At 70.4% G+C, this 56242-nt stretch carries 49 protein-coding genes; 23 read left to right on the top strand and 26 right to left on the bottom strand.

What is annotated here, in order from left to right; all coding sequences use genetic code 11:
* Positions 1–15: 15 nt before the first annotated feature.
* On the top strand, positions 16–234 hold the full coding sequence (locus tag ACQKQD_RS16670; protein ID WP_020095876.1) for a hypothetical protein: 219 nt from the start codon (positions 16–18) through the stop codon (positions 232–234).
* 816 nt (positions 235–1050) lie between these two features.
* Here ACQKQD_RS16670 and ACQKQD_RS16665 read toward each other — a convergent pair.
* On the bottom strand, positions 1051–3873 hold the full coding sequence (locus ACQKQD_RS16665; protein WP_427508918.1) for a hypothetical protein: 2823 nt from the start codon (positions 3871–3873) through the stop codon (positions 1051–1053).
* A 432-nt stretch (positions 3874–4305) separates the two neighbouring features.
* Between ACQKQD_RS16665 and ACQKQD_RS16660 the strand changes: the two genes are divergently transcribed.
* From ACQKQD_RS16660 to ACQKQD_RS16645, 4 genes are all read left to right on the top strand, one after another.
* Entirely contained in the window at positions 4306–6186 is a 1881-nt protein-coding gene (locus ACQKQD_RS16660; RefSeq protein WP_427508917.1) for a di-heme-cytochrome C peroxidase, read from the top strand.
* A gap of 154 nt (positions 6187–6340) precedes the next feature.
* Entirely contained in the window at positions 6341–7480 is a 1140-nt protein-coding gene (locus tag ACQKQD_RS16655) for a helix-turn-helix transcriptional regulator (protein WP_020095872.1), read from the top strand.
* Between the two features lie 59 nt (positions 7481–7539).
* Positions 7540–8844, top strand: a complete 1305-nt coding sequence (locus ACQKQD_RS16650; protein ID WP_427508916.1) for a cytochrome P450 — start codon at positions 7540–7542, stop codon at positions 8842–8844.
* A gap of 184 nt (positions 8845–9028) precedes the next feature.
* Complete coding sequence (locus tag ACQKQD_RS16645; RefSeq protein WP_427508915.1) at positions 9029–10399, top strand: peptidoglycan-binding protein; 1371 nt, start codon at positions 9029–9031, stop codon at positions 10397–10399.
* Positions 10400–10449: 50 nt separating this feature from the next.
* On the opposite strand, the gene ACQKQD_RS16640 is transcribed toward ACQKQD_RS16645, so the two are convergent.
* The 7 genes from ACQKQD_RS16640 to ACQKQD_RS16610 form a co-directional block, all read right to left on the bottom strand.
* The gene (locus tag ACQKQD_RS16640) at positions 10450–10632 is read right to left on the bottom strand and encodes a hypothetical protein (RefSeq protein ID WP_020095869.1); all 183 of its coding nucleotides are present in this window, start codon (positions 10630–10632) and stop codon (positions 10450–10452) included.
* A 26-nt stretch (positions 10633–10658) separates the two neighbouring features.
* Positions 10659–11360 (bottom strand): GntR family transcriptional regulator, encoded by a 702-nt coding sequence (locus tag ACQKQD_RS16635; protein WP_020095868.1) that lies wholly within the window; start codon positions 11358–11360, stop codon positions 10659–10661.
* A gap of 279 nt (positions 11361–11639) precedes the next feature.
* Positions 11640–12860: an oxalate/formate MFS antiporter gene (oxlT, locus tag ACQKQD_RS16630; RefSeq protein WP_244527017.1), complete on the bottom strand. Its 1221-nt coding sequence runs from the start codon at positions 12858–12860 to the stop codon at positions 11640–11642.
* A 510-nt stretch (positions 12861–13370) separates the two neighbouring features.
* On the bottom strand, positions 13371–14789 hold the full coding sequence (locus ACQKQD_RS16625; RefSeq protein WP_427508914.1) for an FAD-binding oxidoreductase: 1419 nt from the start codon (positions 14787–14789) through the stop codon (positions 13371–13373).
* Between the two features lie 234 nt (positions 14790–15023).
* Positions 15024–16325 (bottom strand): MFS transporter, encoded by a 1302-nt coding sequence (locus ACQKQD_RS16620; RefSeq protein WP_427508913.1) that lies wholly within the window; start codon positions 16323–16325, stop codon positions 15024–15026.
* Between the two features lie 129 nt (positions 16326–16454).
* Positions 16455–17627 (bottom strand): alpha/beta fold hydrolase, encoded by a 1173-nt coding sequence (locus ACQKQD_RS16615; protein ID WP_427508912.1) that lies wholly within the window; start codon positions 17625–17627, stop codon positions 16455–16457.
* Between the two features lie 131 nt (positions 17628–17758).
* Positions 17759–17968 (bottom strand): hypothetical protein, encoded by a 210-nt coding sequence (locus tag ACQKQD_RS16610; protein WP_020095863.1) that lies wholly within the window; start codon positions 17966–17968, stop codon positions 17759–17761.
* A gap of 223 nt (positions 17969–18191) precedes the next feature.
* On the opposite strand from ACQKQD_RS16610, the gene ACQKQD_RS16605 reads away from it, so the two are divergent.
* Positions 18192–19106, top strand: coding sequence for a manganese catalase family protein (locus ACQKQD_RS16605; protein WP_100253125.1), 915 nt, complete (start codon positions 18192–18194; stop codon positions 19104–19106).
* 61 nt (positions 19107–19167) lie between these two features.
* On the opposite strand, the gene ACQKQD_RS16600 is transcribed toward ACQKQD_RS16605, so the two are convergent.
* Together ACQKQD_RS16600 and ACQKQD_RS16595 are read right to left on the bottom strand one after the other, a co-directional pair.
* Positions 19168–19665 (bottom strand): hypothetical protein, encoded by a 498-nt coding sequence (locus ACQKQD_RS16600; protein ID WP_427508911.1) that lies wholly within the window; start codon positions 19663–19665, stop codon positions 19168–19170.
* Positions 19666–19739: 74 nt separating this feature from the next.
* The gene (locus ACQKQD_RS16595) at positions 19740–19958 is read right to left on the bottom strand and encodes a hypothetical protein (protein WP_020095860.1); all 219 of its coding nucleotides are present in this window, start codon (positions 19956–19958) and stop codon (positions 19740–19742) included.
* A 412-nt stretch (positions 19959–20370) separates the two neighbouring features.
* Here ACQKQD_RS16595 and ACQKQD_RS16590 point away from each other — a divergent pair, with 412 nt between their 5' ends.
* From ACQKQD_RS16590 to ACQKQD_RS16575, 4 genes are all read left to right on the top strand, one after another.
* Entirely contained in the window at positions 20371–20538 is a 168-nt protein-coding gene (locus ACQKQD_RS16590) for a hypothetical protein (RefSeq protein WP_175556342.1), read from the top strand.
* Positions 20531–20878 carry a hypothetical protein gene (locus ACQKQD_RS16585; RefSeq protein WP_020095858.1) on the top strand — a complete coding sequence of 116 codons (348 nt, stop codon included), beginning with the start codon at positions 20531–20533 and terminating at the stop codon, positions 20876–20878. Before ACQKQD_RS16590 ends, ACQKQD_RS16585 begins: the two co-directional genes overlap by 8 nt.
* A 91-nt stretch (positions 20879–20969) precedes the next feature.
* Entirely contained in the window at positions 20970–21164 is a 195-nt protein-coding gene (locus ACQKQD_RS16580; protein ID WP_139237890.1) for a hypothetical protein, read from the top strand.
* 19 nt (positions 21165–21183) lie between these two features.
* The gene (locus ACQKQD_RS16575) at positions 21184–21417 is read left to right on the top strand and encodes a hypothetical protein (protein ID WP_020095857.1); all 234 of its coding nucleotides are present in this window, start codon (positions 21184–21186) and stop codon (positions 21415–21417) included.
* A gap of 719 nt (positions 21418–22136) precedes the next feature.
* Here ACQKQD_RS16575 and ACQKQD_RS16570 read toward each other — a convergent pair.
* Positions 22137–24227 carry a prolyl oligopeptidase family serine peptidase gene (locus ACQKQD_RS16570; protein WP_427508910.1) on the bottom strand — a complete coding sequence of 697 codons (2091 nt, stop codon included), beginning with the start codon at positions 24225–24227 and terminating at the stop codon, positions 22137–22139.
* Positions 24228–24637: 410 nt separating this feature from the next.
* Between ACQKQD_RS16570 and ACQKQD_RS16565 the strand changes: the two genes are divergently transcribed.
* Positions 24638–25189 carry a lipocalin-like domain-containing protein gene (locus ACQKQD_RS16565; RefSeq protein ID WP_427508909.1) on the top strand — a complete coding sequence of 184 codons (552 nt, stop codon included), beginning with the start codon at positions 24638–24640 and terminating at the stop codon, positions 25187–25189.
* Positions 25190–25255: 66 nt separating this feature from the next.
* Positions 25256–25690 (top strand): YybH family protein, encoded by a 435-nt coding sequence (locus tag ACQKQD_RS16560; protein ID WP_056524205.1) that lies wholly within the window; start codon positions 25256–25258, stop codon positions 25688–25690.
* Positions 25691–25736: 46 nt separating this feature from the next.
* Here ACQKQD_RS16560 and ACQKQD_RS16555 read toward each other — a convergent pair whose 3' ends face one another.
* The 3 genes from ACQKQD_RS16555 to ACQKQD_RS16545 form a co-directional block, all read right to left on the bottom strand.
* Positions 25737–27143, bottom strand: a complete 1407-nt coding sequence (locus ACQKQD_RS16555; protein ID WP_020096171.1) for an MFS transporter — start codon at positions 27141–27143, stop codon at positions 25737–25739.
* A gap of 83 nt (positions 27144–27226) precedes the next feature.
* Positions 27227–28750 carry an aldehyde dehydrogenase gene (locus ACQKQD_RS16550; protein ID WP_427508908.1) on the bottom strand — a complete coding sequence of 508 codons (1524 nt, stop codon included), beginning with the start codon at positions 28748–28750 and terminating at the stop codon, positions 27227–27229.
* Between the two features lie 95 nt (positions 28751–28845).
* Positions 28846–29478, bottom strand: a complete 633-nt coding sequence (locus ACQKQD_RS16545) for a GntR family transcriptional regulator (RefSeq protein WP_020096173.1) — start codon at positions 29476–29478, stop codon at positions 28846–28848.
* Between the two features lie 126 nt (positions 29479–29604).
* Between ACQKQD_RS16545 and ACQKQD_RS16540 the strand changes: the two genes are divergently transcribed.
* On the top strand, positions 29605–30390 hold the full coding sequence (locus ACQKQD_RS16540; RefSeq protein WP_427508907.1) for an alpha/beta fold hydrolase: 786 nt from the start codon (positions 29605–29607) through the stop codon (positions 30388–30390).
* 96 nt (positions 30391–30486) lie between these two features.
* Positions 30487–30726: an Lrp/AsnC ligand binding domain-containing protein gene (locus ACQKQD_RS16535; RefSeq protein ID WP_012329666.1), complete on the top strand. Its 240-nt coding sequence runs from the start codon at positions 30487–30489 to the stop codon at positions 30724–30726.
* 53 nt (positions 30727–30779) lie between these two features.
* Here the strand turns inward: ACQKQD_RS16535 and ACQKQD_RS16530 are convergent, their stop codons facing one another.
* Complete coding sequence (locus tag ACQKQD_RS16530; protein WP_427508906.1) at positions 30780–31388, bottom strand: helix-turn-helix domain-containing protein; 609 nt, start codon at positions 31386–31388, stop codon at positions 30780–30782.
* 203 nt (positions 31389–31591) lie between these two features.
* Between ACQKQD_RS16530 and ACQKQD_RS16525 the strand changes: the two genes are divergently transcribed.
* From ACQKQD_RS16525 to ACQKQD_RS16505, 5 genes are all read left to right on the top strand, one after another.
* Complete coding sequence (locus ACQKQD_RS16525) at positions 31592–32920, top strand: MFS transporter (protein ID WP_091682098.1); 1329 nt, start codon at positions 31592–31594, stop codon at positions 32918–32920.
* A gap of 93 nt (positions 32921–33013) precedes the next feature.
* Positions 33014–33403 carry a Rid family detoxifying hydrolase gene (locus tag ACQKQD_RS16520; protein WP_427508905.1) on the top strand — a complete coding sequence of 130 codons (390 nt, stop codon included), beginning with the start codon at positions 33014–33016 and terminating at the stop codon, positions 33401–33403.
* A 20-nt stretch (positions 33404–33423) separates the two neighbouring features.
* Entirely contained in the window at positions 33424–33993 is a 570-nt protein-coding gene (locus tag ACQKQD_RS16515) for an MOSC domain-containing protein (RefSeq protein WP_026605417.1), read from the top strand.
* A 14-nt stretch (positions 33994–34007) separates the two neighbouring features.
* Positions 34008–34955, top strand: a complete 948-nt coding sequence (locus tag ACQKQD_RS16510) for a PDR/VanB family oxidoreductase (protein ID WP_427508904.1) — start codon at positions 34008–34010, stop codon at positions 34953–34955.
* Between the two features lie 229 nt (positions 34956–35184).
* Positions 35185–35793, top strand: a complete 609-nt coding sequence (locus ACQKQD_RS16505) for a helix-hairpin-helix domain-containing protein (protein ID WP_427508903.1) — start codon at positions 35185–35187, stop codon at positions 35791–35793.
* A 73-nt stretch (positions 35794–35866) separates the two neighbouring features.
* Here ACQKQD_RS16505 and ACQKQD_RS16500 read toward each other — a convergent pair whose 3' ends face one another.
* Positions 35867–36280 carry a thioesterase family protein gene (locus tag ACQKQD_RS16500; protein WP_091927586.1) on the bottom strand — a complete coding sequence of 138 codons (414 nt, stop codon included), beginning with the start codon at positions 36278–36280 and terminating at the stop codon, positions 35867–35869.
* Between the two features lie 200 nt (positions 36281–36480).
* A complete protein-coding gene (locus ACQKQD_RS16495; protein WP_427508902.1) occupies positions 36481–37260 on the bottom strand; it encodes an alpha/beta fold hydrolase in 780 nt (259 codons plus the stop codon).
* Positions 37261–37529: 269 nt separating this feature from the next.
* On the opposite strand from ACQKQD_RS16495, the gene ACQKQD_RS16490 reads away from it, so the two are divergent.
* The 3 genes from ACQKQD_RS16490 (at position 37530) to ACQKQD_RS16480 (ending at position 40480) form a co-directional block, all read left to right on the top strand.
* Positions 37530–38678, top strand: coding sequence for a hypothetical protein (locus ACQKQD_RS16490; RefSeq protein ID WP_427508901.1), 1149 nt, complete (start codon positions 37530–37532; stop codon positions 38676–38678).
* Between the two features lie 149 nt (positions 38679–38827).
* A complete protein-coding gene (locus ACQKQD_RS16485) occupies positions 38828–39856 on the top strand; it encodes an amidohydrolase family protein (protein ID WP_056524304.1) in 1029 nt (342 codons plus the stop codon).
* Positions 39857–40024: 168 nt separating this feature from the next.
* Entirely contained in the window at positions 40025–40480 is a 456-nt protein-coding gene (locus ACQKQD_RS16480) for a hypothetical protein (protein ID WP_427508900.1), read from the top strand.
* A 126-nt stretch (positions 40481–40606) separates the two neighbouring features.
* On the opposite strand, the gene repB is transcribed toward ACQKQD_RS16480, so the two are convergent.
* The 5 genes from repB to ACQKQD_RS16455 form a co-directional block, all read right to left on the bottom strand.
* A complete protein-coding gene (gene repB / locus ACQKQD_RS16475; protein ID WP_427508899.1) occupies positions 40607–41683 on the bottom strand; it encodes a plasmid partitioning protein RepB in 1077 nt (358 codons plus the stop codon).
* Positions 41684–41687: 4 nt separating this feature from the next.
* Positions 41688–42863: a plasmid partitioning protein RepA gene (repA, locus tag ACQKQD_RS16470; RefSeq protein ID WP_020096188.1), complete on the bottom strand. Its 1176-nt coding sequence runs from the start codon at positions 42861–42863 to the stop codon at positions 41688–41690.
* A 121-nt stretch (positions 42864–42984) separates the two neighbouring features.
* Positions 42985–44298: a plasmid replication protein RepC gene (gene repC / locus ACQKQD_RS16465; protein ID WP_427508898.1), complete on the bottom strand. Its 1314-nt coding sequence runs from the start codon at positions 44296–44298 to the stop codon at positions 42985–42987.
* Between the two features lie 191 nt (positions 44299–44489).
* The gene (locus ACQKQD_RS16460) at positions 44490–45578 is read right to left on the bottom strand and encodes a replication protein RepA (protein ID WP_427508897.1); all 1089 of its coding nucleotides are present in this window, start codon (positions 45576–45578) and stop codon (positions 44490–44492) included.
* Between the two features lie 1423 nt (positions 45579–47001).
* Positions 47002–47400 (bottom strand): RidA family protein, encoded by a 399-nt coding sequence (locus ACQKQD_RS16455; protein ID WP_427508896.1) that lies wholly within the window; start codon positions 47398–47400, stop codon positions 47002–47004.
* A gap of 168 nt (positions 47401–47568) precedes the next feature.
* On the opposite strand from ACQKQD_RS16455, the gene ACQKQD_RS16450 reads away from it, so the two are divergent.
* On the top strand, positions 47569–48129 hold the full coding sequence (locus tag ACQKQD_RS16450) for a TetR/AcrR family transcriptional regulator (RefSeq protein ID WP_210186895.1): 561 nt from the start codon (positions 47569–47571) through the stop codon (positions 48127–48129).
* A gap of 263 nt (positions 48130–48392) precedes the next feature.
* On the opposite strand, the gene ACQKQD_RS16445 is transcribed toward ACQKQD_RS16450, so the two are convergent.
* The 4 genes from ACQKQD_RS16445 to ACQKQD_RS16430 all read right to left on the bottom strand — a co-directional run bounded on the left by ACQKQD_RS16445 (position 48393) and on the right by ACQKQD_RS16430 (position 55496).
* The gene (locus ACQKQD_RS16445) at positions 48393–50303 is read right to left on the bottom strand and encodes a potassium transporter Kup (RefSeq protein WP_427508895.1); all 1911 of its coding nucleotides are present in this window, start codon (positions 50301–50303) and stop codon (positions 48393–48395) included.
* A 482-nt stretch (positions 50304–50785) separates the two neighbouring features.
* Positions 50786–51445 (bottom strand): DUF1345 domain-containing protein, encoded by a 660-nt coding sequence (locus ACQKQD_RS16440; RefSeq protein WP_427508894.1) that lies wholly within the window; start codon positions 51443–51445, stop codon positions 50786–50788.
* A gap of 139 nt (positions 51446–51584) precedes the next feature.
* A complete protein-coding gene (locus ACQKQD_RS16435) occupies positions 51585–52571 on the bottom strand; it encodes a hypothetical protein (RefSeq protein WP_427508893.1) in 987 nt (328 codons plus the stop codon).
* A 558-nt stretch (positions 52572–53129) separates the two neighbouring features.
* Positions 53130–55496, bottom strand: a complete 2367-nt coding sequence (locus tag ACQKQD_RS16430) for an FdhF/YdeP family oxidoreductase (RefSeq protein ID WP_427508892.1) — start codon at positions 55494–55496, stop codon at positions 53130–53132.
* Positions 55497–56242: the final 746 nt, after the last annotated feature.

Below are 56242 nucleotides of genomic sequence, written 5' to 3'. Positions count from 1 at the left end.
ACAGTCAGGGCGACGATGTCCACTGATCTCCCCCAGGGTAGAGTCACGTTCCGCGGCCGCGGTCTGGCCTTCGCGCACGGCGCCAAGCTGGTGCTGAAGGTCTGCCCGCTGTGCTCGCAGTGGAACGCGCCCCGGGCTGCCGACCTCGGGCAGTGCGGCTGGTGCGCCTACACCCCGTCCTGTCGCGACGTCGAACCCGCGCCGAGCCGCCACGACACCGACGTCACCTCGTGAGACCGCGGAGGCTCGGACCGGCGCGCGACGCCGCGCATCGCGACGGTGCGGGCGCGGCGTTCCGCACCGATGCCGGCATGCCCCGCGCCGTTCAGCTGTACTGAAGCTCGGCCCGCGCGCGGGAGAGCTTGCGCAGGATACGGCGGATGTGCTCGCGGAGCATGAGGGTCTCGTCCGTCGGGTTCTCTTCCGAAGCCATCGCCGACACATCCAAGACACTTACGGCCCGGTAGCGCATCCGCTCCTCCGCACGACATCACGACGTGTCCTAGCAGCTACTTTCAATTAACGCATCCATCATTTGATCGATTCCGCGCCTCTGCAGCGCGCAAGTTTACGTAGATTTCTCAATCGATGCCCTGATCGGGCCGCGCAATAGAGTTTCCACGTCCCTCGCTTCACCGATCTGGCTTGCGCACGAAATAATCCCGGCCCCGATCAGCTTCGGCCGCTCGGTCTCGTGGCAGACGGTGGCCGGCTCGACACAGACCGCGCGCGGGTTCGAAGGACTTCCCGGCCCCGCCGGCCGGGCGGCGCTCGGGATGCCGCGGACAGGGGGCGCTCTGGTCGAGCCGCGATGCCTTAAACGACGTGCCGAGATCCTGAGCGCGGCCGGACCGGCATCGGTTTTCCTGCGCTTTGACCGCCCCGGAAGGAACTGATCTTCCGCTCTGCTACGGCGCGGCGCCGGGGCGCGGCCGGCGCGACGGACACCCCACCCCGGCGCCGGTCGTCCCGGACCTGCGCGTCCGCGCGGCCGCAGCGTTCGGCCGAGCGACCGTGATCGGGAGGTGCGCGCGTCCGGCGTCGCCCGCGCTAGGAATCCGCGGTCCGGCGCCCGATCTCGCTGTCGAGATACACGGACCAGTCCGACAAGGTCGTGAGCTGCGAGCCGAACATCTTGCTGACCTGGTAGTAGCCCAGGGCGCGATAGCTCTCGAACTGGCTCTCCGAGAACCACTGGTTGGCCGTGCTCTCGTGCGGGAAGGCCGGGCTGGTGGCGCCGTAGGCGCGGACTTCGGCGGGGATGTCGTCGAGGAAGCTCGGCTTGATGTAGATCAGCGAGGCCGCGTCGCGGGCCCCCGGATACGCGATCGTACCCCGCGCGTAGCCCAGCGCACCGGCACGCTTGCCCTCGCGCTCGATCGTCGCGCGGGGGAGAATGCGCATCTCGCCCATCTGGACCTTCGCCAGCCCGTCCACCTCGGCCTTCCGGATCACGTTGCCGAGGTCGAAGAACGTGCAGCGTTCGTCCTGGCCCGCGTCGATCACCACGATCCGCGCGCAGCGCCGCCGCAGCATCTCGTAGACGCCGAGATTGTCGAAATGGCCGCCATCCGAGAGGTAGATCGCCTGCCGGACATCGGTGCTGCGGCCGCCGAGCTCGCTCAGGAGCGCGAGCACGGAGTTCCTCGGCTTGGCGAGCTTGAGGTCGTCCCGGCGCGCCACCGCGGGGTTGGGCAGCCAGGCGCCGAGCCGGACGTTGAACAGGGTCATCAGGAACGCGATCAGGCGCGACGAGTGATAGCCCCAGTTCGGGCTGACCGCCGCCCCGGAGATCGTCAGCAGACCGCCCAGCAGCGGCCCTCGGCCCGCGCTGACACGGTCGCCCGGGGTCTCCATCCCGGCGTATTGCGACGTGCGGATGTAGGCCCCGCGCGGGCCGACGGTGCCTGGCCGGTCGCGCGCCCTGTCGGCGCGGTCGAGGATCGCCGAGCCGCAGGCGAAGGGTGTCGCGGTGAACGAGGCGGCCTTCCGCTCCGCCCACTCGGTGTGGAGGAGATCCGTCAGGTTGAGCGTCATGTTGACGACGGGCAGGAGCCGCTTCTCGGTCCCGAGATCGGCGATGCGCGGGCTGTCCTCCTCGTCGAAGTCCGTGAACGGATCGGCGTCGCGCCGCGTCCGCGCCGAGCCGAGGAAGCCCCGGGTCAGGCGGTTGCGGTAGACGCCGTGCATGGAGAAGCGGTTGACGTTGACGCGGCCGAACAGCCAGACGGCCCCGGCCAGGATTGCCGCCACCGCGACGTCCAGGATCACGATCATGCCGTAGGGGTTGATGCCGCAGACGGAGCCGGCATCCGCGCCGGTGTCCGCGCCGCCGAGCGCCCGGCGCGGCAGCAGGCAGTCGCCCCACCAATCGTGCGCCTGGCCGAGGAAGCGGCCGAGGCACCAGCCCATCAGGGCGAACAGGCTGATCCCGAAGACCGCCGCCATCGCGCTGAGGCCGATCATCACGAGGTCGTCCATGCGTCCCTTGGCGGCCAGGGACTGCGCGCGGACGAAGACCTGCTTGCCCAGGAAGGCGGCGGCCGGGCCGGTGGCGAGGGCGCCGAGCGCACCGAACAGGGCGGGGATCTGCGCGTCCTGGCGGCCGAGGGCGTCGGCGGACAGGACGAGGCAGCACAGGCACAGGCCTGTCCAGCCCATCGCGGCCAGCAGGAGCTGGCCGTCGACCCGCGCGACCCACTCGCGGTCGAGGTCGGCGCACTCGGCGCTCTTCCGGAACCCGATGAAGATGACGCTCTGGAGAAGGTGGATGACGATCAGCGCCGGCGGGGCCGCGACCGTCAGGATCTGAGAGACCTCGGCCTTCGCGGCGTCGAAGCCGGCAGCGGAGCCACCGACCAGCCAGCCGATGGACGCGTCGGCGCAGACGCAGATCAGCCCGGCCGAGACGAGGCTGCTGGCGAGCCAGGGACCGAGATTCCGCTCGTACAGCCAGAGGCCCGGATGGCCCTTCGAGGTCTGCCAGATCAGGCCGCTGAGATAAGCCGCGACCTGCACGGCGAAGTAGGCGAGGCCCAGGCGGCACAGGGAGAGGCCCGAGACCGGCAGCGGCTGCTCGAACAGCGCGCGGAGCGTGAACGGCAGCGCGAGGGCCCAGACGCAGGTCGGCGCGATGATGCAGGCCGCGATCCGCGCCGGGGACGCGTACGCCGTGACGCCGCCCGTCCGCGGCCGATGGCTCGGCAGGAGGGTGCAGGCGCTGAACGTCGCGACGAACAGCGCCGCGCTGCCGAGCACCAGGGGCAGCCACAGCGTGCTGCCGCTCGCAGCCTCGAGCGCCGTCCGGTAGGCGAGCAGCGCGAGGGGGACGAACAGCAGCAGCGGGAAGATGATCAACCAGTTGAGGATCGTGTTCCGGATGTAGAGAACGATGCCGGCCCAGGTGTCGCGCGACAGGATCCCGACCTCCGGGGTCAGGTAGTTCGTGTAGCGCCGCAGCTTGGCGAAGATCTCGTTGCCCGAGCCGCCGAGCTGGCGCTCGGCCTCGGCGATGCTGCCGCACTGACGGATGAACGTCTGCAGCCAGCCGCCGGCGAAACCGCCCCCCGATACCGTCGACAGGTAGTGGAACTCGCCGAGCATCCGCCGGCTGGCCAGGGCCTGCAGGGCGCCGAGGCAGAAGGTGGCGCTGCGGATCCCGCCGCCGGACAGGCACAGGGCGGCGAGCCGGGCCTGGTCGGCCCGCGCCTGCCAGGGCGCGCGATCGCCGGGCTCCGGCGGCCCGCAGAAATGATCCATCTCCTCCGCGAGCGCCTGCTCGGTGTCGAGGAACCACGCGTCCCGGCCCGTTGTCAGGGCGGGCAGATGGTGGGGAGAGGCATCCGCCTGGATGTCCGCGACACTGGCGCTCATCGCTCCTCCTATCGCCCGCTATCGCCCGCTATCGCCCGCTATCGCCCGCGCTGTGCCGGACCGTGCCGGACTGTGCGGTTCAGCCGCCGGGGCACGACAGCGACCGTGCCCCGGCCGTCCTGATCGGTGACCTCTCGAACATCTCCCCGCCCGATGTCGAAACAAGTGACAATAAAATTTTACGGGATCAATAACCGCTATATAAACGATATCGACAACAACGGTCGGGAGAACAGGTTACCCGAATCAGCATTGCGGCCGAGCAGGGGCGCTGCACCACCGAAGCCCGAAACTACCGGCGCGCCGACCCTCACAGAAAAACTGTATTCGAACATCATCCATTCGAATGACGCGCGCACGGGGATCGGCGTTTATTGAAATCGGTGAGACGCTTCGCGAAGGCAGGGTTCCCGCCATGTCCCAGGTGCGATCGTGACCCGCTCCCAGGCCGCCCGCCAGACTGCCCGCCACGCCGCCCGCCACGCCGCCCGCGTCGTCGCGCTCACCGCGGCGATCCTGCTCCCGGCGCAGGCCGGATCGCGCGCCGCCGACCGAGGACCGACAGACGGGCCGGGTGACGGGCCGGCAGACGGGCCGAGCGACAGGCCGGACGGCACCCCGCACTTTCTCGAACAATCCTGGACGCCGCAGGAGCGCGCGTGGTTCTACCGGGCGAGCCAGGGCTCGCAGATCATGCCGTATGCCTGGTTCATGTCCCTGGAGCGCCCGGACGACGACACGCTCTTCGTCGCGGACGGGCTCGCGCGCTTCGGCTACCTGCCGAACCCGTACGACGGGACGCGCGGATCGGACCGCAGCGGGCTCCCCATCGGGTTCGTGAAGGACGTCGACGATCGCGGCGAGTGGATCGGCATGACCTGCGCCGCCTGCCACGTGAACCGGGTCGACCTGCGCGGTCGGTCGATCCTGATCGACGGCGGTCCGGCCGATGCCGACATGTTCGCCTTCATCGAGGAACTCGGCCGCGCCCTCGCGCGGACGCGCGACGACCCGGCGCGCTTCGAGCGCTTCGCCCGCCGCGTCATCCCGGCGGAACTGTCGGCGCCGGGGACGGGCCCGTCCGAGCCCGACCGCCGCCGCCTGCGGGCCAGCCTGACGCGGCTGGCCGAGGACTTCTCCCGTTACGTCGCGTCGAGCCGGACCGCGGTGCCCTGGGGGCCGGCACGCCTGGACGCGTTCGGCATGATCTTCAACCGTGCAACGGGCATCGATCTGCGCGACCCGCACAACATCGCCCCGCCCGACGCGCCCGTCAGCTACCCGTTCCTGTGGGATACGTCGTGGCACGACCGGGTGCAGTGGAACGGCTCCGCCGCGAACGGGCTCGCCGTCGAGCGCCTGGGCCGGAACGTCGGCGAGGTGCTGGGGGTCTTCGCCCGCACCGACATCCGGGAGCCGACCCTGCCGCCGCTCTGGTTCGAGACCTCGGCGGACCGGGTCAACCTCCTGCGGATCGAGAACCAGCTGGGCGCCCTCACGGCGCCGGCCTGGCCCGACCGGATCGCGCCGCGCACCGAGGCGCAGGCCCGGGACGCCGCGGCCGGCAAGGTCCACTACGACCGGTACTGCCTGTCCTGCCACGCGATCGCCCCGACCGGCGCGAACCGCACGCTGACGGTGACCCTGACGCCGCTGGCGGAGATCGGGACCGACCCGAAGATGGCGACGAACGCCGTGTCCCGGCGCGCGCGGACCGGGATCCTCGAAGGGGTCCGGATGCCGTTCCTGGCGACGACCCCGCCGCTGGCCGCCGAGACGAGCAGCCTCGAACTCGTGGCCACGCTCGTCGCCGGCGCGATCCTGGCGCCCCTCGACCGCGCACCGGACCCGGCGGGCGTCGGGGCGGACCAGGCCGTCATCCTCGACCGGCTGCTCAAGCGCGGCACCGCCGCCCTCGAGGCCCGCAACGCGATGCTCGACGATGTCTCGACCGCCGGCGGCAAGGGCCTCGTCGCCGCGTTCGTCGGTGCGCGGAGAGACCGCGACCTCATGGTCTACAAGGCACGGCCGCTCAACGGCATCTGGGCGACGGGCCCGTACCTGCACAACGGCTCGGTGCCGAACCTGTACGAACTCCTGCTGCCGTCCAGCCGGCGATCCAGGACGTTCCGGGTCGGCAGCCGTGAGCTGGACGAGGACCGGATCGGGTTCCGGTCCGATGTCGGGCCGTTCCTGTTCGACACCGCGCTGCCGGGCAATGCCAATACCGGCCACGAGGGGCCGGCCTACGGGACCGAGCAGCTCGACGACGCGCAGCGCCGGCAGCTCCTGGAGTATCTGCGAACCCTGTAGGCGCGCTCCGCGGTTTCGATTTCTATCTTATCAGTATTGATTTGTCGTTCGATTGCATCCGTAATGGAACAACCGATTTCGGCACCTGCCGGTCCGACCGGATGGCTGGAGATCTGACAGCACTCAAGACTCGCACTCAGCGCGGAGCGTGGCCATGCAGGATCTCGAGGCGTATTCGGTTCTGGTGGGGTCGATCTACGACCGCGTCGGCCAGCCGGAGGAGTGGTCGGCGCTCCTGGAGGATCTGACCGATTTCGTCGGCGGCCGGGTCGGCCAGCTCGCCGTGTTCAGCCTCGACGGGAACCGCAAGCCGCTCTGGGCGGTGTCCGGCTTCGAGCGGTCGCGGTACCGCGAGTTCCTCTACCGGCACGCCACCGAGGATCCGCGTCTCCCCTACATCCTGTCGAACCAGGGCAAGGTCATCCGCGCCGAGGAGGGGGTCGACGCGGTGCAGTTCCGCGAGTCCGCCCTGTTCAAGGAGGTCGTGCAGCCCTTCGAGATCGAGCACAGCCTCGTCACCTACTTCGCCAAGGAAGCCGACGTCATGGCGACGCTCGCGGCGATGCGGGGCGAGGAGGGCGGCCCCTTCCGGTCCGACGAGGTCCGGCGCCTGGCGATGCTCGTCCCGCACCTGCGCCGGGCCTTCGAGCTGTACGCATTGATGCGGCAGGCCTCCGAGCGCACGTCCGATCTCGCCTCCGCCCTGGACCTGCTCGACGCCGCCGTGATCCTCACGGATTCCGACCTGCGCGTCGCGCACGCCAACCGCGCCGCCGAGGCGCTGGCGCGGTCCCGGACCGGCCTGTCCTTCGTGAAGGGCAGCCTCGTCCTCAAGGACAGCCAGACCGGGCGGCGGATCGCCCGCGCGGCCGGCGAGGCGCTCGCGGCCGCGAGCGGCGACGTCGCGATCACGCAGGCCGACCACATCACCGTGACCTGCGGCGAGAGCGGCATGCCCTACCGGGTGTCGCTGCACCCGCTGTCGAAGCGGCCGGCGGGCACCGGGTCGAAGGTGCGGGCCGAGCTGGCGATCGTGATCCGGACCGGGACCCCGAAGGTCCAGGGGAGCAACGCCGCGCGGCTGCAGAAGCTGTTCGGGCTGACCGTCGCCGAGTCGATCCTCGCCAACGCGGTCGCTTCGGGACGGTCCCTCGACGACCACGCCCAGGACCGCGGCATCGCGATCTCGACCGCCCGCACCCAGCTGCGCGCCCTGTTCGCCAAGACCGAGACGCACCGGCAGGGCGAGCTCGTGGCGCGCCTGCGCGAGGGGCTGGACGTCTCGCTCAACTGACCACCGGGCGTCGGGCCGGACGGCCCGCGCCGCTCCGCGAACGCCACAGGAGGTCGTGCATGCGCGCCGCCGCTCCCGAGACGCCCTGCCTCGCCTTCCTGGAGGCCCTGCCGGTGGCGGAGCGCTGGCAGCGCGCCCGGGACTGGATCGCCCGCGCGCCCCGGCCCTTCTTCGCGCAGCTGCGCGCGCGGCGGACCGCCCTGGATTGCGGCGCGGCCATCCTCGTCGCCGGCCGCGCCGAGGTCGAGGAGATCCTGTCCCTGCCGCAGGTCTTCTCCGTCGCGCTCTACAAGCCCAAGATGGGCGAGTTCATGCTGGCGCTCGACGGCACGGAGGTGAATTACCGCGACAAGGCGGTCATGCGCGCCGTGCTGTCCTGGCGCGACCTCCCGGCGATCCGCGATCTGGCGGGCGCCGAGACCGACGCGGCCCTCGACGCGGGCCTAGACCAGAGGCTCGGCCAGGGCGGCGGATCCATCGACGTCGTGGCGTCGGTCTCGCGCCGCGTCCCGCTGCGGATCGTGCAGCGCTTCTTCGGGTTCGCGGCGCCCGACGCCGACCTGCTGCGCTGGTCGTACGCGAACCAGTTCGACCAGTTCAACAACCTCCCCTTCGACGAGCGCCCGGACGCCGACGCGATCCACGCGGCGGCGGATCTGGCGCGCCAGGAGATGCGGGCGGCCTTCGCCAGGATCATCCCGGCGCGCGTCGCGGCGATCGAGGCCGGCGCCGACCTGCCCGACGACGTCCTCACCCGGCTGCTCCGGCTGCACCTGCCGGCGGCGACCGGCTTCGGCATGGACCGCGTCGTCATCAACGTCGGCGGCCTGCTGATCGGGGCCATCGAGACCACGTCGGAGGCCGTGGTGCACGCCCTCGCGGAGCTCCTCGGCCGGCCGCAGATCCTCGCGGCGGCCCGCGCGGCCGCCCGGACCGGACCCGCCGCCTTCGACGGCTACGTGTGGGAGGCGCTGCGCTTCGCGCCGATCGTCGCCTTCATGTTCCGCCAGGCGGAGACCGACCACGTGCTCGGCCGGGGCAGCCCGGCCGAGAGCCGGATCGCCAAGGGCCGGGTCGTCCTGCCCCTCAGCCTGTCGGCAATGTTCGACGCGACCGGCGTGCCCGACCCGGACCGCTTCGACCCGGCCCGCCCGGAGCAGACCTATCTCCATTTCGGCCGGGGCCATCACGAGTGCCTCGGCCGCTACGTGGCGGGCGCGATGGTCCCGGAGATCGTTCGCCGCATCCTCCTGCGCGATGCCGTGCGGGCCGAGGGCGCGGTCGAGGACGGGGGCACGCCGTTCCCGACCGCGTTCCGGATCTCCTGCGCCGGCCGGCCGGCGGGGGACGCCGGGCCCGGTTAGCCCGGCGCGCGCGGGACGTCGCCGACACCGCGCCCGGTCCCTCCGTCGCGAGCCCGGGCGGCGCGCGACCGCGCGCGCCCGGATCCGGGGCGTCGCCCGGAGCCCCGCCCGATCGGCGCCCGGCCGCGCGCGGGTGCCGCCGGTCCCATCAAGGCTTCGTCACCGCAGAGCCCGGAGCATCGACATGGCATCCTTCCAGGATTTTCAGGACGGCTACGAGCGGACCTGGGCGTCGCTCCAGATCCGGCCGGAGAAGCTCGCGACCGTGCGCAAGCTCGCGCAGCAGCTCGCCGCCGGCAAGCCGCGCTACCAGGAGATCGAGGCGCGCACCGGCGTGCCCTGGTGGTTCATCGGGCTCTGCCACTACCGGGAATCGACCTTCGATTTCGACACGTATCTCGGCAACGGACAGAGACTCGGACGGCGCACCACGATCGTCCCGAAGGGGCGCGGGCCGTTCACGGGGCCGCAGGCCTTCGTCGAAGGGGCAGTCGACGCGCTGCGCCTCCAGGGCCTGGTCGGGCTCGGCGACTGGAGCGTCGCGCGGGCCCTCTACCGGCTCGAGGGCTTCAACGGGTACGGCTACCACGGCCGGGGCGTGAACTCGCCGTATCTCTGGGGCGGATCGACGGCCTACGGGCCGCCGGGCGCGCGCGGCGGCAAGTTCGTGCGCGACCACGTGTTCGACCCGAACGTGGTCGACACGCAGATCGGCACCGCGGTGATCCTGCGGAGCCTCATCGACCTCGACGCGACGGTCGCGCTCGCGGCGCCGCGCGCCGTCGAGGCGGCCGTGTCCCGCGAGCCCGACGACGAACTCGCCGACAGCACGCTCTGGGTCCAGCAATCGCTCAATCGCCTCGGCGCGACGCCGCCCCTCGTCGAGGACGGCCGGAACGGGCCGCGGACCATGACGGCCGTCGCGACGTTCCAGGCGCGGTGCGGTCTGGACGATACCGGCCTCGCGGACGCGCGCACGATCGCCGCCATCCAGGAGGCGCTGCGGCCGGCGGCGCCGGACCACGCGGTGCTGACGCGGATCCAGGACCTGGAGCGACAGCTCGCCGCGAGGGCGGTCACCCCGATGCAGCCCGCCCCGATGCAACCTGCCTCGGTGCAACCTGCCTCGATGCCCCCGGTGGTGATCGCGCCAGCCGCGCCGCCCGCCGACGTCGCGGCGCGGCTCGACGAGTTCCTCCAGGCCCTGCGCCGACAGATCGACGGTGCGCGCCTCCCGACCGCCCCGATCTTGCCCGGCCCGCCCGCGGCGCGTCCCGACGGCGCGGTCCTCGGGCCGGTCAACGGCGCGCTCGGGCAGACGATCGGGCAGCTGCTCTCCGGCAAGAAGTCGGCGATCGGCATCATCGGCGCCGTCGCCACGCAGATCCTGTCCCAGGTGCCGCTCAACACCGGTCTCGGGCAGGTGCTCGCACAGCTCACGCCCGCCTTCGGGCTGAGCCCCTACACGATGCCGATCTTCATCGGGCTGACGGCGTGGGGCGCGCTCGGGAAGTTCGAGAAGTGGAACGCACGCGCGGTGCAGGCGACCCCGTAGCGCGCGGCGGGCTTCCGGGAAGTCCGGCGCTCACGACGCGCCGCGCCCGCTCACTCGGCGAGCACGAAGGCGAGGCCGAGGATCGCCACCAGCAGAGCCCCGCCCGCGAGCTCCTCGCGCGGCTCCTCTGCGAAACGCGCGGACCGGCTCGCGCTGGCGATCCCAGCTGCGGCGAGCCCGATGATCAGGAAGCCGAGGCCGAGCAGATCGGTCGTCTGAACGGACGGTAGCATCGGTGGTCCTCCGTCAGAGGTGCCTCTCACCCCTCTGGCCAAACCCAGTGCGCCTCGACATGCGCGATCAGCCCGAGCGCGTGATCGCGGACGAGGATCGCGGCCCGATCCGCGTCGCGTGCCTGCAAGGCGGCGATGATGGCGGCATGCTCGCGCATCGAGTCCTCGAGCCTCCCGGCCCGATGGAGGAAGGCCGACCGGATCGCCCGCATGTGAATGAACAGGTTGGTCGTCATCTCGACCATCAACCCGCAGCCGCCGAGACGGATGATCGTCCGATGGAAGTCGAGGTTGGCCTCGTCGTAGGCCTTCAGATGGTCGGGCAGAGTCGCGATATCGAACGCCTCGAAGGCCCTGCCGAGCGCGCGGAGATCGGCATCCTCGGCGTTCCGTGCGGCGGCATGGGCCGCCATGCCTTCGAGCGCGGCCCAGACGGTGATCATCTCGACGATCTCGCGCTTGTTCTTGCGCGTCACGAAGAGGCCGCGGCGCGGCACCGTGGACACGAAGCCCTCCCGCTCCAGGAGCGTCAGGGCTTCGCGGACCGGCGTGCGGCTGATGCCGAGATCCTGCGCGATCTGGTGTTCGTGCAGCCGGATCTGCGCCGATCCGGCGTAGAGATCCATCGCCAGGATCGATTGCTTGATGCTGTCGTAGGCCTGTTCACGCAGACTCAGGGTCTGTCCGATCGAGGCTAGACCCAGAGAGGTCTCGGAAGGCTGCAGCACAGTCGAACTCCGGGAACGCGAGAATGGATTCTGGCCTCAGGTCCTGGAATGGCGCCGAGCGCGGCCGGGCTATCGCGTGAGAGCGAGGCGCCAGGACAGCCGCCCCTCGCCCGATCGTCGATGCGCGCCCGAACATGCGCGATCGTCCGCGGCGCCCTGCGTCTCGACGAGACGGTCTCCGTGCGGGCCAGCTGCCCGGTGCTGGCCGACCCGGCTCCGGAATTCCGGAGCCGGGTCGGGGAGGCTTCGCCCCGGCCGCGGAGCGGCCGGGGCGGCCGCTCAGGCGTGGGCCAGCTTCATCGCCGGAGCCGCCGCGTCGTTGTTCGCCGCGTGGTGCTGCTTGAGCATCGGCCGCAGGACCGCGATCGCCAGGACGGCGGCGATCAGGTCCATGGTCGCCACCGTGTAGAGGACGGTCGCCCAGGTGCCGGTCGCCTGCATGATCAGGTTGCCCACCGGCACGAACAGCGCGGCGAAGCCCTTGGCGCAGTAGAGCACGCCGTAGATCTTGCCGATGTGCTTCGAGCCGAAGGTGTCGGCGGCGGTGGCGCTGAACAGCGAGTAGACCTCGCCCCAGGCCAGGAACACCACACCGGACAGGATCACGAAGGCCCACGGGTTGGAGCCGAAGTAGCCCAGCGCCACGATGCCGATACCCTCCATCGCGAACGCGATGAACATCGTCTTCTCACGGCCGATCCGGTCCGAGACGAACCCGAAGAGGGGGCGCGAGATGCCGTTCATGATCCGGTCGAGCATCAGCGCGAAGGGCAGCGCGGCCATGGCGAAGAAGTACAGGTTGACCTGGAAGTTCTTCACCCCGAGATCCTGCGCGATCACGCCGAGCTGGGCCACGGCCATCAGGCCGCCCGTCACCGTGCAGGTGAACATCAGCAGCATCACGTAGAACACGGGGGTGCGCAGCGCCTCGCCCAGGGTGTAGTCGCGCCGCGACTGCAGGACCTTGGTGGAGAACGGCACCTGATCCTTGCGCGGGGCGCGCATGGCGATGGCGGCGGCGATGATGATGGCACCCTGGATCAGGCCGAAGACGAAGAAGGCCTGGGCGTAGTTGCCGCCGTCGATCATCTTGGCGATCGGCAGGATGGTGAGCGCCGAGCCGGCGCCGTAGCCGCCCGCCGTGAGGCCGACCGCGAGGCCGCGCTTGTCCGGGAACCACTTGAGCGCGTTGTTGACGCAGGTGGCGTAGACGCAGCCGACGCCGATACCGCCGGCCACCGAGCCGAGGTAGAAGCCGCTCAGGCTGGTGGCGTAGGAGTTGATGACCCAGGCCAGGCCCGTCATCAGACCGCCGAACATGACGACGCGGCTCGGGCCGTACTTATCGATGAAGTAACCCTCGATCGGAGTCAGCCAGGTCTGGACGACGACGAAGATCGTGAAGGCGACCTGGATCGCGGCGCGGTCCCAGCCGAAGGTCTTCTGAATCTCGGGGACGAACAGCGTCCAGGCATACTGGATGTTCGCCGCTGCAACCATGCAGATCACGCCGAGCACGATCTGCAGCCATCGATTTGTACTGGGTACTGCCGTAGCCGGCGTGGCATTTGGCATGGCCATGAGCTTCCTCCCTCATTCCTGCGCTGACATTCAGCGGCGTGCTATAGGATTGGCGTGCACGCCGACGAATTCCTTGCCCGCGCCGGAACCTTATGTCGGGTTCCGAAATTGGCACGGCGGCATGCATTATTCTGTGTGCCAGGAACGTATGGCAAGCAGAATAATTCATCCGTTTCGGCCGAGAATTCGGGATTAGAGGGCGATCTCGCGCGTGCTACCGGATCGCGCGGCCGGCCGCCGCTCTCGCGGACGCCCGTCCTCGGTGTGCCGGCGCCATCTGAGACCCGCCCCGCGGCGTCGGCGCGATCCCCAGGTTTGAGGATCGGACGACGTGATCGCTCGGCCCTGAACGGCACCGATGCAGACGATCGGCCCGGATCGGAGGGATCGACGGGCGACGCGGACGGCGGCGCCGGGTCGCGGGGCGCGTCAGGGAATCAGCTTGCCGGGATTCATGAGGTTCCGGGGGTCGATCGCGCGCTTCAGGGTCCGCATGAGGCCGAGCGCCTCCGGCCCGTGCTCGCTTTCCATGAAGCGCATCTTCTTCTGGCCGATCCCGTGCTCGCCCGTGCAGGTGCCGCCCAGGTCCAGCGCGCGGGCGACGAGCCGGTCGAGGAAGCCGGCCACCGCGGACATCTCCTCGGGGCTGTCGGCATCGACGAGCGGCAGGGTGTGGAAGTTGCCATCGCCGACATGGCCGGCGATCGGCGCCGTGAGCCCGGTCGCGGCGATGTCGCGCTTCGTCGCCTCCACGCATTCCGCGAGCCGCGAGATCGGCACGCAGACGTCGGTCGACATGTTCTTGATCGTGGGACCCGGCCGCAGCGCGACCGAGGCCCAGTACACGTCGTGGCGCGCCTGCCAGAGGCGCGCGCGCTCGTCGGCTGCGGTCGCCCAGTCGAACGGGCCGCCGCCGAGATCGGCGGCGATCTCGCCGAACCGCTCGGCCTGCTCGCGCACGCCCGCGTCCGTGCCGTGGAACTCCACGAGGAGCAGCGGGGTCTCCGGCAGGGCGAGCTTCGAGTAGCGGTTGCAGGCCGCCACCTGCACCTCGTCGAGCAGCTCGATGCGCGCGACCGGGATGCCGGACTGGATCGTCAGGATCGTGGCGTCGCAGGCCGCCTTGATCGAGGGGAACGGGCAGATGCCCGCCGAGATCGCCTCGGGGATGCCGTGCAGGCGCAGCGTGACCTCGGTGATGATCCCGAGGGTGCCCTCCGAGCCGACGAGGAGCCGGGTGAGATCGTAGCCGGCCGACGACTTGCGCGCCCGCCGGGCGGTCGTGACGATGTCGCCGTTCGGCATCACCGCGGTGAGCGCGAGCACCGCGTCCTTCATCGTCCCGTAGCGCACGGCGTTGGTGCCCGACGCCCGCGTCGCCGCCATCCCGCCGATCGTGGCGTCCGCCCCGGGATCGATGGGGAAGAACAGGCCGGTGTCGCGCAGGTACGCGTTCAGCGCCCTGCGGGTGACGCCGGCCTCGACCGTGCAGTCGAGGTCGTCGGCATGGACCGCGCGGACGCGGTTCATCGCCCCCGTGTCGATCGAGACGCCGCCGAACGGCGCGTTGACGTGGCCCTCGAGGGAGGTGCCGACGCCGTAGGGCACGATCGGCACGTCGCGCTCGGCACAGGCGCGCACGACGGCCTGCACCTCCGCGGTGGAGTGCGGGAAGACCACGAGGTCCGGCGGCTCGCACGGCGCCCAGGTGAGCTGGTTGGCGTGCTGCTCGCGCACCGCCGGGCTCGCCGTCACCCGGTCCCCGAGCACGGCCCGCAGGGCCTCGGCGAGACCCGCGATCGTCGCCGCGTCCGGGCGGGTCCGCGGGGCGGGAACGGGGGCGTTCATGGGCTGCTCCGATGGGCTCGAACTGGGGCGTCGCCGGGGACGGCGCCGGGGACGGCGTGTCCCGGGGGCCGCGCGGCCCCGCGACACGGCCTCCGCTGGGACGACATGGCGACGCGACCGTAGGTCGATCGGCGGCCGCCCGCCACCCGGGCGCGGCGGGGCGGCGGCGCTGCCCCCTCCCCCCGGGTCGCGTTCACCCACCGCGTCTGCCCCGCCGCGTCTGCCCCGCCGCGCCTACTCCGCCGCCCGCGCGCCGCGCGCCGCGGCCTGCTCCAGGTGCCGGTCGTGGGTGAGGCAGAGGACCGTCACCGTGGCGGCGAGGCCGGCCGCCGCGATGAGGAGGAGGCCGCCCGTGAAGGTGCCGGTGGCGTCCTTGATCGCGCCGACCGCGTAGGGCGCGGCGAAGCCGGAGAGGTTGCCGAGGGCGTTGATGATGGCGATGCCGCCGGCCGCCGCGGCGCCGGACAGGTAGGCGGTGGGCAGCGTCCAGATCACCGGGAGGCCGCCGAAGATGCCGAAGGCCGAGACGCTGAACAGGGCCATCTTGGCGTAGGGATCGGAGACCAGCGCCGCCGCGGCCGTGCCGCCGGCCGCGAGCAGCAGCGCGAAGGCCGCGTGCCCCTTGCGCTCGCCCCTGCGGTCCGAGGAGCGCCCGAGGGCGAGCATGCCGACGATCCCGATCGCGAAGGGGATGAGGCTGACGAAACCCGTCTGGACGTTCGTGAGGTCGAAGCCCTTGACGATCTGCGGCAGGAAGAAGCTGAGCCCGTAGAGCAGCGCCACGTTGCCGAAATACACGAAGGCGACGGCGAGCACGCGCCGGTCGAGGAGCGCCTCTGCGACGCTGTAGCGGCGGGCGGATTCGCGCGCCCGCCGCTCCTGCGCGAGGCGCTCGGTGAGCCACGCGCGCTCGTCCTCGGGCAGCCAGGCCGCCTGCGCCGGCCGGTCCGTCAGGAAGGCCAGGACGATCCCCGCGAGGATGACGGCGGGCAGCGCCTCGAGGACGTAGAGCCACTGCCAGCCCTTGAAGCCCCAGACCCCGTCGAGGCCCAGCAGCGCCCCCGAGACCGGCGAGCCGATGACGCTCGAGAGCGGGACCGCGGCCATGAAGGCGCCGATGATCCGCGCGCGGTAGCGCGCGGGGAACCACAGCGTGAGGTAGAAGATGATGCCGGGGAAGAATCCGGCCTCCGCGGCGCCCAGCAGCAGGCGCACGGCGTAGAAGCTCTTCTCGCCGACGATGAAGGCCATCGCGCCCGACAGGAGCCCCCAGGTGAGCATGATGCGGGCGATCCACACCCGCGCCCCGACCCGCTCCAGGATCAGGTTCGACGGCACCTCGAAGACGAAGTAGCTCAGGAAGAAGATGCCGGCCCCGAGCCCGTAGGCCGTGGCGGAGATGCCGAGGTCCCCGTTCATGGTCAGCGCGGCGAAGCCGACATTGACCCGGTCGAGGTAGGAGATGAAGTAGCAGGTGATCAGGAGGGGCAGGAGCCGCCTGCTGACCCGCCGGATGGCGCGCGCTTCCACATCCATCGTCGCCCCCTCGAGGATCCGGAACGGACGCCGGGCGCCCGATCCGACCGGGCCTCCGGTCGGTTGGCGGGAGACATAGCCGGGCCGTCGGCGGCCCGATAGAAGCGAACGCGGTGCGGCGGCGGGCGCCTACGCGCCGGGGCGGGATCCGGCCCCGCCGCGACCGAGCGCGTCGAGCAGGAGGTCCGCGACGGCCCGGGGCTGCTCCTGCTGAACCCAGTGCCCCGCCCCCGCCACGAAGTGGCAGCCGACCAGGCCCGCGCCGGCGGCCTCCGTCATGCGCTCCAGCGCGCCCGGCGCCTGGAACGGGCCCCAGTCGCGCGCCCCGGACACGAACAGGAGGGGGACCTCGATCCGCCGGCCGGCGAACCGCGCGAGGTCGCGGTCGATGCTGCCATCCATGCGGCACCGGTAGCCCTGGAGCGCGCCCTGGAAGCCGGAGCGCGCGTACTCGGCCGCGTAGACGGCGAGTTCCGCTTCCGTCAGCCAGGCGCAGTCCGCGCCGCCCCGCTCCGGCATCTCCGGCGCCACGGTCGCGGGCATCGTCCGGCCTTCATCCATCACGTAGTAGGTCGGCATCTCGGCGAGGGCCTCGGCCGTCCAGCCGGCGAGCGCGCGGGGTTGATTGTCCGGCCAGTCCGCGCTCTTGTGGTGGAAATAGGCGCGCAGGAACGCGGCGAGGCCCTGGGGACTGCGCTCCATGTCGGCGGCGGCGCGGCGCGTCGCGTAGTAGCGGTGGTAGTGCGTGCGCGGGCGCGGCAGGGCGGCCAGCGCCGCGTGGATCGGGTCGTCGGCCGGCGTCCGGAGGCCGCGGGCCAGGGCGTCGAGCCCCGGCGCCCCCGCGAAGGGCGCGCTCATGAGCGCGACCATGCCGAAGAGATCGGGCCGCGCCAGGGCGCAGTAGCCGCAGACCCAGGACCCGTAATCGTGTCCGACGAGCGCCGCGACCCTGTCGCGCTTCAGGGCGCTCAACAGGCACAGCAGGTCGAGGAGAAGGTTGTGCAGCCGGTAGGGCGCGAGGTCGTCCGCGAAGGCGACCGGCGCGTCCGCGGTGCGGCCGTAGCCCCGGAGGTCGGGGGCGACGACGTGGTAGCCCGCCGCGGCCAGCGCCGGCATGACCTTCCGCCAGGAATAGGCGATCTCGGGGAAGCCGTGCACCAGGAGGATGAGCGGGCGGTCGGGACCGCCGTCGCCCGCCTCCAGCACGTGCATGCGCAGGCCGTTGACGCCCTCGATGAAGCGGGCGCGGATTCCGGCCGGGAGGGCGGCCGGATCGAGCGGGGGCAGGACGTTCGTCACCATGGCCGCGCGCTCCCGTGCCGATTGTTCGACGGCCGCCGAGCGTACACGCTCCGCGATCCGACCGCGAAATCCGACCCGCGCGCATCCGGCCCTGCCCCACCTCCGCACCCGGTCGGCGCGCCGCCGAACCGTCAGGCGGTCAGGGCGGCGCGGGCCTGCCGGTGCCCGGCCTCGGCCCGCCACGCGTCGCGCTCGGCCTCCAGGCCCTGGATCCGGGCATGGAGCTGCCCGGCATCGATGGCCGTCTCCATCAGCATGTCCTGCGCGCTGGCGAGCTGCTCGCGCAGCTCGGAATTCTCGGTCACGAGGGTCAACAGGATCGCCGCCACGTCGTCGCCCATTCGTCCACCTGCCTCACCGTCCGGGGTCGCGGCTGGTAGGACCGGCATGGTTACCGCTCCGGAAAGGATGGCGGCCGGGCGCCCGCGCCGAGGCCACTGTCCACAGCCGGATGGCGCTGGCCGCCGGGAGGCCGCCCGCGGGCCGCGCCGTCTCAGCCGCAGGAACAATCGTCCGTGCGGGAAGATGCCGTCATGCGCACCCCGCGCGAACGGAGCTGCTCGCATGTTCATGAAGCTCGACCGCCTTCAGGCCGAACTGCCACAGCCGAAGAAGCCCGATCCCAACGCGGCGGCCGCGCTGCAGGAGCTGCTCGGCGGCAAGTACGGGGAGATGTCGACCCTCGGGAACTACATGTTCCAGAGCTTCAACTTCCGCAACAAGTCGAAGCTGCGCCCCTTCTACAGCCTCGTGTCGAGCATCTTCGCCGAGGAGCTCGGGCACGTGGAGCTGGTCTCGACCGGCATCGCGATGCTCAACAACGGCCCCGGCGATGACACCGAGGAGGTCGACGTCTCGAAGGCCCCGTTCCACGACATGCAGGACATCCGGCTCGCCGGCAGCTTCCTGAGCAACGGCGGCGGCGCGACACCGGTCAATTCCAACGCGCAGTCCTGGAACGTCGACATGGTGACGACGACGGGCAACATCATCATCGACCTGCTGCACAACTTCCACTTGGAATGCGGCGCGCGCCTGCACAAGCTGCGCGTCTACGAGACCCTGAAGGACCCGACCGGCCGCGAGGTCTGCGGCTACCTGCTCGTGCGCGGCTCGGTGCACGCGCACGCCTACGCGCTGGCGCTCAAGAAGCTGACCGGCGTCGAGATCGAGAAGATGCTGCCGACCCCGAACATCGTTCTCGACAAGATTCCGGAGTGCCAGAAATATCTGCAGGAGGGCTCGCACCGGCGCCTCTACCGCTTCAGCCCGGACGACTACAAGGAAGCGGCCGGCGTCTGGTCGAACGACGAGGTCGCGCTGCCGGGGGATCCGCCCGGCAGCCTGGAGGTCGTCGACGGCCTGCCGGAGGGCGGCAAGATCCCGGAACTCGACGGCAATTACGGGGCCTTCGCGCCCAACTACGCCCCCGAGGAGATCTTCGAGATCGCCAGCAAGCTCTACAAGAAGGGGCGCTGAGGCGCGCTGAGAACCGGGCAGGGCCCCGCGGTCTCAGAACCGCGGGCCGCGCCGTCCCCGGTCAGTACCAGTCGTCGTCGTCGGCGGGCGATCCCGGCGGGAGGGGGCCGTCACCCATCACGCCGGGATCCCCGTAGTTGAACGGAGGTCCGTCGAAGCCGACGACACCGTCCGGATTGTCCGGCGTCACGTTCGGATCGACCTTCAACTCGGTATCCTCGCGCCCGAGCCGTTGATCGAGGCGATCCATGCGCTTGAGATCCTGCTGGATCGGGATGTCCTGCTGGGCCTGCGCGACGATCGCGGGACTTGCGAGGGCGAACACCAGCGCGGCGACGGTCAAGCGTGTCATAGCAATCGGCCCTTCGCGTCCCGGCGCGCTCCTGAAGTCGATGCATACCGTGGACGGACCACCGAGCATAGCATTGACGGCCGTCAACACTAATCGCGCGTACATGTCGACCGGGCGCGCGCTCGGCGAATGCGCGTCGCCGCCCGGACCGACCGGATCGAGATCTGCCTTCGCGCCGTGAGACGTGCCCTCCCCGCCGGGCATCATGCGGGCACCGTGCAGGCCTCGTGCAGGTCAGATCGCGGAAGGCCGGCAATCCTGCGGGCGCCGGGCCTGACCGGTCAGCGCGGCTGGCGGCCGGCCGGGCCGGCGACGTGCGGGCCGGCGGAGCGGTCGGCCGGCACGGGCCGGTGGTAGGTGACGGAGATCTCGGGCAGCATCACCGCGGTGACGTCGGACAGGCCGTGGCGTGCGGCGGATCCCTGCGCGGAGGCGGGCGTCGCGAGGGCGGCGGCGAGGGTCGCGGCGAGCGCGGCGGCAGCGAACAGGCGGACGGTCATGGCAAACCTCTTCTGACTTCGGCACGAAGTCATCCGGTCAACTGTCGCGAGTGAGGAAGATCGTCGTTCCGGCGGTCTTGATCGCCTCGGCTCTGTCGGGCCGAATGTCATCCTTCAACATGGATGTTAGGCCGGCGGTTGCCGCGAATGCGTGCGACGCCGCACAATCGTCAGTATCGGATCGAGCGCGAGGTCTCTTCATCGCGCCGGACCGGCCCCTTTTGGGCGCGCCCGGCACCGCGGCTCGATCCGGCGCGGCGATGGCCGGCATCCGCGACTCGCGGGCGCGCCGGGGCGCTCCCGCCGGGATTTCGTGGACGGACGTTCGCTTTCCGTACTCATGTGGCATCGGAGTGGCAGCCGGCGCGCGACGGCTCCGCTACGGTGCGGACGTCTCCCTGAGGCGCCCTCGATGCCCATCCCCGCCCCGACCATCCGCCGTCTCCTCATGCTGGGGCTCGTGCTCGTCGCCCTCGTCGCGCTCGCGGACGGCGTGGCCCGCCACGAGTTGCGCACGGCCGCGCGCGCGATGACCCTCGCCGACGCGGCCCCGCAGACGGAGCGCGCGTCGGATGAGTAGGCGCTCGCCCCTCGCGGCCGGCCTGACGCTCCTCGCGGCCCTGGCGGGGGCCGAGCCCGCTGCGGCGCTGGCAGCGGAGCCGGCCGACCTGCCGGGCCTGGAGCGGGCGTGGCACGGCTGCGTCCGCGAGGCCTTCGACCGGCAGCCGGCGCACCGGAGCAGGCCCGGCCGGGAGCGGGGCGCCCTGGACGCGTGCAAGCCCCAGGAGGACGCCTACGTGGCGGCCCTGATGGCCGCCCGGCCGATCGACGCGAACCGCCCTGCCCTGGCCTGGGCGCGGACCTGGATGGCCTACGTGGTGGATCCGCTGAGGGACTGGATCGCCGCGCTGCATCGCTGAGCCGTCCCAGCCGCGGCCGGGCGGAGGTCGGGCGCGAACGGCCATCCGCGCGGGGCGGGACGCCTGCAGATCTCACGCAGCTCTACCGAAGGTGCGCTCCGAGCATTCGCGCCAGTATTGTGCATCCCTTTCCGATGTTCGCGCGTTCCAATCTCGAACCGGCCGATATTTCGGTGCGATTGTCGACATAGAGGAGGCGCGAATGCTGCGCGGTGGATTGCTGTGGCTGCTGGGAATCCCGCTGCCGATCATCCTGTTGCTGTATTTCCTCGGCGTGTTCCACTAGGTCGCGGCGGACGGTCGTCGTGCCCTACACGGTCGAGATCACCACGCCGCCGGTGCGGATCGACGGCGCCGAGCAGGCCTCGCGGATGTATCAGCTGCCGGACCCGTTCAGCACGCTGGCCGAGGCCAAGGAAGCGGCGATCGCGCATATCGGCGGCCTCGGCCTCGATCCGGCCGGCATCCTCTACACCGTCTTCGATCGCGAGGGTTTCACGGTCGCCTCCAACGCGGATCAGGGCGCGGGGGCTGGATAGAGCGGGCCGGCGGATCAGGGTCCCGTCCCGCTCTGCGGGGCCCTCCGAGCCCGGAGGCGGCCTCCCTGCCCGCCTCCGGCCGGTGCGCGGCCCGGGATCCGTGCGCGAGCGGCGGCCCTGCAGGTGTTCCGGGACACGCCGGACCTGAAAGCTTGGGCGTACATCGGGATCACACTGCGAACACAGTCGCGAACCCGATGGAGACGACGATGACCTGGACCAACCGCATCGCCTTGGTGGCGACCCTGATTGCCGGCGCGGTCGCCCTCGTGACCTACGCGCAGACCCTCAGCCTGCCGGCCCATTTCGCGTGAGCGAGACGGGCCCGGCGGCCGTCTCGCCCACCGTCGCCGCCTGAACGCGCGCCGAACGGTTCCGCGGCGCAGCGTGACTCTTCGCACCGCACGCAGCCGGCCGATCCGGCATCATCATTGCAGTTGGTGATCCCGGGTCTCGCCCGAGACCCGCTGCTCGATGAGAGGCGTGCACGACATGGTCCTGAAGGGCTTCTCCTACGCGATGATCGGCGCCTTCCTGGGCGGCCTCGCGATGACGGTGACCGGCTCGGCCGGGGTGCTGATGGGCTTCTGAGCCGCGGCGGTCCTCGGGGCCGCCCGGGCGACGGACTGCTCGAACGGACGGCGGGAACGGCGGGGCAAGAGCCCCGCCGTTCCCGTATGCGGACCCGGACGATGCCGCGGTTCGGGTCGAGGCCGCGCTCACGCGACCGGGTCATCCCATCCGATGGCGCGGCGCAGGAAGGTGAGCCCCAGCGCCCGGAACGCCGCCGTCTGCTCGCTGTCCTTGCCGGCGCCGTGCCCGCCGGTCGCGGGCTCGTAGAAGGCGACGTCGCAGCCGAGGACGCGGAGTTTCTGCGCCATCTTCCGCGCGTGGCCGGGATGGACCCGGTCGTCGCCGCGGCTCGTGGCCATCAGGATCGGCGGGTAGGCCCGCCCGGCCTCGGCGGCGTGGTAGGCGGAGATGCCGGACAGGAACGCCCAGTCCTGCGGGTCGTCCGGATCGCCGTACTCCCCGATCCAGCTCGCGCCGGCCAGGAGCTTCGTGTAGCGGCGCATGTCGATCAGCGGGATCGTGCAGGCCAGCGCCCCGAACCGCTCCGGGTAGCGGGTGAGCATGTTGGCGATCAGCAGGCCTCCGTTCGAGCCGCCCTCGGCCGCGATCCGCCCCGGCCGCGTCACGCCGCAGGCGACGAGATCGGCGGCCACCGCGGCGAAGTCGTCGTGCGCCCGGGCCTTGCCCTCGCGCCGGCCCGCGTGGTGCCAGCGGGTGCCGAACTCGCCGCCGCCGCGGATGTTGGCGGTCACGCAGGTGCCGCCGCGCTCCAGCCAGAGCTTGCCCAGCACGGGCTGGTAATCCGGCAGGCGCGAGAGCCCGAACCCGCCATAGGCCGTCAGGTAGACGGGGGCCGCACCGGTCTCGGCCTCCGGTCCGACCTGGACGTAGGGCACGCGCGTCCCGTCCGCCGACACGGCCTCGTGGCGCGTCACCCGGATGCCGCGCGCGTCGAAGGCCGGGGGCGCCCGACGCAGGACGGCCGGGGCATCGAGCGCGGGCGGGAAGGCGAGCAGCGCCGGCGGCGTCACCGGGTCGTGGGCCAGCGCCAGCAGGGCTCCGTCCGCCCGCTCCGGATCGCCGTCGAGGGGCCAGAGATGGACGGAGCCGAGGGCGGGCAGGCCGGCGAGGGGCCGCTCGGTCCAGCCGCCCGGCCCCGGCTCGAAGACCCGGTAGGTGGGACGCAGGTCCTCGAGCACGTCCACGATCAGCCGCCCGGCCGACCAGAACACCCTCTGCAGGGCGAGCCGCGCGTCCGGCTGCCAGAGGACCGTGAAGGCGCGGCCTCCCGCCAGCAGGTCGGGGAGCGCGATCGCCAGCACCGTGTCGGTGTCGTGCGCGACGCCGTCCACCGTCCAGGGCCGCCGCAGCCGCACGGACAGGTGGTCGCGGTGCAGCTGGACCCCGGCATGCGTGGGCAGGTCGAGGCGCGCGCGCAGGCCGCCGCGATCGCCGATATGGACAGCCGCGTCGAAGAAGCCGAGCTGCTCGACGACCGTGATCCGCTCGGTCCCGGTCTGCCGGTCGGACGCGCCCCAGACCGCCATGCTGGTCTCGGCGGTCTCGAACAGGACGGACGCGTCGCGCGGGTCCGTGCCGCGCGGCCAGAGCCGGACGGTGCGCGCGTAACCGGACCGCGTGGCCATGCCCGGGCCGAGGGCGCTCGACAGGAGCACCGTCTCGCGATCGAGCCACGTCGCGCCGCCCTTGCCCTCGGGCAGGACGAAGCCGTCAGCCACGAAGGCGCGGGTGTCCAGATCGAACTCGCGGATCACAGCCGCGTCCTTGCCGCCGCGGCTGAGGCGGACGAGGGCGCGATCGAGCGCGTCCCTGAGGATCGTCGCCCCGGCCCAGACCCAGTCCTCGCCCTCCGTCGCCGCGAGATGGTCGAGATCGAGCAGGATCTCCCAGTCCGGGACCGCGGCGCGGTAGCCGGCCGCGTCGACGCGCCGCCACAGGCCGCGCGGATGCGCGCCGTCCGTCCAGAAATTGTAGAGCCAGGTGCCGAAGCGCTGGACGAACGGGATGCGGTCCGGCCGGTCGAGAAGCGCGCGGGCGATGTCGCGGTCGCGGAGGAAGCCGGCATCGCCGTAGCGGGCGAGCGTCTCCGCGTTGCGTGCCTCGACCCAGGCGAGCGCGTCGGGCCCGTCGACCTCCTCCAGCCAGAGGTACGGATCGTCGTCGGGCCGCGCGAGGGTCGGCCTGGGGTCGGGGTGGGGGTCGGTTGCCGCGGACATCAGTGGGAGCGTAGCCCCTGCGCGCCACCCTCGATAGGCGCGCGGCATTCTCCCGATGAGCGGTCAATCGTCTCGGACGCGCAGATGTTCGCACGCCTCGCGCAGGTGGAAAGGACGATCCGGACACGCGGATCAGGACGTTTCCGCATGCGGGCGGCCGATCTCCCTCCCGAACGTCGCCTCCGCGCGCGCCGTCGACTCGGCCGGCAGGCCGCGCAGGTCTCTCGGGCGCATCTATACTTATCTTTCCAGCACCATTCGGGCCATATCAGATCTTTGACTGTTTTCGTTTTTATCAAATCAGCACATATGCCTTGCATTCGCACCGATCATGGTATTCAATGATGGTTCTGTCGCGTACGGTCTGGTTCGTGCTCTGAGTCCCCATGGCCTTACCGGGGGTCGCTGCGATGCGCGTCGTCGAACAGGGGTTGCGCAGGTCTCGGCTCGCCGAGGCGGCGATGGTCGGCGTCGCGGGCGCCGCCATCCTGGTCTCGGGTTGTCTCGGCATCTCGCCCGGATGGGCGGTGGACGCGGACGCGGTCGTCGGGACCTGGCGCCTCGCCGCGGCCACGCGCCGGATCGTGGACACGGGCGAGACCATCGACGCCTATGGCGGCCCGAAGCCGACCGGCTGGATCCATTACGGCCGCGACGGGCGCATGATGGTGGTCTGCGCCCACGAAGGCCGGGAGCGGCCGATCGCCAACGACAAGATGTCCGACGCGGACCGGATCAAGCTCCACAAGACCTTCTTCGCCTATGCCGGGACCTACCGGCTCGAGGGCGACCGGATCGTCCACGACATCGACACGTCCTGGAACGAGGCCTGGACCGGGACCTCCCAGGTCCGGCACGTCGCGCAGGAGAACGGGCGGCTCGTCCTCACGACGGTGCCGTTCAAGTTCAACGTCGACGGCAGGATGAGCGTCATCACGCTCACCTGGGAGAAGTACCCTTAGTCAAGATCCGGAGCTCCCGCGCCTTCGCACCGTGATCGACCAGAACACTTCACGATGGAGGAAGACATGCTGCGCCCCCACGTCCTGCACGCGACCGTATTCGCTGTCGCCCTGATGACGCCGAGCCTGTGCCGGGCGGACACCGTCCAGGCCGACGCGCAGAGCGCCGCGAGCCAGTGGGACGCGGCGTATAACGGCGGCGACATGGACGCGCTGGCCAAGCTCTACACGCCCGACGCGATCGTCGTCACGAAGGGCGCGCCGCAGACCAGCGACGGCATCCAGAAGTTCTTCGCCGGGCTGAAGGCGAAGGGATGGGACGAGCACAAGACGACGGTCAAATCCGCGCTGCCGAAGGACAACCTGCTCATCGTGTCCGGCCGCTGGGAGATGACCGGCCCCGGGGACGGGGGCGCGAAGAAGAAGTTCGAGGGCAACTGGGTGAACGTGCTGGAGAAGCGCGACGGCGCCTGGCGCACGGTCCTGCACACCTGGAACTGATCGCTCCGCCCAGCCGGGGGACGGCCGGGCGGAGCGCCTCCCGGTCTCAGTGGATCGGGCGCGGAACCGTGCCCCGCGCCCGGGCGGCCGGGCCGCCCTCGGCCGGCGCCACGCCGGCCTCCAGGCTCTCCAGGCTCTGGCTGCGCGGCTCGACGCCGAACGCCGCGACCGCCACGATCTGCAGGGCGAGCAGCCCGATCATCAGGCCGGTCACGCCCGCGATGCCGTAGGTCTCGAACAGGGTAACGACCAGGAAGGGCGTCACGATGGTCGCCCCGCGCCCGACCGTGTTGCACAGGCCCGACGCCCGCAGGCGCACCTCGGTCGGGAACAGCTCGGGGATGTAGATCCCGAACAGCAGGGCCACCAGCACGTAGATCGGCACCGTCAGCCCGAACCCGACCAGCGGCAGCAGGACCGGGTCCAGGGTCATCGGGTAGAGGATCCCGAACAGGATGGCCGTCGCCGAGGCGCCGATGATCGTCGGCTTGCGGCCCCAGCGGTCGGCGGTCAGGGCGCCGATGGCGCTGCCCACCGGCGCGCCGAGCCCCATCAGCAGCGCGTAGCCGAAGGAGGTCGCCACCGAGAGGCCCTGCCGGATGAAGAAGGTCGGCAGCCAGGTCACGAAGCCGTACAGCAGAGTGTTGATCACCACGAGGCACAGGCAGCCCAGCAGCAGCCGCGACAGCAGCGGCGGCCGGAACAGGGCGGCGAGCCCGAGCTGCGTGACGGGCGCGGCCGCGGCGGCGGGCGGCAGGGGCGCGCCGCGGGCCGCCTCGGCCTCGATCGCGCGCATCAGCGCCTCGGCCTCGGCGTGGCGCCCCACGGCCTCGAGCCAGCGCGGCGATTCCGGCAGGCTCTTGCGGGCGTACCAGACGGCGAGCGCCCCGAGGCCGCCCAGCGCGAACATCGCCCGCCAGCCGAAGGTCGGGATGATCAGGTAGCCGATCAGGGAGGCGGCCGGCAGGCCCGTGACGACGAACACCGCCATGAGGCCGAGGAAGCGCCCGCGCGAGCGCGCCGGCACGAACTCGGTCATGGTCGAGTAGCCCACGACGTTCTCGGCCCCGAGCCCCACGCCCATGATGAAGCGGAGCACGATCAGCACCGTCATGTTGGGCGCGAAGGCCGCCCCGATGGCGGCCAGCCCGAAGACCAGGAGGTTCGCCTGATAGGTGAAGCGCCGCCCGTAGCGGTCGCCGAAGAAGCCCGTCAGGAACGAGCCCGCCATCATCCCCACGAAGGTGGCCGAGACGAACCACGCGTTCTGCGGCAGGGTCGAGAAGCCGCTCTTCAGGGTCGCGCCGAGCACGGTGGCGGCGATGTAGATGTCGAACCCGTCGAAGAACATGCCGATCCCGATCAGCCACATGATGCGGCGGTGGAACGGGCCGATCGGCAGGCGGTCGAGGCGGCCTCCGGCGTTGACCGCCGGGCTCACGGCTTCGGACATGGGGCGTTTCCTTCCTCGGGTTCGGGGCCGGCGCGGAAGGGGTCCGTCTGGCGCGGACCTCGCATCCCCCGCGCCGCCGGACGTCAGTTCAGGCGGCGCTGGCCGGCCGTGTCGCGGTACCAGTCGAAGGGCCCGTCGCCGGTGGCGACCATCACGCTCTTCACGTCGAAATGGTCGTTGAAGCTCTCGATCCCGCACTCGCGGCCGAGCCCGCTGTCGCCGACCCCGCCCCAGGGCGAGGCCGGGTCGAGGCGGTGGTGGTCGTTGATCCAGACGATGCCGGCCTTGACTCCGTGCGCCACCCGGTGGGCCCGGGCGACGTCGCGGGTGCGCACGGCCGCGGCGAGGCCGAAGGGCGAGTCGTTGGCCAGCCGGAGCGCGTCGGCCTCGTCCTCGAAGCGGGTGACGCTGGTGAATGGCCCGAACACCTCCTCCTGGAAGATGCGCATGTCGGCGGTGACGTCCGCGAACACGGTGGGCTCCACGAAGTAGCCGCCCTCGAAGCCCGGCACCCGGGCCGCCCGCCCGCCCGCCACCGCGCGGGCGCCCTGGTCGCGGCCGTAGCCGGCATAGGCCAGCACCCGCTCGCGCTGGCGCTCGGAGATGACCGGCCCGAGCTGGGTCGCCGGGTCGAAGGGGTCGCCGAGGCGGATCGCGGCGGTCTTGGCGGCGAGCCGCTCCACGAACTCGTCGTAGATCGAGGCCTGGACGAGGTGGCGGCTGCCGCACACGCAGGTCTGGCCGGCGCCGATGAAGGCGCCGAAGGCCGCGTAGTTCACCGCCCGCTCGACGTCGAAGTCGTCGAACACCATCACGGGGGTCTTGCCGCCGAGCTCCATGGTCTGGTGGGCGAAGACCTTCGCGGCGGCCGAGCCGGCGATCCGGCCGGCCTCGGTGCCGCCGGTGAGCACGAGCTTGTTGATGTCGCCGTGCTCGGCCAGCGCCTTGCCGGTCGAGGCGCCGAGCCCCAGCGCGATGTTGAACACGCCCGGCGGCAGGCCGGCCTCGGTGAAGATCTGCGCGAGCTTCAGGGTCGTGAGCGGCGTGTACTCGGAGGGCTTGACCACCGTGGTGCAGCCGGTGGCGAGCACCACCGCCAGCGACTTGCACAGGATCATCAGCGGGTGGTTGAACGGCGTGCAGTTCGCCACCACGCCGATCGGGGTGCGGCGGGTGTAGTTGAGGTAGTTGCCCTCGACCGGGATGACGTCGTCGCGCCGCGCCAGCGCCACGCCCGCGAAGTAGCGGAAGAAGTCCGGCAGCCGCGAGAGCTGCGCCCGGGTCTCGTTGACCGGCCGGCCGTTGTTGGTGGTCTCCAGCCGGTAGAGCGTGTCGAGGTTGGCCTCGAACGCGTCGGCGAGCCGGTTCACCAGCCGGGCGCGCGCCCGGATGTCCATCCCGCCCCATTCCCGGCCCTCGAAGGCCGCCCGGGCCGCGCGCATCGCCCGGTCGACGTCGGCCGGCCCCGAATTGGGGATCCGGGCGATCACCGCGCCGGTGGCGGGATTGCGCACGTCGATCAGCGTCCCGTCGCCGGCCTCGACCTCGCGCCCGTCGATGAAGTTGCCCCGTGTCTCGACGGTCGGTTCCGGCGCGTGCAGGGTCATGGCGTCTCTCCCGTGTCGGGTCCGTAGTCGGGCCGGGTCGGGCCCGGTGTCGTGTTCGACCGCGTCCCTCGGCTCCGCGCCGGGCGCGGGCTCGTTCAGAGGACGATCGCGCTGCGTTCCAGGGCGGTCAGGATGCGGCGCTCGGCCTGGGCGACGTGCGCGCGCACGAGGCGGCGCGCCCCGCGCCCGTCGCGCCGCTGCACGGCGTCGATGATGGCGGCGTGCTCGTCCACCAGCTGCGCCGGGTCGCGCCCGCGGATACCGTCGAGGCTGACCCGGACCAGCCGGTCCGCCTGCTCGACGAGGTCGCGCACGGTCGCGGCCATGCGGCGGTTCCCCGACGCCTCGGCGAGGGCGATGTGGAAGGCGCGGTTCTCCGCGATGAAGTCGGCGCCGTCCGCGACGGCGCGGAACGCGTCGAGGGACGCCAGGACGGAAGCGGGCGCGCCGGCCGCGGCCTCGGCCGCGCAGGCCGGCTCCAGGGCGAGGCGCATGCGCAGCAGATCGCGCGCGTCCGCCACCGAAATCGCGTTGATCTGATATCCCTGACGCGCGTGAACCGTGACGAGCCGCTCGCGCTCCAGGCGCAGCAGCGCCTCCCGGACCGGCTGCCGGCTCACGGCGTAGCGCTGGGCCAGTTCCTGCTCGCGCACCTCCGCGCCGGGGCGCAGGACGCAGGCCAGGATGTCGGCGCGGATCGCCGCGTAGATGTTGTCTCGGAGCAGCACGCACGGCCTCGTTCGATCGACACATGCTGCCATTCGTGAAATATCACGTCAACCGGATTGCGAGCGAACGCGTCGGATGCGACAGCGTCGTGGAGCCGCCGGCAGAGGCGGCGGGGGAGGTCTCGGATGCAGGCGATGTTCGCGGATGGCCAGGTCGCGGTGACCGCTTTCGGCGAGGGCCCGCCCCTCGTCCTGCTGCACTCGCTGCTCGCCGACCGGACGAGCTTCGACCGGGTCACCCCGGCGCTCGGCCGCGACTTCCGGCTCCTTCTCCCCGACCTGCCCGGGTTCGGCGCCTCCGCGCCCGCGCCGGGCGGCCTCGAGGCCGTCGCCGATCGGGTCGGCGCGGCATTGCGCGCGGCGACCGGGGGCCGGCCGGCGGCCGGGCTGGGCAACGGCTACGGCGGCTTCGTGCTGCTGCTCTGCGCCCTGCGCCACCCCGACCTCTTCGACCGGCTCGTCTTCGCCGATTGCGGCGCCTGCTTCCCGGAGCCCGGCCGGGCCGCGTTCCGCGGCATGGCCGGCGCGGCGGCCGAGAAGGGGCTCGCGGCGCTCGCCGACACGGCCATGCGCCGGCTGTTCGCGCCCGCGTTCCAGGCCGCGCACCCGGACCTGATGGCCGAGCGCCGGGCCGCCTTCCTGCGCACGGACGTCGACGTGTTCCGGGCGGCCTGCGCGGCCCTGGCCGGCCTCGACCTGCGCGCGCGCCTCTCAGAGATCCGCGCGCCGGCGCTGGTGCTCGTCGGGGAGGAGGACGAGGCGACCCCGCCGGCCATGGCGCGCGAGCTCGCGGCCGGGCTGCCGGACGCGCGGTTCGTGACGCTGCCGGACTGCGCCCACGTCCCGCAGCTCCAGGCCCCCGAGCTGTTCGCTCGCGAGGTCCTGGCGTTTCTCCGGCCGGGTGCCGCCTGAGCGGACGCGCGGAACGGTGCTAGGTTCGGCCGCTCCGGCGGGGTCGGCGGCCCCGATCCGCGCGGCCGCGGCGGCGCGCCATCCAGCGAGACGGACATGAAGACATTTTTCGTGCAGATCAAATGCGAGATCGGCAAGACTTACGCCGTGTCCGACGCGCTCGTCGCGATGGAGATCGCGTCCGAGATCTACTCCACGGCCGGACGGTTCGACATCATGGCCAAGTTCCACGTGGACAACGGCGTCGATATCGGGCTGTTCGTGAACGACTTCCTCCTGCGCCTCGACGGCGTGAAGGATTCCGAGACGATCATCGCCTTCAAGGCCTTCCACTGACGCGCCCGACCGGGACCGGCGGCCGGCCCCGCGGACGTCCGGGGCGGACCGGCTCAGCGGACGCGCGACGGGTCGATCACCAGGAAGTACTCGCACGCCTCCGTGCCGACGTTGGTGAAGGCGTGCCCGGCATCGGCCTCGAAATACAGGCTGTCGCCGGTCTCCATGATGACCGCGCGCTCGCCGATCACCGCCCGCAGGCGGCCGCGCAGGACGTAGATGTACTCGGACACGCCGCGGCGATGGGCGGTGAACTCGCCGGTGCTGGCGCCCGGCGGCAGCGTGTTGAGCACCCAGTCGATGCCGCGCCCGGGCAGGACCGGCGAGATGCAGCGCCGCAGGTAGCCGGACGCCTCGTCGCGCAGGATCGGCTGGCGGCTCGCCGGGATCACCAGGATCTCGCGCTCCGTCGCGGGCGCCATCAGCCGCGAGAAGGTGACGCCGAGCGCCTCCGCGAGGCGGGACAGCACCACCGTCGACGGCACGGCCTCGGAGCGCTCGATCTTGGAGATCATCGAGCGGCTGACGCCCGAGCGCGCCGCCAGCGTCTCCAGCGACAGGCCCTGCTCCCTGCGGCGCCGCCGGATCTCCTCGGCGATGTGGATCTGCGAGGACGTCTCCGTCGCTGCCGGGTCCGCCCCGATGATCGTCCTCGCCGTCATGCCCCGTCTTCCGCGCCCGCGTCCGGGCCGCGCGACCGGGGCGCGGCACCGAGAGAGTCGCCCCCGCCTAGCGCAGGGGCTGCCGAAATGCACCTTGCGCCGCACCTTGCGCCGAAGCGCACTCCGGAACGCGCGTCGCCCGGCTGGCACGCCGCTTGCCTCCACAAGAATGGATTTTTATCCATCACAGTGGAGGATGTGCCGTGGCCGATACCGCGTTGCCCCTTGAGGCGTCCCCCGTTCTCGATGCCGGCCCGGTGCCGGTCGCCGACCGGCGCCAGATCGTCTGGTCGAGCGTCATCGGCACGACGGTCGAGTGGTACGACTTCCTGATCTACGGGACGGCCACGGCGCTCGTGTTCAACAAGCTGTTCTTCCCGAGCTTCGACCCGCTGGTCGGCACCATCGCGGCGTTCGGCTCCTACGCGGTGGGCTTCCTGGCGCGCCCCCTCGGCGGCGTCATCTTCGGGCATTTCGGCGACAAGATCGGCCGCAAGGCGATGCTGTCCCTGACCATCATCATCATGGGCCTCGGCACGTTCCTGATCGGGTGCCTGCCGACCTACGCGCAGATCGGCATCTGGGCCCCGATCCTGCTCGTGGCGCTGCGCCTGGTCCAGGGCATCGGGATCGGCGGCGAGTGGGGCGGCGCGGTCCTGATGGTGGTGGAGAGCGTCCCGGCGGAGCGGCGCGGCTTCTTCGGCAGCATCGTCCAGCTCGGCTACCCCCTCGGCGTCATCGCGTCGATCGGGGCCTTCGCGCTGTGCGGCTTCCTGCCGGAGGCGGACTTCCTCGCCTGGGGCTGGCGGATCCCGTTCCTGGCCAGCGCGCTGCTGGTCGGCCTCGGGCTGTTCATCCGCCTGCGCCTGCACGAGACGCCCGCGTTCCAGCGGGTGAAGCGGCGGTCCGCGGTGGCGCGCCTGCCGGTCATGGAGATCCTCACCGAGCACCCGCGCACCTTCCTGAAGGCCGTGGGCCTCAAGGTCTCCGAGATCGCCTACGTCAGCGTCGTGACCGTGTTCTCGATCTCCTACGTGACCGGCCAGCTCGGGCTGTCGCGCAGCATCATCCTGAACGGCATCCTGGTGGCGGCGGTGATCGAGCTGTTCACCCTGCCGGCCTTCGGCTGGCTGTCGGACCGCTACGGCCGCCGGACCCTGTTCGTCGCCGCCTGCCTGTTCTCGATCGCCTTCGCGTTCCCGCTGTTCACCCTGCTCGACACGCGCGACCCGACGATCATCACCCTGACCGTCGCGGTGGCCCTGAGCTTCGGCCAGGGGATCATGTTCGGCACCGGCGCCGCCTGGATGTCCGAGCTCTTCGACGCGCGCCTGCGCTACAGCGGCGCCTCGCTGGGCTTCCAGGTGGGCGCGGCCCTCAGCGGCGGCTTCACCCCGCTGATCGCCGCGGCCCTGCTGGGCTGGAGTTCCGGCGCGACCTGGCCGATCTCCGTCTACCTGATCGCCCTCGCCTGCATCACCCTGACGGCGACGCTCCTCGCCCCGGAGACGGCGCGCAAGCCGATCGACTGACCGGATGAGCCGCCGCCCCGGACGCGCGCGGCGGCTTCCCATACAGTGGATTATCGTCCACTATCTGAAACAGACCGACGCGAGATCCACTGCATGACGAAGCACACCATCCGCACCGAGAAGGCCGCCCCGGCGGTCGGGCCCTACGCACAGGGGATCCGGGCCGGCGGCCTGGTCTTCGCCTCCGGACAGCTGCCGATCGATCCCGCCACCGGCGCGTTCCCCGAGGGGGTCGAGGCGCAGACCCGGCGCTCCCTCGCCAACCTCGCCGCCGTGCTCGAGGCGGGCGGCGCCAGCCTCGCGAGCGTCGTGAAGACGACCGTGTTCCTCAAGGACATGGCGGAGTTCGCCGCGATGAACGCGGTCTACGCCGAGCACTTCCCGGGCGAGGCCCCGGCCCGCTCCACGGTCGAGATCGCGCGCCTGCCGCGCGACGCCCGGGTCGAGATCGAGGCGATCGCGCTCGCCACGGAGGCCGCATGACAACCGAGGCGACCAGCACGATGACCGGCGAGACCGCACCCCGCATGGTCGAGGCCTTCGCACACGCGGCCGGATCGGCCGCCGTCCGGGTTCCGGGCGGCGCCGCCGGCTGGGTCGGCAGCCTGACCCACATCCACATCGCCCCCGCGGCGAGCTACGAGATGGAGGAGGTGTCGGAGGCCGTGTGCGTGGCCGGCCGCGGGATCGAGGGCGACCGCTACTTCCTCGGCACCGGCACCTACTCGCCCAAGCCCGACGTGCGCGAGGTCACGCTGATCGAGCAGGAGGCCCTCGACGCCCTCAACCGCAACGACCCGCCGCTGCAGGAGGGGCCGCTGCGCCTCCTGCCGGGGGACCATCGGCGCAACCTCACGGTGCGCGGCGTGCCGCTCAACCACTTGGTCGGCCGGCGCTTCCGGGTCGGCGCGGTGATCCTGCGGGGCGGGCGCCTCAACTTCCCCTGCCGCTATCTCGAGGAGCTGCTCGGAATGCCGGTCTACCTGCCGCTCTACAACCGCTCGGGCCTGAACTGCGGGATCGAGAGCGGCGGCGTGATCCGGCCCGGCGACGCGATCGCGCTGCTGGACTGACGGAGCTGCGCGCGATGACGGCCCGCCTGATCATGAAGCTGCGCGTCGCCGACGCGGTCGCGACGACGCCGGAGGTGCTGCACCTCGGTCTGGTCCATCCCGCGCGCCCGGAACTCCCCGCCTGGACGGCCGGCGCCCACGTCGACCTGCGCCTGCCGGACGGGCGGGTGCGGCAGTACTCGCTGTGCGGCGACCCGGCCGACCGGAGCCGCTATGAGATCGCGATCAAGCGGGAGGCGGCAGGCCGGGGCGGCTCGGCCTGGGCGCACGAGACGCTCGCGCCCGGGGCGTTCGCCCACGTCTCGGCGCCCCGCAACAACTTCCCCCTCGACCCCGGCGCGCGCCGCCACCTGCTCGTGGCCGGCGGGATCGGGGTGACGCCCCTGCTCGCCATGGCGCGCGCGCTCGCCGCGTCGGGAGCGGAGTTCGCGTTCCACCTCTGCGCCCCCTCCCCCGAGGCGGCGCCGCTGCTGGCAGCGGTGCGGACGGTCTGCGGGCCGCGACTCCGGTGCTGGTTCGGGTCCGAGGGGCGGCGCTTCGACCCCGACGCCCTCGGCCCGGCCGAGACCGGGACCCACGCCTACGCCTGCGGGCCGCGGCGCCTCATGGACGCGGTCCAGGAGGGCCTGGTCGCGCGGGGCTGGCCCGCCGAGCGGGTGCACAGCGAGCATTTCGAGCCGCTGCGCGACGAGGGCTTCGTGCCGGAGCCGTTCGAGGCGCGCATCGCCTCCACCGGGCAGGTGCTCCACGTGCCCGCCGACCGGTCGCTGCTCGACGTGCTGCGCGGCGCGGGGCTCGACCTACCCTCCTCCTGCGAGCTCGGCGTCTGCGGCGCCTGCGAGTGCGGCTATCGCGACGGCGCGGTCCTCCACCGCGACGCGGTCCTGCCGCTCGCCAAGCGCCGGAGCCGCATGATGCCCTGCGTCTCGCGCGCGCGGGACGCCGTGACACTCGAGCTCTGACGGCCGGCCCCGCGCTGCGGCGTTATCAGACGTGCGGCCCCGCGCGGGCGACGACGCCGGCCGCCTCGCCGCGCGGCCCGCGCGACCGTGAGCTGCGCCAGCGCGCCGCACGATTCGGATCAGCGAACCTCACGCGGCGGATGGCGATGCCGCTCGGGCTGGGTTAGCCCGCCTCGACAGTGCCATCGCCGTGGGGCAGTGCCCCGCCCGCCAAGAGGAGGTTGTGAGAATGAGCCGATCCACGCTGTCCATCAGCGCCGGTCTGGCGGCGGCCGCAGTCGTCCTGGCGGGCCTCTGGATCTCCTACGGGCCCCGCCCTCACGCGAGCCGCGACAGGCAGGCGTCCACGGCGATCCCCGTGTCCAAGCAGGACCGATCCGGGATCGACCCGCAGGGCGAGGCCATCCGGTCCGTCTATCCGGGGCCGAACGCCGGATCCGCCCAGCGCGTCGCCCCGGCACCGCGGAACGCGACAGCCGCCCCCCCGTCGTCCCTGGCGGCAACCCCGCCCGCATCGACGGCAGCGTCGCCGGATGCCCCCGGAGTGAGCGGGGCGGCGAAGCCGGCGGCGCCGCCGCAGCAGGCCGAGGGCGCACCGGGCTCCGGCCAGCCGCCGGCCTCTCCGGGCCAGGGCGTCGACCTCAACACGGCGTCCGTCGAGGAGCTGAACGCCCTCGGGGCCGGCATGATCGGGCGCCGGATCGTCGCGTTCCGGCCCTACGGCTCCCCGGAGGATCTCGTGACCCGGCGTGTCCTGAAGAAGGCCGATTACGAGGCGATCAGGGCTGCCGTCGCGGTGCGGCAGACCGAGTCCGCTGGCGCGGGCCGCCCGGATTGAGGGTCGAAGCCCGTCGGCACCGAGCCGGGCTCGCCGGTCCCAGCGGAGTCGGACCCGCGCAGCGGCGCGGACTCTACGCGCGCTTCGACGGGGCGGGCTGTTTGGCGGCGAGACGTTTGCCGAGCCGCTCGATGTCGACGATCATCCGCTCGTGCGTCCCGGCCCCGATCTGCTCCGACTCGTCCCAGGCCGCGACGCGGAACTGGATCTGGCGTCCGGCGACGCCGACCACCTCGGCCTCCGCCCGGACGCGGTGCCCGACCGGGGTCGCCGCCATGTGGGTCACGTCCACCTTGGTCCCGACGGCGCTCTCGCCGGGATCGAGGTACTGGCGGACGGCGTTCAGCGCCGCGTTCTCCATGATCAGGACCATCATCGGCGTGGCGAAGACCGGCGGCAGGATGTTGTCCTTGAACTGGCTGGCCAGATGTGACGGCCCGACCAGCATGGCGAAGCTCCCCTTCGCCCCCAAAGGGATGTCCTGCATGCGCGCGCTCCAGATCCGTTTCGGCCCGATGACCGATAGGTAGGGCCGAGGGACCGCGTCCGGACATCCCGGGACCTTCGCCGCACGCAGCCCAGCCCCCTCCCCGCCGCCCGGCCAGGCACGGGAACCCCGGCACGAGAACCCCGGACCGGGAACCCCCGGAAGGGAGGGACGAGCGCTCGCAAGCGAGTCGCGTCCGGTCAGCGCCGACGGCGGGGTTGGCCGGCCGCCTCGAGGATGAGGTCCGCGATATCCGGAGCGCGCGAGATCAGGGACAGGTGGCTCGCCCGGAGCTCGACGGTCCGCGCGTTCATGCGCTTGGCCATGAACCGTTCGAGGTCCGGGTCGATGGTCCGATCCTCGGTCGACACCGCGTAGAAGCTCGGCTTCGAGCGCCAGGCGGCCTGGGTGGTCCGTCCCGTCAGCAGGACCTTGCGGAACGGCTGCTGGACCGCGAACAGCACCCGCGCCTTCTCCACCGGCAGATCGCCCGCGAAATCCCGCAGGAACGCCGCCTCGCTCAGGCGCCCCTCGTCGCCGTCGAACACGATGCCGGCCGAGGCGGGCGGGGTCGGGTAGGCCTTCGCCAGCGCCGCGTAATCCTCGTTCGCGTCCGGCGCCCGCGCCGCCACGTAGACCAGCGCCGAGACCTTCGGGTCGATCCCGGCCTCGGTCACGATCATGCCGGAGAACGAGTGGCCGACGAGGACGGTCGGTCCCTCCTGGCGGGCCAGCACGCGCTGCGCCGAGGCCACCGCTTCCGCGAGGGTGGTCAGCGGGTTCTGCACGGAGATGACGGAGAGGCCGGCCGCCTGCAGGTGCGGGATCACCTCCGACCAGCACGACCCGTCGGCGAACAGCCCGTGGACCAGCACGACGTTGCGCGCCCGCGGGAGGTCCTGGGCGGTGGCCGGTCCGGGCAGCAGCGCGGCGGCCGCGCCGGCGGCAAGGGTGCGGGTCAGCGTTCTGCGCGTCATCATGGGGGCGCCTCCATCCGGACTCGTCGATGCGGGACGTACCGTCCCTGTTCGCCGCCGGCGCGGGAAGGATACAGCCTCGGGCCGCCCAGGGCGCATCTCGGCGCGCATCTCGGCGCGACCCGGCGGCGGCCGGGACCGCGCCAACAGGAACATCCGGGCGCAAGCGTCCCGGGATGTTACCCGGATATGCTGCGCGATGCTGGACGAGGGCGGCCTTTCAGCCTCTCATGGCGGCACGAATTGAGTAAAAACCGGGAGAGGAAACCGAGATGCTGCGACGCGTGCTGCGTCGGCTGACGGCTGCGGCCTCGCTGACAGTGCTGACATTCGCCGTTCCGGCCTTGGCCGAGGAGCCGCTGCGCTTCGAGGTCGATCCGGCCTGGCCGCAGCGCCTGCCGAACGACTGGATCATGGGTCAGGCGGCGGGCGTCACGGTCGACGCGCAGGACAATGTCTGGGTGATCCAGCGGCCGCGCACCCTCACCGACGACGAGAAGGCCGCGAGCCTCGATCCGCCTCGCACCCGCTGCTGCAAGCCGGCGCCGCCGGTCCTCGTCTTCGACCAGGCCGGGCGCCTGGTGAAGTCCTGGGGCGGCCCGGGCGAGGGCTATCAGTGGCCCCAGAACGAGCACGGCATCCACATCGACCACAAGAGCTTCGTCTGGCTCGCCGGCAACGGCGACACCGACGGCCAGATCCTGAAGTTCACCCCGGACGGCAAGTTCGTGCTGCAGATCGGCAAGCAGGGGCCGCAGACCGACAGCCGGGACACGAGCCGCCTCGGCAAGCCGGCCGGCATGATGGTCGATCCGGAGACGAACGAACTCTACGTGGCCGACGGCTACTACAACCACCGCGTCATCGTGTTCGACGCGGAGACCGGCGCGTTCAAGCGGATGTGGGGCGCCTACGGCAAGCCGCCGACCGACGACAAGCTCGGCCCCTACGATCCGGCGGCGGCCCCGTCCCAGCAATTCGCCAACCCGGTGCACTGCGTGCAGGTGGCCCGCGACGGCCTCGTCTACGTGTGTGACCGGACCAACGACCGGATCCAGGTGTTCCGGAAGGACGGCACCTTCGTGAAGGAAATGTTCGTCGAGAAGAACACCCGGGCCAACGGCTCGGTCTGGGAACTCGCCTTGTGGCCGGACGAGCGCCAGACCTACCTGCTCAACGCCGACGGGGCCAACAACGAGGTCCGCACCCTGAGCCGCGACACCGGCGAGGTCCTCGGCCGCTTCGGCCGAAACGGCCGGATGGCCGGCGACTTCCACTGGGTCCACAACCTCGCGATCGACTCCAAGGGCAACGTCTTCACCACCGAGGTCGACACCGGGAAACGGGCGCAGAAGTTCCTGTTCCGGGGCGACATGGTGCTGCGCAAGCGCGCCGCCCTGCCGGAGGGCGGCGCGCGATGATCGCGGCGGCAGATCCGGCCACGCCGGTCGCCGGCGCGGGCTGCGCGTGCTGCCTGCCCCGGCGCGGCTTCCTGGGCCGCCTCGCGGGGCTGGGGGCGGCGGCGCTGACGGCCGGCGCCGCGCGGGCCGAGCCGTCGCGCTACACGGGTCTGGTGATCGACTGCCACGGGCACTACACCACCGAGCCGGCCGCCATGCTGGACTGGCGCAAGCGCCAGATCGGCGCGCTCAACGACCCGGGCCAGTCCCCCAAGCCGTCGGACCTGCAAGTCAGCGACGACGCGGTGCGCGCCAGCGTGAGCGGGCGGCAGCTCAAGCTCCAGTCCGAGCGCGGCATCTCCCTGGCGCTGTTCTCGCCGCGGGCCGGCGGGATGGGCCACCATATCGGCACGGCCCGCACCAGCCTCGACTGGTCGATCGTGTCGAACGACATGATCCACCGTGTGACGAGCCTGATGCCGCAGAACTTCGTCGGCGTCTGCCAGCTGCCGCAATCGCCGGGTGTCTCGCCCAAGAACTGCACGGCCGAGCTCGAGCGCTGCGTCAAGGAACTCGGCTTCGTCGGCTGCAACGTCAACCCGGACCCGTCCGGGGGCTACTGGACCGATCCGCCGCTCTCCGACCGGTTCTGGTACCCGCTCTGGGAGAAGATGGTCGAGCTCGACGTGCCCGGCATGGTGCATGTCAGCGCCTCGGCCAATCCCAACTTCCACGCGACCGGGGCGCACTACATCAACGGCGACACCACCGCCTTCATGCAGTTCGTGACCTCGGACCTGTTCAAGGACTTCCCGACGCTGCGCCTGATCATTCCGCACGGCGGCGGTGCCGTGCCCTATCACTGGGGGCGCTACCGGGGGCTGGCCCAGGACATGAAGCGGCCGCCGCTGTCCGAGCTGATGCGCAACGTCTTCTTCGACACCTGCGTCTACCATCAGCCCGGCATCGACCTGCTGCTCAAGGTCGTCCCGCGCGAGAACGTGCTGTTCGCCTCCGAGATGGTCGGCGCGGTGAACGGGGTCGATCCCGAGACCGGCCACGCCTACGACGATACCAAGCGCTACGTCGAGGCCGCGGCGATCCCGGACGCGGACCGGGCCAAGATCTACGCCGGGAACGCGCTGCGCGTGTATCCGCGCCTCGCGGCGCGGCTCCGGTCGGCCGGCGTGACGCCGTAGGGCCGCCGAGGGCCTCGGAGGAGCCGCAGAGGCGGGGCGGACCCGATCGCGGGTCCGCCGGCGCGCGCCTGCCGGTGACCGGGCGAATGTGTCTCAGATCGACGGCGCCGCCGCGCGAACGATGTTGGTCCCAGGGCCGGACCGGCGGGTGAAGCGGGGATGTCGTTCATGAGGGTCACGATCTGCGCCGTCGCGCTCTGCCTTGTCGCGGGCCTGGGCCACGCTCAGGAGGCGGGACAGACGGTCGCCGGCGAGGGCGACTGGGTGCTCAGGAAATCGGCGGCCCCGTCGAGCGGCGACGCAGCCTGCGTTCTGGCGCCGAAGGCGCGGTCGCGCATCCAGATCGTCGGCGACCGCATCGAGATCACCGGCCTGCCAAAGAATTCCATCTTCAATTATCAGTATCGGATCGACGACGGACCTGTTTCAAACGCGATGTTTCCCACAACGCAGATGCAGGACGCCGGAGTGATCACGCTGAATGGGGACGTATTGAAAAATATTCTGGCCGGTCGACGCTTCAGCATCCGCCTGCTGGACCGATGGCACGAGGCCATCACGGAGGAGATCAGCCTCTCCGGGCTGCGCAGCCTGATCGACAAGCGGGCCGAGGCCTGCAGGTAGCCGGGGCCTCACGCAGCGCGCCGGAGCCCCCTCCCCCGTGCGGGCGGATCGCGCGCGGCGGATCTCGGGGACCGGCGGCCTCGCGACCGGTCCGCCCCGGCGACGCGAGGCCCGCGCGGCGCGACCTCAGAGGCCGGATCGCTCCGGCCCGCGCGCCTGCTCGCGCTCGTAGGCCGCGAACAGCTCCGGGAGGCGCGCGACGAGGAAGTCGCCGAAGGCGGGATGGAGCGTCTCGTCGATGATCAGGCCCACGGTCGTCGGGGTCCGCTCGATGCGCGCCAAGCGGCGCCCGTCCTCCGCCAGCCCCGCCTCCGGCCCCACGCGGACCACCGGCGGCGCCGGGGCTGGGACCGGCGCCACGGCCGCGTACACGCGCACGAACCGCTGGTCGGAGGACAGGGTCGCGAAGGCGTCCGCGGCGACGATTTCATCGACCCGCGCCCGCATCTCCGGGCTCGCGAGGCGATCCGCGAGGCTCATCCACCGGCGGCGTCCCGCCTTCGGGGCGGGACCGATGGCGGCGATCACGGAATCGGGCAGGGCGCGCCGCGCCGCGATCAGGCGCGACAGCTCGGTCTTGTCGACGAGCAGGGCGGCCATGATCACGTCGCGCCCGTGCCCGAGCCGCTCCAGCGTCAGGGCGAAGGCGGCCCGCTCGATGAAGCTGAGATCGGCCCGCGCGTTGTTCTCCTGACCCTGGGCGACGACGAGTTCGGCATCCGTGAGCGTCCGCACCAGCGCGCGGACCGGCCGCCCCAGCGCGGCCGCGGCCCGCAGCCGCCGGTGGCCGAACGCGACCTGATAGCGCCCGCTGACGGTGGGATGGGGCCGCACCAGGATCGGGGTCTGCTGCCCCTGAGCCCGGATGACGGCGACGAAGGCGTCCTCCCCGGGGCCGTCGATCACCGGCAGCCGGTCGGGGGCCGGCGACGGGTCGACGAGGCCCGGATCGAGATCGACCGCGACGCTGCCGGACCTGAGCTGGTCCTCCGCGGCGCGCGCCGAGACGACCTCGGAGGTCAGGCGCTCCAGGGACCGGCTCATCGCGCCGACCGCGCCGCGGCCGGTGAAGCTGGGAACGGCCGGGGCGGGGCCCCGCTTCGATCGTCCGGCCGCCGCGTCGTCGCGGGGCGAGTTGACCGCGGTCAACTCGGTCTGGTCGGCCGGATCGAGCAGGCCGGCGAGGAGGTTCTTGCGGGCCATCGGATCAGCGTCCCCATGCCGTGCGGATCAGCGCCTCGATCTCGCCGTTGACCGCGTCCAGGCTCTCCATCGCGCGGTCGTAGGTCGCGCGCGTGAACTGGTCGCGACTGACCTCGAACAGGGTCTGCTTGGTGATGCCGGCATCCGAGACCGCCGTGCTCTTCAGCATCGCGTTGGTGAGCACGCGCTCCCCGAACAGCGTCCGCATGAACGCGACCATCTGGGTCTGCGGACCGTCGGTCGGCTCGTAGCGCGTGACGAGGTAGCGCATCCAGTCGTAGTTCATGTCGCCGCCGGCCTTGGCGACGACCCCGAGCATCTCGGAGGTCATCAGCAGGAACTGGCACATCGACATCACGTCGAGCATCTGCGGATGCACGGTGACGAGCACGCTGGTCGCCGCGCACAGGGCCGAGAGCGTCAGGTAGCCGAGTTGCGGCGGGCAATCGACCACGACCACGTCGTAGCGGTCGGCGACCGGCGCCAGGGCCTGGGCGAAGCGCGTGAAGAACAGCGAATCGCCGTCGCTGCTCCGCTGGAGGAGGGCGCGCGGTGTCTCGTGCTCGAATTCCATCAGCTCGAGATTGCCCGGCACGAGGTCGAGGCCCGGAAAGTAGGTCTTCTGGATGACGTCGGTCAGGGGACGGCGCGCCGCGTCGTACCGGATCGCGGCGTAGAGGGTCTCGTTGTCCCGCACGTCGAATTCGGGCTGGATCCCGTGCAGGGCCGACAGGCTCGCCTGCGGATCGAGGTCGACGGCGAGGACGCGGTAGCCCTGCAGCGCCATGTGCTGCGCGAGATGGGCCGCCGTGGTGGTCTTGCCCGAGCCGCCCTTGAAGTTCACCACCGCGATGATCTGGAGATGCTCCTCGGCCCGCCGCTCCTTCCGGTACCGCCGGCCGGTCTTGGCCCCCTCGTCCAGCATGCCGCGCAGCGCCTGGATGTCGGCGCTCGAGTAGGATCGCCGCCCGGACGGCCCGATCTCGGGGGCGGGCCCCTTGCCGTCGAGCGAGAGGCGCCGCAGGTAGCCGTCGTCGACCCCGATCAGCTTGGCGGCCTCGCCGGATGAGAATCGCCGCAGCTGCTTGCGCGCCTCGGGCGGGAACAGCCGCTGCCGGTGCGACTGCAGTTTGGCCGACAGCGCCTGCGCGTCGCCGGCGATCAGATCGTGCATCGCCATGGAGGTTGACCCCGAAGAGGGTAGGGCGGCGAGCGCCGCGGGGCTGGCCACGGTTACGAACTCCTGTCACGGTTTTCGCGGCCGCAAACGCCGCCGCACCGTGACAAGATCACAGTCAACCTTAACAGAATGTTGACGCTCGCGCCGCCCCGCCTCCGAGCGGGCGAGCGTGTTGACCGCGGTCAACTCCCGCGACGCGGACGGGACCGCTTGGGCCGTCGGCTGACGCTCGACGGCGCTGGCGCCACAGGGCGAAGAGCATCGGCCAGGCCGAGAACCGGCCGGAGCGGGCCTTCCGCGTCAGGTCGCGGAGATAGGCGCCGGGCGCGCCGATCGACTCGGCGCGCTGGAGGATCGCCGACAGCGCCGCCAGCGCGTGGTCCCGCCCCATCGCGGCCAGGGCCGCCTCCCAGACGTCCGGGCCGATTGCCAGCGCCGGACGAACGACCTCCGCCGCGCCGGCCAGATCGGACCAACTCCGGATGCCGTCGCGGGCGTAGAGCACGACGTCGGGACAGGCCTCGAGCACCATCGGCAGAGGCAGGGGCGAGGGGAGGGGACGCGGCTGGTCGGGCGCGGGAGCGACGTCGGATCGCGCGGCTCCGGCCGGGCCTCGCCGGGGGCACCGTTCAGATTCGTCAGCAGGATCTGGATCTGAATTCTGATGGTGGCGCTCACCGTGAGACGCAGTGCCGACCATTTTCGGCGCATTCGCCAAACTTGGCAGCCACTTGTCCACCTCCCGGCGCAGCGCGCGCAGCGGTTCGGCGGCGGCGTGCAGGTGGGGCTCGCCGGCGGTCCGACCCGGCATGCCGCCGCAGGCCGCGAACCGGTCCGCGAGCGCCGCCCAGGGCCCGGGCCATCCGGATTCGGCGGCCAGGGCGAGGATCTTCGACAGGTCGCGGCGGTGCAGGGCGATCTCCTCGCGCAGGAGCAGGCGCCGGCGCGCGGCCGCCCGTACCGCCCGGGCGAGCGCGGCGAATTCCCCCGCGCGCGCCACGAGCGGCGTCAGGTCGAACCCGAAGGCGCGCGCGATCGCGCCGGCGCCGTCGCGGCGCGCGTAGCGCTTGCCGTTCGGGCTGTCCCGCCGGATCATCAGGCCGGCCGCGACGAGCTGGGCCAGCGCGCGCCGCAGCGTCGCCGGGGACGGTCCGTGCGACCGGAGCGACAATTCGCGGTTCGACGGGAAGACCACGAGCGGCGTGCCGGGCGACAGCGCCGTCTCGGGATGGAACGTGAGCAGCGCGCTCAGCACCGCGAGGGCGCGGTCCGAGACGGCGAGGTGATCCTTCGCCTCGGTCACGTCGCGGAAGATGCGCCATTTGTGCCCGACCGCGTCGTCGGGGCAGGCCTTGGCCGCCGCCTGCGCGGCCATCATGCCGAGCGAGAGCGGTCGCCGCCCGAAGGGCGTCGTGGGTTCGTGTCCGGGAAGCATGGTCCTCGCCCGCGATGAGGCAAGAGAGCAGCGCCCGCCGAGGCGATGGCCGCGTCGCGTGGTTGACAGCGATGTCCGGGAGTGATTCTCTGAGGTTGTCCAGACGACAGAGAGGGCTTCCGGGGCGAACGTCTCGGGGGCCTTTTCTTTTGCCGGGTTGCTCCGTCTAGAGGGGTGGGGGTGGCCCGCCGTCAGCCGCGCGCGGCACTGGCCGGCGTCAGCAGGTCCGCGCTCTCGCAGGGGCCCGTCTGATCCGGGACCCGCGCGGCCTTGCGCGCCCGCGGCGCGGCACGGGCGCGACGGGTCGGCCCCCCCGCGACGGCGACGAAGGCGCGCCGCAGCTCCGCCGGGTCCGAGTGCCGCAGCACCAGACCCTCGGCCGTCATCGCGACGTTGGCTTCCGGGTACGCGTCGAGGGTGCGTTTGATCGATTCCGAGAAGGCCTGCTTGAAGCGGGAGGCGAATTCCGAGGAGCCGAACTGCGCCATCAGATCGCGCCAAGTCAGCAGTTCGCTCTCCCCGCGCGACAGCAGCGGCAGCCGGTAGCAGAGGTACACGAGGATATCGATCGCCATGGCGTTGTGGGCGACCTGGCGCAGCCTGGCGGTCGGCACCGGGATCGAGTGCTGCGTGAAGCGGTCGTAGGCATTCTGGCTGAGCATCAGCGCTTCCGGCCAGCGCATGGCGCTGTGTCCCCCGGCGGCCCAGACCTCGAGGTCGTCATCCTTGAACGCACCCCCCTCGATCAGGCTCTCGCGCTTGAAGACGTGGCCGCCCTCGTCGCCGTTCAGGACCATCGTGAAGATGGGGAAGCTCAGCCGGACGAGCTGGTCCTTGGTCGGCCCGATCGAGCCCCGCTCGCCGCCCGTGACCGGCAAGCCGACGGCCTTCAACCACTCGGTGATCCGCCCCATCTCCATCCAGCGGTCGCCGGCGCTCCGGCGCGGATCGCGGGCCTCCGTGGCCAGCCACATGGAGAGGAGGCGCGCCTTGGGTCCGAACGGGACGCCCACCTCGATCTGGCGCCCGTTGGGCAGGACGAACCGGGCCGGCTCGACGGTCAGTGAGAAGCGACCGTCGCGCCGGTTCCACGGCTCCATCGTGTTCTTGGGCCGGCGCAGCGGCAGGCCCGCGATGCAGAAGCCCTTGTGGAGGAATGACACATCCATGCGGCCGTCGAGCGCGGGGCCGAGCCCGGTCGTCGGCCGGTCGGCTCCGGCCTCGGGGCGCCGCAGGCTCTGCTCCCACAGGCTCAGCTGGCGGGTCTCTACCGCGTTCATGCCGGTCTCGCTCTCCTCGTGCCGAGCACAGGGCAATTTGGAGGCTATCAGTCGCGAGTCGCCGACCGGGCGCAATCATCGGGTTTCCAAATCTCAGCGCGCCGACCGGGATTCTTTACAAAATTCAGCGTCGGCGACCCACGGCCGCCCAGCGGTCGAGCCGCGACGGCGTCCCGGCACGGCTGCGACCGCCGTTGGCGCCGGTCGCGGCGGCGCGAGTGCGAAAAATCAGCGCTCGCCGACCATCCGCTGGCAAAAGTCAGCGTGGCGCACGCCGTCGGTGACGGGCGAGGGCGCTTAGCGACCTTCCAAACCGCGGCAAGCGCGTCCACTTGCGCTGATTTTTGTAAGTCCCGCGCCGTCGGACACCGCTGGGGCCGCGCTGAGTTTTCTCAGGAGCGGACCAGGGGGCGCTGATTTTTGTAAGCGGTCGCGTCGGCAGGTCCGGCACCAGCGCGTTGGGTGGCCACTGACCGGCGACGCGTCTCGGGCGCGCTCGGACGCCACTGGACAGAGACGCGAGGCGGCCGATCAGCCGAAAGGTGGCGACCCGGCCTGCTCGGGACCTCGCCGACGCGCTTCCAGCGGCGGACCGTAACCCGCGCGCCCGTGAGGCGGCGTGAACCGATCGGCAGGGACGACCCAGATGCGAGCCGCGCACCGCAGGATCAGGATGGTGGTGCGGCGACGCGTCGGCCAGTGGCGTCGCTGACCGGCAAGGTCCCGTGGTCCGGAGACGGTCGGGCATTCGGTCGCGGCCCGCGACGACGCGGTCGGTGACCGCCCGACACATCGGAGCGCTACGGAGCGGGACCGGGAGGGGAGGGCGCCTTCGGGCCGCTCGCGCGACGGGCGTCGGCACCGGGCCGGTCATGGACGCCCCGTGCGCCCCTGCGCGGGCCGCGCGTCCCGTTCACCCATCGCCTGCGAAGTTCCAGGACGTGCCGCGTCGCGGGCGGCAAGTTGTCGCTCGAGGACAGGACGCGCGCATCCGAGGTGAACCGAATCTTCCTGTCGTTGTTTACGCTCGCCACCGAGGAGCGTTGACGACGTGACACCCCGATACGGTGTGTGACGCGGCGATCCGGGCCGTCTTGCCTTCCCGGAGCGCGGTCGCGCGCCGCGATCTCTGTCGACGACCGAGGATCCGATTTGTCAGGAGGAGATCCATGAAGGGATTCACGAAAATCGTGTCGTACGCGGCGGCCGCGGCGGCGGTCTGCATGCTCGCGGTTGTGGTGGTCCAATCGGCGGGGCTCCTCGCCGGGTGATGGGCCCCACGCGGTGATCCAAGTTCAAAGTTCGTACAGGGTCAGGAGCGATCGTCTAAATCCGTCTCATCGACGATGATGCCGGTATCGGGACCGTGGAGGAACAAGCGGCTTGGCGATTCTTCCCGGCATCGTCCGAGCCGAACACCGACTCAGACCGGGGTCGGAAGACGGACGATGACCTTGATCTCGAAGTCGAAGCCCGCGAGCCAGGTCACGCCGACGGCAGTCCAGTTTGGATAGGGCGGTTCGCCGATCATTACGTCGCGTACCGCCATCACTGTGTCGAACTGCGTTTCAGGGTCGGTGTGGAAGGTTGTCACGTCCACCACGTCGTCGAAACTGCAGCCGGCGGCCGCGAGAACGGAGTTCAGCCTGTCGAAGGCACGGCGAACCTGCGCACCGAAATCCGGTTCAGGCGAGCCATCCTCGCGGGTGCCGACTTGGCCAGAGACGAAAAGCAGGTCGCCGGACCGGATCGCGGCCGAGTAGCGGTGCTTGTCGTAGAGGGCTTGCCGTCCGGGCGGAAAGACTGCATCGCGCTTCGACATATCGCGTGTCCTTTGCGAAGGGTGCCGACGGCTTCCATCGACCTCGCGGCACCATTCACATACGCCGCGTATGTAGAAATATCGTGACATACGCGGCGTATGTCAACACATGCGGGCATACGCGAAGGATCGAGGCATCCTGTGGCATCGGGACGGCGCGCGCTGAAGATGGAGGAAACCCGCGCGAGGCTGATCCGCGCGGCGCGTGCAGCCTTTGCCGAGAAGGGCTACGCAGCGGCGTCGATGGATGAGCTGACGGAAGCGGCCGGCCTGACGCGCGGCGCGCTCTATCACAACTTCGGCGACAAGAAGGGCCTGCTTCAGGCCGTCATCGCGCAGCTCGACGCCGAGATGGTCGCTAAGGCGCGGGTCGCGCGCGAGAGGGCGCCAACGCCCTGGCTCGGCTTCCTCGACGAGGGCGTCGCCTACATCGAGTTGGCCCTCGAGCCGGAGATCCAGCGCATCGTGCTCCTCGACGGGCCGGCAGTGCTCGGCGATCCATCGCGGTGGCCGGGCCAGACCGCCTGCCTGCGCACGACGACCGAGACGATCCAGGCCCTCGTGGAGGCCGGGACGGTCAAGCCTGTCGATGCCGAGGCCGCCGCGCGCCTGATCAACGGCGCGGCGCTCAACGCCGCGCTCTGGGTCGCCGCGTCCGACGATCCGCCGGCCGTCCTCGCCAGGGTCACCGAGGCCTTCCGGTGCTTGGCGAACGGCCTCCTGAAGTAGGCCGTCCCGCCGGTCTGGACGCGTCATCCTCGGGCGCGCGACGCGTTCGTCGGGGGACACCTTGCAGGGTGGCCCGCGCGCGAACAGCGAGAGAGGAGACGAGAACGACGTCTGCTCCGGACCTATGTCGCTCGAAAGCCGACCAGCCGGAAGCCATCCGTCTGAGACGTTCAGGCGGGCGTCGCGCGATGACGGAAACTGGCCGGAAGCGGCCTGTCCGCTTCGGAGAAGGTCCATTGGGTAAGCGGACGAGCCCCTGCCACCTACATCTCAACTTGCGTTCCCAACTCGACGACCCGTGCTGGCGGAATTCGATAATAGTCCGGCGAGCGCACGGCGTTGCGCGCCATAAAGGCGTAGAGCGGCTCCTGCCATTGGCTCAGCTCCGGCCGCAGCGACGGCACTGGCTTCTCCCGGCCGATGAAGAACGATGCCGCATCCGGATCGCAGTCGACCTCGGCGGAATGCAGCCGCAACGCCGTCATGACGTCCGGCTTCTCGGCAAATCCAAATCGTAGATGCACGAGGCTGAACCCGGACCCGAGCGCCTCGATTCGCACGCGTTCGGCTTCGGTCAGCCGCGGTACTCGCTCCGTCGTCACCCGCAGGAGCAGCACTCGCTCGTGCACCACCCCGTTGTGTCGAACGTTGAGTGCTAGCGCGGACGGTACGACATCCGTGCGGGTAGTGAGATAGACCGCCGTGCAGCACATCCGCACGGGCGCGTCTGGCTTGTCGAGACCGGCGATGAAGTCGCTGAGCGCCACCGCGTTCTCGGCTCGCCGCGCGAAGGCGATCGCGCGGCCTTTGCGCCAGATCAGCATCAGAGCCGGCGCGACCGCCCCCACCAGGAGCGGAAACCAACCGCCGGCCGGGATCTTGTGAACGTTAGCGGTCACGAACGTCAGATCGAGCGCCAGGAACAGCCCGGCAACCGGGAACACGAGGGCTGCCGGCCAACGCCACAGGCCGTGGGCGACGGTGGCCACGAGTAGGGTTGTCACGGTCATGTCGCCTGCCACTGCGATGCCGTAGGCGTTGGCCAGCGCATCCGACGAGCGGAAGCCAAACACGAGACCGAGGACCACGATGGCCAGCAGCCAGTTCACCTGCGGCACGTAAACCTGACCCACGGCTTCATCAGACGTCTGGCGGACCTCAAGCCGCGGGATCGCGCCGAGCTGGATTGCCTGTTGCACCAGCGCGAAGGCACCCGAGAGTACCGCCTGGCTCGCGATCACCGTGGCGAGCGTCGTGAGGCCGACCGCCGGCACGAGCAGCCAGCCGGAGAAGAGCAGGAAGAAGGGATTGGCCGCGGCCGCTGGATCGGTCAGCACGAGGGCGCCCTGGCCGAGGTAGTTCAGCACGAGCGCGGGCAGGACGAAGGCGAACCAGTCGACCCGGATCGGGCCGCGCCCGAAGTGCCCCATATCGGCATAGAGCGCCTCGCCGCCGGTAAGCGCCAGGAACACCGAACCGAGCACCGTGAACGTCGTCGCGCCGCCCGCGTGAGCGACGTAGGCAAGGGCGTAGCGCGGGTCGAGCGCCAGGAGCACGCCCGGTCGCTGAAGCAGGTGCGCGAGCCCGGCCAACGCCAGCGTCAGAAACCACGCTGCCATCACCGGCCCGAACAGCGATCCGACGTGGCCGCTGCCGTACCGCTGAATCGCGAACAGCCCGACCAACACGAGCGCGGCGATTGGCACGACGTAGGGAGCGACAACGGGCGTGGCCACCTGGAGGCCCTCGATGGCGCTCAGCACTGAGATGGCCGGCGTGATCATGGCGTCGCCGAAGAACAGAGAAGCGCCGGCGAGACCGACGATCAACAGCGCCGGTTGGAATCGCCTCGCGACCGGCAGCGCCAACGAAAGGAGGGACATTGTCCCACCCTCGCCCTGATTGTCGGCGCGCATGACGAAGATCACGTATTTGAGCGCGACGACGAGGATGACGGCCCAAAACACCATCGAGAGGACGCCGTAGACGGTGGTCTCGGTGGCAGTGCCTCCTGCAGCCTTGAGCGACTCACGGAAGGCGTAGATCGGGCTGGTCCCGATGTCGCCGAAGACGACGCCGAGCGCGCCAAGCATGAGGGCGGATTGGATCGGGTGCGGGGCCGCTGCGGGCGTCGAGATCGCTTCGGCCGAGCTCGTCATTGTGCCCTCGCTCATGCAGATCGCCAGGGGGTAGCGGAGACCATCTCATGTTGGGCGAGCCTTACGCCAACAATCTTCCGGCTCCGGCTCGGCTTCAGCGATGGGAAACGCGGAGACCCCTTCGGTGTTCACCGCCCTCGTTTGGGATCTAGTCGGCTACAGCATGTCAGAAGGGCTGCCGGCGGCGCTTTCCACGAACTTGAGCTTGCCGCCAATCTCCGTGCCGGTACGGTGCTCGTGCCGGGCGTTGTAACGAGACTGCTGGGCCAAGCTGCGCCGCTAGAGTGACCGTAAGCCAACCGGCATAGTTGCAGTCGGCCGGCCAAGGTATCAAGCTAAGCTTGGGCCGTGAGCAGAACCCAGTGCGGCCGCATTCATCCTTGGGCTATCGGCCAACCGCGCCCGCCACCTTGTCGGATCTGTCTTTCCGGTGCTCCTGAAGCTGCGACTGAGTAACCTTTCAATCGACCTATTCGGAAACACCGATCAGATCATCCTCAATGCTGAGCAAGGCCAGCCGCCATGTTCACTGCTAACGCCAACAGGCTCGTGTTGAAGAAGTAAGCGTACAGTGTCTGCAGGGTTGCTATCCGACGCATGTGCTTTGCCGTGATGTCGGTATCGGACGTCTGCGATGTCGCTCCAATCGTTATGGAAAAGTAGAAGAAGTCCCAAAAATCCGGGTTATCATCGCCATTGAAATCCAGGCCGCCGCGAGGCTTACCGTCCTCTTCGCCATAGTAGACGTGCGCGTAGTGAGTGGTGAAGACCACCTGCACAAACGCCCATGCGCAGAGCAGAGTCAGGGCAGCGAGCATGATATGCGGGATTCGATATGCATCCTGCTCTTGCTGGCCGAACAGCAGCATCGCCACAGCCCCGCAGCTTGCAGCAGCGGCAAGTACTGCAAACAAGGAGATCGTGAACGCGCTGTCGTCGAGACGGGACGCTTCGCGGCGCAGCGACTCACTCGATCCGCGCGTCAACTGGAAGGTGACTAGTGCCACATAGGTGGTGACGCCCGCGCACCAGCCGATCAGGAGCCTCGTCCAAACCGATGGGATCGGCAGGATCAGGCTTAATGCCAAGCAAAGCGCAGCCGAGCCGAGGAGCCGCGGCCTGAGCCAGAATGCTTGAGCGGTTCTGTGAAGATGCATTTCTTGAACTCAACGTTGAGGAGCGCGCGCTGTCTGCCAGGGGCGACCGGCTCAGATTTTGTGCGCTTGTTCCCCGCGGCCGCGTCAGCTGGGATGCGACGGCTCCAAGCTATTTGGAAGTGAGTTCGCCTCCTTCCGCTCAGAATTCCATGCCGAACTTCACGCGCAGGTTATGCCGCTCGAACTGTGTCAGGCCGAGCCCGCGCCGGGCATAGGTCGGATCGGTGTCGCGGCCCCAGACCTGCGCAGCGTAGGCCACGGTCAGCCAGATCTTCTCAGTGAAGCGCCGGTGAAGAACCGGCCCGACGAGCACCGCCTCGCTCTCCAAGTGGTTGAGGAAGACGCCATCGTAGCCGCGCAAGTAGCGCACCTCCGGGCCCACGAAGGTCCCTTCCGTCACCTGCCCAACCACTGCGTTTGACCACAGGAAGGTCGAGGAGCGATAGCCCTGACCGCCTCCCCGCTGGCGCCCGGCCGCAGGCTCGAAGCTGATGTTACTGCCGTACCATACCTTGCCGGGCACAAGCTGCACGTCGAGCTGGATGAGGCTTTCCATGTCGAACACGTTCGCGCCGTTGCCCTCGACCGGCAGGACCCGGGTGAAGCGAGGGCGTAGCTCCAAGGCGAGTCCGAGCGGCTGCTCGGCCGATCCTTTTAGGAACTGGTACTTCAGCTCCACCGAGGCGCCGTCGAAGGTGCCGAACGCCTTGTCATCCAGGTCGGCGATGTTGCGCTGCCGGCGGAGATTGCCGAAGGCGCTTAGCTCGACGCTGAATTGTTCAACGGGGTTGAACTGATAGGAGAACCTCGTGTCGAGCACATGGTAAGTTGAACGGCCCGGGCCATCGCGGCGCTTGCTGAAGCGCGAGATCGTGTCGACGAGGACCTCCTGCTCGCCCTTCTCACCGGTGTCAGAGCCTTCGGTGAAGCCGAACAGGTGCTCTGTGTCGACGTCCTTCTGCTTATCGGACTTGTCGCTCTTTGCGCCAGAGCTACCGTTGTTCGACGAGGATTTCGCCTTGTCATCCTTTGCCTCCTCGGCAAGTCCAGGTGCTGCGGCAAGAGCCAAGGCAAGCAACACAGCGGATTGTGAGATGCATCTCGCCAACAAAGCGTACCCGATCATCACCCTGCGGCGTCCCTCATCTGATATCCGCAACGTTGAGTAGACCCACGAGAGGGCACCTGCCTGTTACAGAACGGCAACGCTAAGCGAAAACGCCGCAGTGGAGGGATGGATGTGCTGGAGCAACGTAGCCCGGTCGCTCCGAAGCTGTAGCCGGTCCTGAGCCGACTTCCGCTTCGGAGATGTTAATAGCGATCTCCGCATACTGAGATGGGCGCGAAGCTGAACGTCCGGGTCAGCGCGCCCCGACAATCCGGCGTGACGTAGGCTGGCCGTAAGCAGCCGGTCCGCTTCCTGGAAGGAGCGCCAGAAAAGCGGACGGCATCCTACCGCCCCATGCCGAACGGGCGAAGCGGTGTCGTGATTTGCTGAAAGCGGCCATTCGTGGCCAGCCGGCAAATTTGGCGGCGGTAGAGGCTGCGCCCAGTCAGCACGCTTCGGCTTGTCCTCCGTCTTCGTCGAGTGGGACACGGACGCCAGGACGGCAAGAGTTCCGAAATGAGTGAGCCTCATGAATCCGCGTCCCGCGCACTCTGACGCGTCTCCTAAATCGATGACTCAGCCCGTGGCGTATTCCAGCTGCGGCGCCAGGACTTCGGCGCAGTTGGCGTGAACCGTGACGGGGATTGTCTTGGCGGCCGGAGTCTTGCTGCCGATCGCGTAGTGCCAGATCGGCATCAGCACGTTGCATTCCGGGTAGTAGCCACCGATGCAGCCGATCGGGATGTCGTAGGCCACAACCAGCAGCCCCGAGAGCGTCCGGTCGACGCCGTCGTTGGCCACAGTCCTCAGCGTTACCGGCTGCCCGATCATGAGCTCCAGTCGGTCGATATCCGAGCGGTTCATCAGCACCACCTTCCGGGTGTTCTTGATGCCCCGGAAGCGGTCGTCGTAGCCGTAGACCGTGGTGTTGAACTGGTCGTTCGAGCGGAGCGTCATCAGCCGCAGGACGCCGTGGCCCACCTCGGGCATGTCGGCGTCCTCGTCGAGGCCATTCGGCGTCACGATGTTCGCCCGGCCCGTATCCGTATGCCACTCGCGCTTGTTCGCCGGCAGGTGGCGCTGAAAGCCGCCCGGTTCCCACATGCGCCGCTCGTAGTCCCAGAACGACTCGGGCAATGTCTCGCTGATCTCCTTCCGGATCTCGGCGTAGTCGCTCTGGTAGTCCGCCCATCGGACACGCGGATTGGGTTCGAGCACCCGCTGGGCTAGCTCGCAGATCAGCCGGATCTCGCTGATGAGGTGCGGCGAGGCGGGCCGGCGCAGGCCCCGGTTGCCGTGCACGCAGGCCGAGGTGTCCTCCATCGAGAGCACCTGTTGTCCGGCCTTCGTCTCGTCGATCTCCAGCCGGCCGATCACCGGGAGGATGTAGCTGACTGCGCCGGGGAGCAGGGCCGAGCGATTGAGCTTGGTGATGACGTTGACAGTCAGGCGAAGCCGGCGCCAGGCCGGTTCCATCTGGCCGTGATCGGGGATCGCCCGCACGAAGTTGCCGCCCAGCATGAAGAAGGCCTGCACCTCGTCCTTCAGGATCGCCTCGCAGGCCTCGACCGTGTTGTAGCCAGCCTCGCGCGGGGGCTCGAAGCCGAACTGTTCGCCCAGGCGATCGAGGTCGAAAAGTTCGGGCTTCTCGGTAATGCCGACCGTGCGCTGGCCCTGCACGTTCGAATGTCCCCGGATTGGACAGATACCGGCTCCGGCGCGGCCGAGATTGCCGCGCATCAGCAGGAGGTTGACCAGCATCTGCACGGTCTCGACCCCGGCCCTGTGCTGCGTCAGCCCCATGCCGTAGACGCCGATCACCGCGTGTGACCGGCAGTAGACCGTCGCGGTCGCCTCCATGTCGGCCCGGTGCAGCCCCGAGCGGCGCTCCAGCTCGTCCCAGTCTTGCACGCGGAGCCAGTCCGCGAAGGTCGCGAAGCCGTGGGTGTGCTCGGCGATGAAAGCCTCGTCCAGCACGGCCGGACCGCCCGAGGCCCGCGACGCGTCGTGCGTCTCCAGCACGGACTTGCAGATGCCGGCGAGTGCCGCCAGATCGCCGCCCGCCTTCACCTGATGGTACTGCGAGCTGATCCGGGTGTCCCGACCGGTCAGCATCTCGGTCGGTGATTGCGGGTTCAGGAAGCGTTCCAGCCCGCGCTCGCGGAGGGGATTGTAGGTGATGATCGGGACGCCGCGCTCGCTCGCCTCCTGCAGCGGGTGGAGCATCCGAGGTGCGTTGCTGCCCGGGTTCTGGCCGAAAAACAGGATGCAGTCGGCGTGGCCGAAATCGCCCAGGTTGACCGTGCCGACAGCCTGTCCAATGCTGGCCGGCAACGCCACCGAGGTCGTCTCGTGGCACATGTTGGACGAGTCAGGCAGATTGTTGTTGCCGTAGAGCCGGGCGAAGAGCTGGTAGAGATAGCTCCCCTCGTTCGACAAGCGCCCCGAACTGTAGAAGACGGTGCCCTTCCGGCGGTCCTCGACGGCCCGCAATTCCCGCGCGATCTCGTCCAGGGCGTGCCCCCAGGACACCGGCAAGTACTTGTCGCTCGATGCGTCGTAGCGGAGCGGGTGCGTCAGGCGGCCCGGCTGTTCGAGCTGGTAATCGTCCCAGTCCAGCAGCTCGGTGACGGTGTGCTCCGCGAAGAATTTCGGCGTGCATCGATGGGCGGTCAGCTCCCAGGCCACGGCCTTGACGCCGTTCTCACAGAACTCGAACGGCAGGGGGCTCGCCGGCTTCACCCAGGCGCAGCTGTTGCACTGGTAGCCGTCCACTTTGTTGTGGCGGGTCAGGGCGATCGGCACGCTCGCCAGCACGCCCTCACGCCGCAGGATGTTCCCGACAGAGCGCGCCGACCCCCATCCGCCGGAGGGTAGGCGGTACGGCTTGAATTGAGGCTTGTCCAAAGGGGCGGTCTCCGGCGCGCACGGTCGGGGATACATTTAAGGCATCGCAGCGTTATTCGTTGAACCGCGGACGCAGAGGTTTGTTCGAAATAATACGCTAAAACTAACGGAGGTTAATTTGATCGTTGGCCGGGACTACTTGCTGAAAAAGCCGACGGGCCTGTCGGCCCCCAAGATGTTCCTCGATACTCAGGTGGTTCCCCTGGCAGCGAACATAGCCGGAGGGCTTGAGGGGGCACTCGATCGTGCCGCGGTGCGGACAGGCGTCCGGCCAGCTCTCATCCTGGTAGGAGCGACGGGTATTATCGGTTTCGGCCTGTTCCGTCTGCTCACCCGTCGTGCCTCGACCACCACCCAAAGCTATCGAGCCTAAGCGTCGAGACGGAAAAACAAGTGCGCCTAGCAAGCGAAGGCCAGAGGGCGCCCCTTCGCTAGCGCGCAAAGGTAAGCCTGCATCGCTCGAGGCGTGTCTGCTTCTGGCTTCTAAATCTCGGAAGCGATCGGGCAGCAAACCACCCTAGGCCGTCACTTCGCACCCGACCCACCACCGCCGTATGGGTCGCAATCAGCTCACATCGAAAACAGACGATTGTTGACCATCTAGCGATCATGGCTTGGCACAGCATACCGGCCTCGACCGAGCAAGATAGCTGCCGGATCAACTCATGTTGTGTAACTTTTCGGGGCGTGAGGGTCCCCCAGATTTTGGTCCGGCCGGAAGGTGAGCTTCCGGATCTCATTCGGCGGCCTGCAGGGCCGCCGCCAGGGCAAATTCCTGGGGC

The sequence above is a fragment of the Methylobacterium sp. NPDC080182 genome, from assembly GCF_050281105.1.
Lineage (GTDB): Bacteria > Pseudomonadota > Alphaproteobacteria > Rhizobiales > Beijerinckiaceae > Methylobacterium.
This window is presented reverse-complemented; position numbering and strand designations above follow the sequence as displayed.

Coding starts and splice junctions, on each gene's coding strand:
- ACQKQD_RS16625 (WP_427508914.1), bottom strand. CDS start 14,789: ATGAACGCCCCCGTTCCCGCCCCGCGGACCCGCCCGGACGCGGCGACG.
- ACQKQD_RS16570 (WP_427508910.1), bottom strand. CDS start 24,227: ATGTCCGCGGCAACCGACCCCCACCCCGACCCCAGGCCGACCCTCGCG.
- repA (WP_020096188.1), bottom strand. CDS start 42,863: ATGGCGATGCACGATCTGATCGCCGGCGACGCGCAGGCGCTGTCGGCC.
- ACQKQD_RS16595 (WP_020095860.1), bottom strand. CDS start 19,958: ATGACCGTCCGCCTGTTCGCTGCCGCCGCGCTCGCCGCGACCCTCGCC.
- ACQKQD_RS16455 (WP_427508896.1), bottom strand. CDS start 47,400: ATGTCGAAGCGCGATGCAGTCTTTCCGCCCGGACGGCAAGCCCTCTAC.
- ACQKQD_RS16655 (WP_020095872.1), top strand. CDS start 6,341: ATGCAGGATCTCGAGGCGTATTCGGTTCTGGTGGGGTCGATCTACGAC.
- ACQKQD_RS16535 (WP_012329666.1), top strand. CDS start 30,487: ATGAAGACATTTTTCGTGCAGATCAAATGCGAGATCGGCAAGACTTAC.
- ACQKQD_RS16445 (WP_427508895.1), bottom strand. CDS start 50,303: ATGAGCGAGGGCACAATGACGAGCTCGGCCGAAGCGATCTCGACGCCC.
- ACQKQD_RS16645 (WP_427508915.1), top strand. CDS start 9,029: ATGGCATCCTTCCAGGATTTTCAGGACGGCTACGAGCGGACCTGGGCG.
- ACQKQD_RS16540 (WP_427508907.1), top strand. CDS start 29,605: ATGCAGGCGATGTTCGCGGATGGCCAGGTCGCGGTGACCGCTTTCGGC.
- ACQKQD_RS16510 (WP_427508904.1), top strand. CDS start 34,008: ATGACGGCCCGCCTGATCATGAAGCTGCGCGTCGCCGACGCGGTCGCG.
- ACQKQD_RS16480 (WP_427508900.1), top strand. CDS start 40,025: ATGAGGGTCACGATCTGCGCCGTCGCGCTCTGCCTTGTCGCGGGCCTG.
- ACQKQD_RS16435 (WP_427508893.1), bottom strand. CDS start 52,571: ATGATCGGGTACGCTTTGTTGGCGAGATGCATCTCACAATCCGCTGTG.
- ACQKQD_RS16495 (WP_427508902.1), bottom strand. CDS start 37,260: ATGATGACGCGCAGAACGCTGACCCGCACCCTTGCCGCCGGCGCGGCC.
- ACQKQD_RS16650 (WP_427508916.1), top strand. CDS start 7,540: ATGCGCGCCGCCGCTCCCGAGACGCCCTGCCTCGCCTTCCTGGAGGCC.
- ACQKQD_RS16555 (WP_020096171.1), bottom strand. CDS start 27,143: ATGTCCGAAGCCGTGAGCCCGGCGGTCAACGCCGGAGGCCGCCTCGAC.
- ACQKQD_RS16600 (WP_427508911.1), bottom strand. CDS start 19,665: ATGATGCCCGGCGGGGAGGGCACGTCTCACGGCGCGAAGGCAGATCTC.
- ACQKQD_RS16530 (WP_427508906.1), bottom strand. CDS start 31,388: ATGACGGCGAGGACGATCATCGGGGCGGACCCGGCAGCGACGGAGACG.
- ACQKQD_RS16585 (WP_020095858.1), top strand. CDS start 20,531: ATGAGTAGGCGCTCGCCCCTCGCGGCCGGCCTGACGCTCCTCGCGGCC.
- ACQKQD_RS16640 (WP_020095869.1), bottom strand. CDS start 10,632: ATGCTACCGTCCGTTCAGACGACCGATCTGCTCGGCCTCGGCTTCCTG.
- ACQKQD_RS16605 (WP_100253125.1), top strand. CDS start 18,192: ATGTTCATGAAGCTCGACCGCCTTCAGGCCGAACTGCCACAGCCGAAG.
- repB (WP_427508899.1), bottom strand. CDS start 41,683: ATGGCCCGCAAGAACCTCCTCGCCGGCCTGCTCGATCCGGCCGACCAG.
- ACQKQD_RS16450 (WP_210186895.1), top strand. CDS start 47,569: ATGGAGGAAACCCGCGCGAGGCTGATCCGCGCGGCGCGTGCAGCCTTT.
- ACQKQD_RS16615 (WP_427508912.1), bottom strand. CDS start 17,627: ATGGTGACGAACGTCCTGCCCCCGCTCGATCCGGCCGCCCTCCCGGCC.
- ACQKQD_RS16590 (WP_175556342.1), top strand. CDS start 20,371: ATGCCCATCCCCGCCCCGACCATCCGCCGTCTCCTCATGCTGGGGCTC.
- ACQKQD_RS16565 (WP_427508909.1), top strand. CDS start 24,638: ATGCGCGTCGTCGAACAGGGGTTGCGCAGGTCTCGGCTCGCCGAGGCG.
- ACQKQD_RS16520 (WP_427508905.1), top strand. CDS start 33,014: ATGACGAAGCACACCATCCGCACCGAGAAGGCCGCCCCGGCGGTCGGG.
- ACQKQD_RS16460 (WP_427508897.1), bottom strand. CDS start 45,578: ATGAACGCGGTAGAGACCCGCCAGCTGAGCCTGTGGGAGCAGAGCCTG.
- ACQKQD_RS16430 (WP_427508892.1), bottom strand. CDS start 55,496: ATGTATCCCCGACCGTGCGCGCCGGAGACCGCCCCTTTGGACAAGCCT.
- ACQKQD_RS16620 (WP_427508913.1), bottom strand. CDS start 16,325: ATGGATGTGGAAGCGCGCGCCATCCGGCGGGTCAGCAGGCGGCTCCTG.
- ACQKQD_RS16500 (WP_091927586.1), bottom strand. CDS start 36,280: ATGCAGGACATCCCTTTGGGGGCGAAGGGGAGCTTCGCCATGCTGGTC.
- ACQKQD_RS16550 (WP_427508908.1), bottom strand. CDS start 28,750: ATGACCCTGCACGCGCCGGAACCGACCGTCGAGACACGGGGCAACTTC.
- repC (WP_427508898.1), bottom strand. CDS start 44,298: ATGCTTCCCGGACACGAACCCACGACGCCCTTCGGGCGGCGACCGCTC.
- ACQKQD_RS16505 (WP_427508903.1), top strand. CDS start 35,185: ATGAGCCGATCCACGCTGTCCATCAGCGCCGGTCTGGCGGCGGCCGCA.
- ACQKQD_RS16670 (WP_020095876.1), top strand. CDS start 16: ATGTCCACTGATCTCCCCCAGGGTAGAGTCACGTTCCGCGGCCGCGGT.
- ACQKQD_RS16560 (WP_056524205.1), top strand. CDS start 25,256: ATGCTGCGCCCCCACGTCCTGCACGCGACCGTATTCGCTGTCGCCCTG.
- ACQKQD_RS16665 (WP_427508918.1), bottom strand. CDS start 3,873: ATGAGCGCCAGTGTCGCGGACATCCAGGCGGATGCCTCTCCCCACCAT.
- ACQKQD_RS16440 (WP_427508894.1), bottom strand. CDS start 51,445: ATGCATCTTCACAGAACCGCTCAAGCATTCTGGCTCAGGCCGCGGCTC.
- oxlT (WP_244527017.1), bottom strand. CDS start 12,860: ATGGTTGCAGCGGCGAACATCCAGTATGCCTGGACGCTGTTCGTCCCC.
- ACQKQD_RS16515 (WP_026605417.1), top strand. CDS start 33,424: ATGACCGGCGAGACCGCACCCCGCATGGTCGAGGCCTTCGCACACGCG.
- ACQKQD_RS16490 (WP_427508901.1), top strand. CDS start 37,530: ATGCTGCGACGCGTGCTGCGTCGGCTGACGGCTGCGGCCTCGCTGACA.
- ACQKQD_RS16610 (WP_020095863.1), bottom strand. CDS start 17,968: ATGGGCGACGACGTGGCGGCGATCCTGTTGACCCTCGTGACCGAGAAT.